Annotated in this window: 56 protein-coding genes and 1 riboswitch (2 of these 57 running past the window's edge); of the genes, 27 read left to right on the top strand and 29 right to left on the bottom strand. The window is 60.4% G+C overall.

Features of this window, described 5'->3' with window-relative positions; all coding sequences use genetic code 11:
- Nucleotides 1–565: the 3' portion of an SDR family oxidoreductase gene (locus WNY37_RS07825; protein WP_342972906.1), read on the top strand. Its footprint begins 245 nt before the window's first position; the window shows 565 of its 810 coding nt (coding positions 246–810); its start codon lies beyond the left edge, outside the window; its stop codon occupies nt 563–565.
- A gap of 13 nt (nt 566–578) precedes the next feature.
- On the opposite strand, the gene WNY37_RS07820 is transcribed toward WNY37_RS07825, so the two are convergent.
- From WNY37_RS07820 to WNY37_RS07785, 8 genes are all read right to left on the bottom strand, one after another.
- The gene (locus tag WNY37_RS07820; RefSeq protein WP_342972905.1) at nt 579–1,238 is read right to left on the bottom strand and encodes an O-methyltransferase; all 660 of its coding nucleotides are present in this window, start codon (nt 1,236–1,238) and stop codon (nt 579–581) included.
- Between the two features lie 12 nt (nt 1,239–1,250).
- Complete coding sequence (locus WNY37_RS07815; protein WP_342972904.1) at nt 1,251–2,246, bottom strand: cell wall hydrolase; 996 nt, start codon at nt 2,244–2,246, stop codon at nt 1,251–1,253.
- A gap of 365 nt (nt 2,247–2,611) precedes the next feature.
- The gene (ppdK, locus tag WNY37_RS07810) at nt 2,612–5,305 is read right to left on the bottom strand and encodes a pyruvate, phosphate dikinase (RefSeq protein WP_342972903.1); all 2,694 of its coding nucleotides are present in this window, start codon (nt 5,303–5,305) and stop codon (nt 2,612–2,614) included.
- Nucleotides 5,298–5,705: a hypothetical protein gene (locus WNY37_RS07805; protein ID WP_342972902.1), complete on the bottom strand. Its 408-nt coding sequence runs from the start codon at nt 5,703–5,705 to the stop codon at nt 5,298–5,300. The genes ppdK and WNY37_RS07805 overlap by 8 nt, the downstream gene beginning before the upstream one ends.
- Nucleotides 5,706–5,723: 18 nt before the next feature.
- Nucleotides 5,724–8,057: a glycine--tRNA ligase subunit beta gene (gene glyS, locus WNY37_RS07800; RefSeq protein WP_342972901.1), complete on the bottom strand. Its 2,334-nt coding sequence runs from the start codon at nt 8,055–8,057 to the stop codon at nt 5,724–5,726.
- Between the two features lie 48 nt (nt 8,058–8,105).
- Nucleotides 8,106–8,639, bottom strand: coding sequence for a hypothetical protein (locus WNY37_RS07795; RefSeq protein WP_342972900.1), 534 nt, complete (start codon nt 8,637–8,639; stop codon nt 8,106–8,108).
- Complete coding sequence (locus WNY37_RS07790) at nt 8,632–9,108, bottom strand: hypothetical protein (protein ID WP_342972899.1); 477 nt, start codon at nt 9,106–9,108, stop codon at nt 8,632–8,634. The genes WNY37_RS07795 and WNY37_RS07790 overlap by 8 nt, the downstream gene beginning before the upstream one ends.
- Nucleotides 9,108–10,007 (bottom strand): glycine--tRNA ligase subunit alpha, encoded by a 900-nt coding sequence (locus tag WNY37_RS07785; protein WP_342972898.1) that lies wholly within the window; start codon nt 10,005–10,007, stop codon nt 9,108–9,110. The genes WNY37_RS07790 and WNY37_RS07785 overlap by 1 nt, the downstream gene beginning before the upstream one ends.
- A 129-nt stretch (nt 10,008–10,136) precedes the next feature.
- On the opposite strand from WNY37_RS07785, the gene WNY37_RS07780 reads away from it, so the two are divergent.
- A complete protein-coding gene (locus tag WNY37_RS07780) occupies nt 10,137–11,447 on the top strand; it encodes a hypothetical protein (RefSeq protein ID WP_342972897.1) in 1,311 nt (436 codons plus the stop codon).
- A 12-nt stretch (nt 11,448–11,459) separates the two neighbouring features.
- On the opposite strand, the gene WNY37_RS07775 is transcribed toward WNY37_RS07780, so the two are convergent.
- From WNY37_RS07775 to WNY37_RS07765, 3 genes are all read right to left on the bottom strand, one after another.
- Nucleotides 11,460–11,603 (bottom strand): hypothetical protein, encoded by a 144-nt coding sequence (locus tag WNY37_RS07775; RefSeq protein WP_342972896.1) that lies wholly within the window; start codon nt 11,601–11,603, stop codon nt 11,460–11,462.
- A gap of 185 nt (nt 11,604–11,788) precedes the next feature.
- On the bottom strand, nt 11,789–12,532 hold the full coding sequence (locus tag WNY37_RS07770; RefSeq protein WP_342972895.1) for a methyltransferase domain-containing protein: 744 nt from the start codon (nt 12,530–12,532) through the stop codon (nt 11,789–11,791).
- Nucleotides 12,525–12,734, bottom strand: coding sequence for a DUF2007 domain-containing protein (locus tag WNY37_RS07765; protein WP_342972894.1), 210 nt, complete (start codon nt 12,732–12,734; stop codon nt 12,525–12,527). Before WNY37_RS07765 ends, WNY37_RS07770 begins: the two co-directional genes overlap by 8 nt.
- Before the next feature lie 102 nt (nt 12,735–12,836).
- Between WNY37_RS07765 and WNY37_RS07760 the strand changes: the two genes are divergently transcribed.
- The 5 genes from WNY37_RS07760 to WNY37_RS07740 all read left to right on the top strand — a co-directional run bounded on the left by WNY37_RS07760 (nt 12,837) and on the right by WNY37_RS07740 (nt 19,674).
- Nucleotides 12,837–13,850 (top strand): polyprenyl synthetase family protein, encoded by a 1,014-nt coding sequence (locus WNY37_RS07760; RefSeq protein WP_342972893.1) that lies wholly within the window; start codon nt 12,837–12,839, stop codon nt 13,848–13,850.
- A gap of 130 nt (nt 13,851–13,980) precedes the next feature.
- Nucleotides 13,981–15,930 (top strand): tetratricopeptide repeat protein, encoded by a 1,950-nt coding sequence (locus WNY37_RS07755; protein WP_342972892.1) that lies wholly within the window; start codon nt 13,981–13,983, stop codon nt 15,928–15,930.
- 140 nt (nt 15,931–16,070) lie between these two features.
- Complete coding sequence (locus WNY37_RS07750) at nt 16,071–17,753, top strand: tetratricopeptide repeat protein (protein ID WP_342972891.1); 1,683 nt, start codon at nt 16,071–16,073, stop codon at nt 17,751–17,753.
- Nucleotides 17,753–18,616 carry a 4-(cytidine 5'-diphospho)-2-C-methyl-D-erythritol kinase gene (locus WNY37_RS07745; RefSeq protein WP_342972890.1) on the top strand — a complete coding sequence of 288 codons (864 nt, stop codon included), beginning with the start codon at nt 17,753–17,755 and terminating at the stop codon, nt 18,614–18,616. Before WNY37_RS07750 ends, WNY37_RS07745 begins: the two co-directional genes overlap by 1 nt.
- A gap of 2 nt (nt 18,617–18,618) precedes the next feature.
- Nucleotides 18,619–19,674, top strand: coding sequence for a hypothetical protein (locus tag WNY37_RS07740; protein WP_342972889.1), 1,056 nt, complete (start codon nt 18,619–18,621; stop codon nt 19,672–19,674).
- On the opposite strand, the gene WNY37_RS07735 is transcribed toward WNY37_RS07740, so the two are convergent.
- Nucleotides 19,570–20,181 (bottom strand): hypothetical protein, encoded by a 612-nt coding sequence (locus WNY37_RS07735; RefSeq protein ID WP_342972888.1) that lies wholly within the window; start codon nt 20,179–20,181, stop codon nt 19,570–19,572. The two genes, WNY37_RS07740 and WNY37_RS07735, sit on opposite strands and share 105 nt — an antisense overlap.
- A gap of 38 nt (nt 20,182–20,219) precedes the next feature.
- Nucleotides 20,220–21,902, bottom strand: a complete 1,683-nt coding sequence (locus tag WNY37_RS07730) for an electron transfer flavoprotein-ubiquinone oxidoreductase (RefSeq protein ID WP_342972887.1) — start codon at nt 21,900–21,902, stop codon at nt 20,220–20,222.
- A gap of 96 nt (nt 21,903–21,998) precedes the next feature.
- On the opposite strand from WNY37_RS07730, the gene WNY37_RS07725 reads away from it, so the two are divergent.
- A complete protein-coding gene (locus WNY37_RS07725; protein WP_342972886.1) occupies nt 21,999–22,790 on the top strand; it encodes a uracil-DNA glycosylase in 792 nt (263 codons plus the stop codon).
- Nucleotides 22,791–23,021: 231 nt separating this feature from the next.
- Here WNY37_RS07725 and WNY37_RS07720 read toward each other — a convergent pair whose 3' ends face one another.
- Entirely contained in the window at nt 23,022–23,498 is a 477-nt protein-coding gene (locus WNY37_RS07720; RefSeq protein WP_342972885.1) for a hemerythrin domain-containing protein, read from the bottom strand.
- A 115-nt stretch (nt 23,499–23,613) separates the two neighbouring features.
- On the opposite strand from WNY37_RS07720, the gene WNY37_RS07715 reads away from it, so the two are divergent.
- Nucleotides 23,614–24,297 carry a TIGR04283 family arsenosugar biosynthesis glycosyltransferase gene (locus WNY37_RS07715; protein ID WP_342972884.1) on the top strand — a complete coding sequence of 228 codons (684 nt, stop codon included), beginning with the start codon at nt 23,614–23,616 and terminating at the stop codon, nt 24,295–24,297.
- On the opposite strand, the gene WNY37_RS07710 is transcribed toward WNY37_RS07715, so the two are convergent.
- Nucleotides 24,294–24,857 carry a hypothetical protein gene (locus WNY37_RS07710; RefSeq protein ID WP_342972883.1) on the bottom strand — a complete coding sequence of 188 codons (564 nt, stop codon included), beginning with the start codon at nt 24,855–24,857 and terminating at the stop codon, nt 24,294–24,296. The genes WNY37_RS07715 and WNY37_RS07710 overlap by 4 nt on opposite strands.
- Nucleotides 24,858–24,919: 62 nt before the next feature.
- Between WNY37_RS07710 and WNY37_RS07705 the strand changes: the two genes are divergently transcribed.
- The 5 genes from WNY37_RS07705 to WNY37_RS07685 all read left to right on the top strand — a co-directional run bounded on the left by WNY37_RS07705 (nt 24,920) and on the right by WNY37_RS07685 (nt 30,411).
- Nucleotides 24,920–25,528 carry a TIGR04282 family arsenosugar biosynthesis glycosyltransferase gene (locus WNY37_RS07705; RefSeq protein WP_342972882.1) on the top strand — a complete coding sequence of 203 codons (609 nt, stop codon included), beginning with the start codon at nt 24,920–24,922 and terminating at the stop codon, nt 25,526–25,528.
- A gap of 78 nt (nt 25,529–25,606) precedes the next feature.
- Nucleotides 25,607–26,020, top strand: coding sequence for a BLUF domain-containing protein (locus tag WNY37_RS07700; protein ID WP_342972881.1), 414 nt, complete (start codon nt 25,607–25,609; stop codon nt 26,018–26,020).
- Between the two features lie 95 nt (nt 26,021–26,115).
- Entirely contained in the window at nt 26,116–27,249 is a 1,134-nt protein-coding gene (locus tag WNY37_RS07695) for a PA0069 family radical SAM protein (protein WP_342972880.1), read from the top strand.
- 203 nt (nt 27,250–27,452) lie between these two features.
- On the top strand, nt 27,453–28,538 hold the full coding sequence (locus tag WNY37_RS07690; protein WP_342972879.1) for a site-specific DNA-methyltransferase: 1,086 nt from the start codon (nt 27,453–27,455) through the stop codon (nt 28,536–28,538).
- A gap of 130 nt (nt 28,539–28,668) precedes the next feature.
- The gene (locus WNY37_RS07685) at nt 28,669–30,411 is read left to right on the top strand and encodes a cation:proton antiporter (protein WP_342972878.1); all 1,743 of its coding nucleotides are present in this window, start codon (nt 28,669–28,671) and stop codon (nt 30,409–30,411) included.
- On the opposite strand, the gene mutY is transcribed toward WNY37_RS07685, so the two are convergent.
- Complete coding sequence (gene mutY, locus WNY37_RS07680) at nt 30,408–31,469, bottom strand: A/G-specific adenine glycosylase (RefSeq protein ID WP_342972877.1); 1,062 nt, start codon at nt 31,467–31,469, stop codon at nt 30,408–30,410. The two genes, WNY37_RS07685 and mutY, sit on opposite strands and share 4 nt — an antisense overlap.
- A 19-nt stretch (nt 31,470–31,488) precedes the next feature.
- Between mutY and WNY37_RS07675 the strand changes: the two genes are divergently transcribed.
- The 8 genes from WNY37_RS07675 (at nt 31,489) to WNY37_RS07640 (ending at nt 39,250) form a co-directional block, all read left to right on the top strand.
- Nucleotides 31,489–32,034 (top strand): DciA family protein, encoded by a 546-nt coding sequence (locus WNY37_RS07675; protein WP_342972876.1) that lies wholly within the window; start codon nt 31,489–31,491, stop codon nt 32,032–32,034.
- Nucleotides 32,035–32,100: 66 nt separating this feature from the next.
- Nucleotides 32,101–32,889, top strand: a complete 789-nt coding sequence (locus WNY37_RS07670) for a DsbA family protein (protein ID WP_342972875.1) — start codon at nt 32,101–32,103, stop codon at nt 32,887–32,889.
- Between the two features lie 24 nt (nt 32,890–32,913).
- The gene (gene smc, locus WNY37_RS07665; RefSeq protein ID WP_342972874.1) at nt 32,914–36,375 is read left to right on the top strand and encodes a chromosome segregation protein SMC; all 3,462 of its coding nucleotides are present in this window, start codon (nt 32,914–32,916) and stop codon (nt 36,373–36,375) included.
- 157 nt (nt 36,376–36,532) lie between these two features.
- Nucleotides 36,533–36,892 (top strand): AtpZ/AtpI family protein, encoded by a 360-nt coding sequence (locus WNY37_RS07660; RefSeq protein ID WP_342972873.1) that lies wholly within the window; start codon nt 36,533–36,535, stop codon nt 36,890–36,892.
- A gap of 20 nt (nt 36,893–36,912) precedes the next feature.
- Nucleotides 36,913–37,671, top strand: a complete 759-nt coding sequence (locus WNY37_RS07655) for a F0F1 ATP synthase subunit A (RefSeq protein ID WP_342974881.1) — start codon at nt 36,913–36,915, stop codon at nt 37,669–37,671.
- Between the two features lie 108 nt (nt 37,672–37,779).
- On the top strand, nt 37,780–38,016 hold the full coding sequence (locus WNY37_RS07650) for a F0F1 ATP synthase subunit C (protein ID WP_034737903.1): 237 nt from the start codon (nt 37,780–37,782) through the stop codon (nt 38,014–38,016).
- 83 nt (nt 38,017–38,099) lie between these two features.
- Nucleotides 38,100–38,630, top strand: a complete 531-nt coding sequence (locus WNY37_RS07645) for a hypothetical protein (protein ID WP_342972872.1) — start codon at nt 38,100–38,102, stop codon at nt 38,628–38,630.
- A 14-nt stretch (nt 38,631–38,644) separates the two neighbouring features.
- Nucleotides 38,645–39,250, top strand: coding sequence for a hypothetical protein (locus tag WNY37_RS07640; RefSeq protein ID WP_342972871.1), 606 nt, complete (start codon nt 38,645–38,647; stop codon nt 39,248–39,250).
- A 92-nt stretch (nt 39,251–39,342) separates the two neighbouring features.
- Here WNY37_RS07640 and WNY37_RS07635 read toward each other — a convergent pair whose 3' ends face one another.
- The gene (locus tag WNY37_RS07635) at nt 39,343–39,627 is read right to left on the bottom strand and encodes a hypothetical protein (protein ID WP_342972870.1); all 285 of its coding nucleotides are present in this window, start codon (nt 39,625–39,627) and stop codon (nt 39,343–39,345) included.
- Nucleotides 39,628–39,906: 279 nt separating this feature from the next.
- Between WNY37_RS07635 and WNY37_RS07630 the strand changes: the two genes are divergently transcribed.
- Nucleotides 39,907–41,097, top strand: a complete 1,191-nt coding sequence (locus tag WNY37_RS07630) for an acyltransferase (RefSeq protein ID WP_342972869.1) — start codon at nt 39,907–39,909, stop codon at nt 41,095–41,097.
- A 6-nt stretch (nt 41,098–41,103) separates the two neighbouring features.
- On the opposite strand, the gene gcvPB is transcribed toward WNY37_RS07630, so the two are convergent.
- The 7 genes from gcvPB to WNY37_RS07595 all read right to left on the bottom strand — a co-directional run bounded on the left by gcvPB (nt 41,104) and on the right by WNY37_RS07595 (nt 49,016).
- Entirely contained in the window at nt 41,104–42,675 is a 1,572-nt protein-coding gene (gene gcvPB, locus WNY37_RS07625; protein WP_342972868.1) for an aminomethyl-transferring glycine dehydrogenase subunit GcvPB, read from the bottom strand.
- Nucleotides 42,672–42,983, bottom strand: a complete 312-nt coding sequence (locus tag WNY37_RS07620) for a hypothetical protein (protein WP_342972867.1) — start codon at nt 42,981–42,983, stop codon at nt 42,672–42,674. The genes gcvPB and WNY37_RS07620 overlap by 4 nt, the downstream gene beginning before the upstream one ends.
- Nucleotides 42,983–44,326, bottom strand: coding sequence for an aminomethyl-transferring glycine dehydrogenase subunit GcvPA (gene gcvPA, locus WNY37_RS07615; protein WP_342972866.1), 1,344 nt, complete (start codon nt 44,324–44,326; stop codon nt 42,983–42,985). Before gcvPA ends, WNY37_RS07620 begins: the two co-directional genes overlap by 1 nt.
- 169 nt (nt 44,327–44,495) lie before the next feature.
- Nucleotides 44,496–44,891, bottom strand: coding sequence for a glycine cleavage system protein GcvH (gcvH, locus tag WNY37_RS07610; RefSeq protein ID WP_342972865.1), 396 nt, complete (start codon nt 44,889–44,891; stop codon nt 44,496–44,498).
- 10 nt (nt 44,892–44,901) lie between these two features.
- The gene (gcvT, locus tag WNY37_RS07605; protein ID WP_342972864.1) at nt 44,902–46,056 is read right to left on the bottom strand and encodes a glycine cleavage system aminomethyltransferase GcvT; all 1,155 of its coding nucleotides are present in this window, start codon (nt 46,054–46,056) and stop codon (nt 44,902–44,904) included.
- Nucleotides 46,057–46,214: 158 nt separating this feature from the next.
- Nucleotides 46,215–46,306: riboswitch (glycine riboswitch) on the bottom strand.
- Between the two features lie 86 nt (nt 46,307–46,392).
- Nucleotides 46,393–47,595: a VWA domain-containing protein gene (locus WNY37_RS07600; RefSeq protein ID WP_342972863.1), complete on the bottom strand. Its 1,203-nt coding sequence runs from the start codon at nt 47,593–47,595 to the stop codon at nt 46,393–46,395.
- A gap of 110 nt (nt 47,596–47,705) precedes the next feature.
- Nucleotides 47,706–49,016 (bottom strand): acyl-CoA dehydrogenase family protein, encoded by a 1,311-nt coding sequence (locus tag WNY37_RS07595; protein WP_342972862.1) that lies wholly within the window; start codon nt 49,014–49,016, stop codon nt 47,706–47,708.
- A 245-nt stretch (nt 49,017–49,261) separates the two neighbouring features.
- On the opposite strand from WNY37_RS07595, the gene WNY37_RS07590 reads away from it, so the two are divergent.
- Complete coding sequence (locus tag WNY37_RS07590) at nt 49,262–49,564, top strand: hypothetical protein (protein ID WP_342972861.1); 303 nt, start codon at nt 49,262–49,264, stop codon at nt 49,562–49,564.
- 252 nt (nt 49,565–49,816) lie between these two features.
- A complete protein-coding gene (locus tag WNY37_RS07585; RefSeq protein WP_342972860.1) occupies nt 49,817–51,262 on the top strand; it encodes a carboxylesterase family protein in 1,446 nt (481 codons plus the stop codon).
- A gap of 8 nt (nt 51,263–51,270) precedes the next feature.
- Here the strand turns inward: WNY37_RS07585 and WNY37_RS07580 are convergent, their stop codons facing one another.
- From WNY37_RS07580 to WNY37_RS07565, 4 genes are all read right to left on the bottom strand, one after another.
- Nucleotides 51,271–51,645, bottom strand: coding sequence for a hypothetical protein (locus tag WNY37_RS07580; RefSeq protein WP_342972859.1), 375 nt, complete (start codon nt 51,643–51,645; stop codon nt 51,271–51,273).
- Between the two features lie 21 nt (nt 51,646–51,666).
- Entirely contained in the window at nt 51,667–52,059 is a 393-nt protein-coding gene (locus WNY37_RS07575; protein WP_342972858.1) for a VOC family protein, read from the bottom strand.
- Nucleotides 52,060–52,138: 79 nt separating this feature from the next.
- Complete coding sequence (gene lysM / locus WNY37_RS07570) at nt 52,139–52,564, bottom strand: peptidoglycan-binding protein LysM (RefSeq protein ID WP_342972857.1); 426 nt, start codon at nt 52,562–52,564, stop codon at nt 52,139–52,141.
- Between the two features lie 110 nt (nt 52,565–52,674).
- Entirely contained in the window at nt 52,675–53,034 is a 360-nt protein-coding gene (locus WNY37_RS07565) for a DUF4112 domain-containing protein (RefSeq protein WP_342972856.1), read from the bottom strand.
- A 158-nt stretch (nt 53,035–53,192) separates the two neighbouring features.
- On the opposite strand from WNY37_RS07565, the gene WNY37_RS07560 reads away from it, so the two are divergent.
- Together WNY37_RS07560 and WNY37_RS07555 are read left to right on the top strand one after the other, a co-directional pair.
- The gene (locus WNY37_RS07560) at nt 53,193–54,401 is read left to right on the top strand and encodes an acetyl-CoA C-acyltransferase (RefSeq protein WP_342972855.1); all 1,209 of its coding nucleotides are present in this window, start codon (nt 53,193–53,195) and stop codon (nt 54,399–54,401) included.
- 111 nt (nt 54,402–54,512) lie between these two features.
- Nucleotides 54,513–55,169, top strand: coding sequence for a TlpA disulfide reductase family protein (locus WNY37_RS07555; RefSeq protein ID WP_342972854.1), 657 nt, complete (start codon nt 54,513–54,515; stop codon nt 55,167–55,169).
- Here WNY37_RS07555 and WNY37_RS07550 read toward each other — a convergent pair.
- Nucleotides 55,154–55,909, bottom strand: the 3' portion of a protein-coding gene (locus WNY37_RS07550; protein WP_342972853.1) for a sterol desaturase family protein. It continues 48 nt past the right edge of the window; the window shows 756 of its 804 coding nt (coding positions 49–804); its start codon lies beyond the right edge, outside the window — the gene reads right to left on this strand; it ends in the stop codon at nt 55,154–55,156. The genes WNY37_RS07555 and WNY37_RS07550 overlap by 16 nt on opposite strands.

Here is a 55,909-nt window from a genome sequence, read left to right as displayed (position 1 = left end):
CCGCCTGAACGTGCTGTTCAACAATGCGGGGATCGGCCGGCATGGCTGGTTCGAGGATATTTCCGGCGACGACAATGACGCCATCATCGATATCAATGTGAAGGGCGTCATCAATGGCGTACAGGCCGGGCTGCCCCTGCTGCGCCAGACGCCGGGCGCGCGTATCGTGAATACCGCGTCGACAGCAGGTGTGTTCGGCGCGCCAAAACTCGCCGTCTATGTCGCTTCGAAATTTGCGGTACGCGGCCTGACAGAAGCCCTCGACATCGAGTTCTCCAATATCGGCATTCGCGTCACGACGCTGATGCCATGGTTCATCGACACGCCGATCCTCGACATGGGCACCAAGGAAGGCGCCAATGTAAAGATGAGCGACCAGCTGAGGGAGTCCGGCTCGGAGGTCTACCCGGTCGAGCTTGCCGCAGAGCGCGCCTGGGACGCCGCCCATGGCAAGGACGTCCACTACATGGCCGGCAAGATGGCCGAACGAACCCGCTTTGCAGCGCGCTTCATGCCCAAGCGCCTAAAGAAACAGCTGGAGAAGACGCTCGGCCCGCGAGAATAGCCAGACGGATCAGTCAGTCTTTCACGCGAGCAACGGCGAGCCCGTCATGCCCCTTGATGCCGACCTGCTGGAGCACGATCGCTTCCAATTCGGGATGACTAGCGAGCGCCTGGTTGAAGGCGGCTGCGCCAATCGCATTCGCATCGACGGAGGATGGCTTCAGCACCGCGCCCTCCCGCACGACATTGTCGGCCACGATCAGGCCGCCCGGTCGCGTCAGGCGAACCGCCTGTTTGAGATAGGCCGGATAGCCGTCCTTGTTGGCGTCGAGAAAGACCATGTCGAAACTCGGCTCGAGGCCGCTCATCACATCAAGCGCCTTGCCTTCAACCACTTCACAGCGGGCCGAAAGGCCGGCATCTTCCAGGGTCTCGCGCGCAACTTTCACATGCGCAGGCTCTAGCTCAACAGTGGTGATCCTGCCGTCTTCGGGGAGCGCCCGCCCGAGCCAGACGGTCGAGTAGCCGCCCAGCGTGCCAATTTCGAGAACACGTTTGGCGCCAATCATCTTGGCCAGCAGGTAGATGAGTTTGCCTTGTCCGGGCGACACCTGGATTTCAGGAAGACCGGCTGCGGTCGAACGCTCAATGGCGCGCTCCAGCACCGGATCATCTTCCACAAACAGGCTGTTGATATAAGTGTCGACCGCCTCAAACAGACTTTCTTCACTCATAAATTATTGACCTTACGGCGCTGGGCTGAGAACGCTGAGCGACTTGGCATTCAGGTCTGCGGTGTCGTCCTCATTCGTGATGGTCACGAGTGTCGAGCTTGCACCGGCATCGCCTGAAGCTTCGCGGTCAAAGCGGGCCTGTTGGGCGGCGCGGGCACTTGCCCACTCGGCCCCGCGCGGGAACCGGTAGAAGATGTGCGTGCCGATCTTCGACGTCTTGATGAGGCCGGAATTCCAGACAGGGTTCACATAGGTCGCGTGATAGTGCGTCGCCCCATGGGTGCGTTGCTCATCCAGTCCGAGATAGATGTGCGCAGCGATCGCTTTCGCCGCCTCCCACTTCGAACCGCGCGGTTTGCGGGCCAGTGCACCGTCGCAGGTGAAGGTGAACTGACAACCCGTGGTGCGGGTTGCGCCCTGGTAGACAACATCGCAAGCCGTGTTCGGATAGCGATGATCCTGGACGCGGTTCATGATCACTTCGGCAACCGCCAGCTGACCGGATGTGGTTTCGCTGCGAGCCTCATAATATACCGCTTCGGCCAGACATTTCATCTGGCGGCTCATATCTTCCGCCTTGTCGAGGTGAATGGGATCAAAGCTCTTCATGCCGGCCAGAACCGCAGAGTCACGCTCAAGACCACCATAGCGGCTGAGCGCCTCGTCCGGATTGCGCTCGAGCGAGAACTCGACATTGCGCAGCCATTCGTGGCGCATGAGTTCCGGCGCTTCTGGATCGGACCGAACGGCCTCACCGGCATCCTGCGCGGCAGCGAAGCGTTCAGTCTGAGCACGGTACTCAGCTTCTGCCTGCTTTTGCGTGTTGATCGAGGCAATCATTGGAAGCGCGACAATCAGGCCTGCAGCCAGCGTCGAGACCAGAGCCGAGCGCATGACATAGGTGCGCTGTTCGGCGTTGGTCTTGTCCATCCACCAACGGCTGACTTTGCCGCGGAGTGACGTGTCCGCGAAAATACGCGGGCTTTGTTTTGCCGTTCTGAGTGACATCACCTGTCCCCTCTAGTTACCGGTTTGAGCCATCCAAGCAGTTATCAGGCCAAACTGGCCCCCCCGCTAATTCCCTGATGTCTCCGGCTTCTCGTTTGGACTAAATATTAAACTCGAGCGGCACATAGCAATCAAATCGCCGATTTGCAGACTTACATTTCTGTAGGCTTTGGAACCCATTATGGGACACGGCCGTTTAGGCCGAGCTACGGAAATGCAAAAAATTGTAACGATTCAACTGCTCAAAGGGGCAGATGAACAGCCATTCAATTTCGCCACCGAAACAGAGTGTTGCTGAAATACAACGGTTTTACGGGGTCTGAATCACGCTCCAGCCCCGCTAAATCACCGAAATTGACCCCTCATCAGTCCTCGTTTTGCTGCAATGCAGCATGTGCGGCCGCGAGTCGGGCAATGGGCACACGGTACGGCGAACACGAGACATAATCGAGTCCCAGATGGTGACAGAAGATGACAGATGCCGGGTCACCACCATGCTCGCCGCAGATACCAAGCTTGATATCCGGACGGGTTTTGCGGCCCCGTTCAGCAGCAATTTTGACGAGTTCGCCAACGCCATCCTGATCCAGCGTCACGAACGGGTCTTTCTCGTAGATGCCCTGCTCTTCATAGGCCTTGAGGAAGCGCGCCGCGTCATCACGGGAGATGCCGAGCGTCGTTTGTGTCAGATCATTCGTCCCGAAAGAGAAGAAGGCTGCAGACTCAGCGATAAAGCCAGCCTGTAGCGCGGCACGCGGTAGCTCGATCATGGTGCCGACAAGATATTCCAGCGTCGTGCCCGTCTCTTCGAACACCGCTTTTGCCGTCGCGTCGATGCGCGCCTTCAGGATATCGATTTCCTTCTTGGTCGCGGCCAGCGGGATCATCACTTCCGGTACCGGGCTGTAGCCGGTTTCCTTGGCAATCTGCACAGCCGCCTCAAAGATGGCGCGCGCCTGCATCTCGTAGATTTCCGGATAGGTGATACCAAGGCGGCAGCCCCGGTGACCCAGCATCGGATTGCTCTCGTGCAGATCATCAGCCTGACGTTTCAGAACCGCCACATCTACGCCCGCTGAAGCGGCAACTTCGGCCATCTCGTCTTCCGAGTGAGGCAGGAATTCGTGAAGCGGCGGGTCAAGCAGGCGGATCGTGCAAGGACGATCTTCCATGATGCGGAAAATCTCCGCGAAGTCTTCGCGCTGCATCGGCAGCAGCTTGGACAGCGCGGCCTCGCGGCCCTTCTTGTCGCCAGCCAGGATCATGGAGCGAACCACAGGGATCCGCTCGGCGTCGAAGAACATATGCTCTGTGCGGCAAAGGCCAATGCCTTCCGCGCCGAACTGCTTAGCGGTTTCGACGTCGTGCGGGGTTTCGGCGTTGGTGCGCACTTTCAGTTTACGCGCGCGGTCAGCCCACTCCATGAGCTTGCCGAAATCACCGGACAGATCCGGCTTCACCATCTCGATGGCGCCGAGGAGAACCTCGCCTTCTGCGCCGTCAATCGTGACGACGTCGCCTTTCTTGAACTCGCGGCCGCCGGAGCGGAAAGTGCCATTGGCCGGGTCGATCTGGAGACCACCAGCGCCGCAGACACAGGGACGACCCATGCCGCGCGCGACAACAGCGGCGTGAGAGGTCATACCCCCGCGAGACGTCACGATGGCACGGGCGGCATGCATGCCGTGAATATCTTCCGGGCTCGTCTCGACGCGCATGAGAATGACGTCTTCGCCCTTCTCGGCGAGCGCCGCAGCCTCATCGGAATCGAACACCACCTTGCCGACAGCGGCGCCCGGGCTGGCCGGCAGGCCTTTGACGATGACGTCGCGTTTTGCGTCCGGTGCAATGGTTGGATGGAGCAGCTGGTCGAGCTGGTTCGGCATCAGGCGGAGGACAGCCTCCTCCTCATTGATGAGCCCTTCCTGCGCCATGTCGACGGCAATCTTCAGAGCTGCAGCGGCGGTGCGCTTACCGTTCCGCGTCTGCAGCATGTAGAGCTTGTTGTCTTCGACCGTGAACTCGATGTCCTGCATGTCGCGATAGTGGCTTTCGAGCTTTTCAGCGACCGCCACCAGTTCTTCGTAAACCGCAGGCATCGCGTCTTCGAGCGGCAGCTCTTCCGACGACAGCGCCTCAGCGCGAGAGCGGGAAATCGGGGCCGGCGTGCGGATACCGGCCACAACGTCTTCGCCCTGCGCATTCACGAGGAATTCGCCATAGAAGACTTTCTCACCGGTCGACGGGTCACGCGTGAAGGCAACGCCGGTCGCCGAGGTGTCGCCCATATTGCCGAACACCATGGACTGGACGTTGACCGCCGTGCCCCAGGCCGCAGGGATGTCATTCAGCTTGCGATAGAGGATGGCGCGGTCATTCATCCATGAGCCGAAAACGGCGCCGATCGCGCCCCAAAGCTGTTCGCGCGGATCATCCGGGAACGGCTTGCCGAGCTGTTTCTTCACGGCGGCCTTGTACTGGCTGATGATCTCTTTCCAGTCATCGGCCGTCATCTCGGTGTCGAGGCTATAGTCCTGACGCTCTTTATAGTCGTCGAGGATATGTTCGAACGTGTCATGCTTCAGGCCGAGCACGACATTGCAATACATCTGGATGAAGCGGCGATAGGAATCATAGGCAAAGCGCTCACCGGCTTTCTTGGCGAGCCCTTTCACCGTCACTTCCGACAGGCCGAGGTTCAGAACCGTATCCATCATGCCCGGCATCGAGGCGCGCGCGCCTGAGCGCACGGACACCAGAAGCGGATTGTCCGCATCGCCAAACACTTTGCCGGTCTCGGCTTCAACGGCCTTCAGCGCGGTATCGACCTGCGCTTCCAGACCGTCGGGATATTTTTCGCCAAGATCATAATAGGCGGTGCAGACTGCCGTTGTGAGCGTGAAGCCCGGAGGAACCGGAAGGCCGAGGCGCGCCATCTCTGCGAGGTTCGCGCCCTTGCCGCCAAGCAGGTTCTTCATCGTGGTGTCGCCATCAGCTGTGCCACCACCGAAGGAATACACCCATTGATCCTTGGTCATCGTGTCAGCACTGTCAGCCATGATTTGCATTCTCCAGACTTAATTCTTTGGTGGCGAGGCTTTGGGCCAATCGCGCAGCGTCGTGTGTAAGGCGATAGCGTCCGGGTTCAAAGGACACCAGAAGTTTCAGATGCGGCAAACGGACCCCCAACTCAGTTTGGTCGTCCAGGCTTGCAGGTTTCACGCCAAATTTTTCCGCGATTTCAGGATCAAGCTGGCGTCCCCGGACAGCCTTCAGTCTGAAGTCTGCTGCGCCAAAACGCCGGTGCAGGTCGAGCACGAAAGCGCGGTCGAGGTCTGACACCTCAGACGGCGTCGGCCCGTTCGCTTCAAAAATGTCCCGTGCCTGCTTGGAAGGCATTTTGACAAGGCTCCACATCCATAAGGCCAGAAGGCCGATCAGGAGCGGAAGAATCAACATGGATACGCCCCCGGAAGATTATGCCGCCAGTTTGGAAAAATCGGCGACGCGATGCAAAGCGTCACGAATGGAATTCAGAATCAAGAGGCGGTTTTGCCTCAATTCTGGTTTCTCGGCATTAACCTGGATCTCTTCGAAGAACGCATCGACGGGCGCGCGGAGTTTGGCCAGCGCCGCCATCGCCTTCTCGAAATCCTCGGCCTCCAGAGCATCATCCGCCTCTGCGGTGGAGGCATCGATGGCCGCGTAGAGCGCCTTCTCCTCATCCTGCTCAAACAGGGATTTGTCCGGCGCGCCGGAGAATTCCGTGCCGTCCTTCTTCTCCTCGGCCTTGAGGATGTTCACCGCGCGCTTGTAGCCCGCCTGAAGGTTCGCGCCATCTTCGGTCTCAAGGAAGGCACCGAGCGCCTCGACCCGCTTCACGATCAGCACGAGATCGTCCTCTCCGAGCTCGAAGACCGCGTCGATGAGATCGTAGCGCGCGCCCGCATCGCGGAGGTATTGTTTCAGGCGGTCGGCGAAGAAGGCGAGGAGGTCGTCAATCGCCTTCCAATAGGTAAAGTATCTCGCGTTTTTGGTGCGTTCTTTAATGTAACTAATAAGTGCGCCCGGATTGCGGGTAGGTTTTTTGAGCTCGGGTTCAGTTATTACATCGGAAGCGGCAAAAAGTGCCATGTCGGGCGTAACAAACTTCGAAAATCGATCCTGTACCAAATAGCCGACGTTCAGCAGACTTAGTCTGATATCATTCTCCAGAATGATCCTCACGGCACCCAGCGCGGCGCGGCGGAGCGCGAACGGGTCTTTCGAGCCAGTCGGTTTCTCGTCGATGGCCCAGAAGCCGACCAGCGTGTCGAGCTTGTCGGCGAGCGCCACGGCGATGCTGACGGGTTCGGTCGGCACCTCGTCTGATGGGCCTTGCGGCTTGTAATGCATGGCGATGGCATCGGCGATCTTGCGGACGTCAGCGTCTTCGAGGCCGCTAAGCAGCCCCCCTCCGCCTGCCGGCACCTCCCCCGCGGGCGGGGGAGGCGTGCTTGCGGCCTGGTCCTCTCTTCCCCCGCTGGCGGGGGAAGTGGCCGCGGAGCGGTCGAAGGGGGCAAGGCCCTGCTCCAGCGCATAGTAGCGGCCCATCACGCCCTGCAATTCGGGAAACTCAAAGACCATTTCGGACACAAGGTCCGCTTTCGCCAATCTGGCCGCCTTTTCTGCAAGGTCCGGGTCAGCGCCGACTTTCGGGGCGAGCTCACGGGCGAGCGCTGCCACGCGGTCGACTTTGTCGGCGATGGAGCCCAGCTCCTTCTTGAAGTCGATGGCCTTGAGCTTCTTCGCCATCTCCTCAAGCGGGGTTTTGCGGTCATTGTCCCAGAAGAAGCGCGCATCATCGAGGCGGGCCGAGAGCACTTTGCGATTGCCCGCCGCGATGGCCTTGCCGCCATCTTTCGCTTCAACGTTGGCGACCACGACGAAGTTCGGCGCGAGCTTGCCGGTCTTCGGGTCGCGCACGGCGAAATATTTCTGGTGGGTGCGCATGGAGAGCTGCACGACTTCGCCCGGCAGGTCGAGGAAGGCCGGGTCCATATCGCCGAGAATGACCACCGGCCACTCGGCGAGGCCGGTCACTTCTTCCAGCAGGCCCTTGTCCTCGACGAGTTCGAGACCCGCCTCGGCGCACACCTTGTGGGCCTGTTCTTCAATCAGCAGGCGGCGGTCTTCGCGTGACAGGACAACAGAGCCTTCCTGCTGCAGCTTGGTGCGGTATTCGTCCAGCGACGAGACAGTGAATGGCCCGCGCCCCTGGACGCGGTGTCCTTCTGTCTCGTTTCCGGACGTCAGACCGTCAATCTCAAACTCGACCGTCTTGCCGTTGAAAACGCAGACAATTCTCTGCAGAGGGCGCACCCAGCGAAGTTCGCCCCGGCCCCAGCGCATCGACTTTGGCCAGTGAAAGCCGCGCACAATTTCCGGCACGAGGTCTGCAATGATGTCTTCGAGCGGGCGGCCCGGGATTTCGCGCACGGCGACGTAAAAATCGCCCTTTTTCGGGTCGCTCCGCACCTCGGCTTCATCGACCGAAGAGAGCCCTGCCCCGCGCAGGAAGCCCTGGACGGCCTGGTCCGGCGCGCCGACTTTCGGGCCCTTCTTCTCTTCGCTGACATCGGCCGATTTTTCCGGCAGCCCGTCAATCGCTACGGCGAGCCGGCGCGGCCCGGACAGCGCCGTGACCTCGCCATACTCGACGCCGGCATCGGTCAGCCCCTTGGTCAGCGCATCGCGAAGATCGCGCTCGGCCTTGGCCTGCATGCGTGCCGGAATCTCTTCCGAAAAGAGTTCGAGGAGAAGTTCAGCCATGAAGTGGTGATGGTCCCGTGTTTCGTGTCAGCGTGATGCCGCAGGCGGTCAGACGCCGCAACTGCCTTTTACGCCCATTTTCTCAGTTTCGACCGGCTCGATGATGGCCATCGTGCCTTCGTAATCGGTGTGCTCGACCCCGCCATCGACGGGTTTCAGCTGCAATTCGACGAGGATGCCGCGCTCCTCAGAGCGGTAGCGCCAGGTCTCTATGCCGTCTGCGTCCTCGGTCCTCATCTCTTCGCTGAAGGTGAGCACCTCATCATTGATCTTGATCCGCGCCGGCGGTTCATCGCCCTCCGCTTCGCTGAGAAAGACAAAGCGCCAGGTCGCCGGGTCGTCATAGACGAATTCGTGAGCAGCCTGCATGAGCGTGCAATAGGCAAGCGTATCGGGCTCGTGGATGACGCCGATCCCGAGCGCCTGCGGGTCTGTTGCGGCGACATCTTCAGCCGGGGGAGTCGGGTCGTCCACGCTGGTATTGTATTGCGGCTCAGGCTCTGTCGGTGCGTCCGGCTCATTCGAGCAAGCCGCCGCAGGCCAGAGCACAGCGGCCAGAAAAGCGATGGTCGTTTTATTCATCTGCAGCTCCATCATAGGCGCACGCACCTTCAAACTTCACGGCATCGCCCTCGGCTGGAAAGATGGGTCGCACAGAGCCTGTATAAGATACGCCAGCATCCGTTTCGCCTGCCTCCAGCAGGATCACTTCGAGTTCGACGCTCTCATCATCGTTGACATAGCGGCGCGTCTCGATGCCTGCGCCGAAGCCGGCCTCGACTTCGGTGAGTTTCGTGACGTCGCCGTCGAGCTTGGCATAGCCGTGATAGACGCTATCGCCGAGACTGGTGACGAAGACGTAGTTTCCGTCCGGCGTGCTGCCTTCTGCCGAAAAGGCGCAGAATGGTTCGTCGACAGGCATGGCCATGTCGGCGGCGATGACAGGGGCCGGTTCGGCGGTCTCGCCTGCGCCAGTGGCGGTTTCATCACTGCCGCCACCGCTGCAGGATGCCGCTGCTAGCAACAACGCAAATGCCAGTGAGCGCATCATCAGGCCGCCCGCTCCTCTTCCTGCTTCGCCCAAAGCTCGGCGGCGCCGCGCGCGAGGTCGCGGACGCGGCCGATAAAGGCCTGACGCTCGGTCGGCGAAATCGCGCCGCGCGCATCGATCAGGTTGAAGACGTGGGACGCCTTCAGCGCATAGTCATAGGCCGGCAGCGGCTTGCCAGCCTCGCGCAGGGCCTTGGACTGTTTCTCGCAGCCGGTGAACCAGGTCTGCAGCATCTCCACATCGGCCAGCTCAAAATTGAAAGCCGATTGCTCGCGCTCATTCTGCAGGAAGACATCGCCATAGGAGAGCGGCACGGCGGAGGCCGGGTCGTTGAATGGCAGGTCATAGACATTGTCGACGCCGAAGACATACATGGCGAGGCGCTCAAGGCCGTAGGTCAGCTCGCCGGAAACCGGGAAGACGTCGAGCCCGCCAACCTGCTGGAAATAGGTATATTGGGACACTTCCATGCCGTCGCACCAGACTTCCCAGCCAAGCCCCCAGGCGCCAACGGTCGGGTTCTCCCAGTCATCCTCCACAAAGCGGATATCATGGACCATCGGGTCGATGCCGATCTCGTAGAGGGAATTGAGATAAAGATCCTGCAGGTTGGCCGGGTTCGGCTTCAGGATGACCTGATACTGATAATAATGGCCGAGCCGGTTGGGATTCTCGCCATAGCGGCCATCGGCCGGGCGGCGCGATGGCTGCACATAAGCGGCGCGCCAGTCCTTTGGCCCGAGCGCGCGCAGGACTGTGGCCGGATGCAGCGTGCCGGCGCCAACTTCCATGTCATAAGGCTGCAGGATCGCGCAGCCCTGCGCGGCCCAATAGGCCTGCAGGCGCAGGATCAGATCCTGAAAGGAAGCGGGTTTTTCACGGGCGGTCGGGGCTGACATGGCAAGCCTTGAATCGAGAGCTGAAGTCCAGCGCAACCGCCTACCGCCAGACGGGCCTTTTCGCAACTGTGGGGATGTGAGAGCGAATTTTCTGGCGAGCTTAGAGCGGCGTTAATCCAGAGTTGATTTATGGGCGGCAGCAATCCACAGCCGGGCTCCATAGTGCACGACTCCATCCTTCTATCAGCAGTCCTGGCCTGCAGCCTTGCTGCGTGTTCGCCGGCGAGCCCGTCAACTTCCGCCATGCAGGAGGAAGGAACGTTCAAGCGACCGCCCTCCTTCTTCTACCGCATGAAGGCCGACTTCATCCTCAAGAAAACAGGCGAACCGATCAGCTTTGATTATGTGGTGGGATGTGGCGGCGTTGTGTTCGGTAATGCAGGTACGACCGATACCGTGTTCTACGAACACCACCCCATGACCATGTTCAAGCCGGTGGGCGACGGCCATGTCATCGGCCTCGTGACAATCGATATGTGCGAAGATTGGAAGTGGCAGCCGATCAAGTTTGGCGAGCGGAAGGGCGAAAGCCGCATTCCCGACAATCTAAGACCCCTCGCCATCTGGTTTGAGGATATCAATGATCTGAGCTTTGGCTGGGGATACAAGACCGATGACGCTTATGAGAGTCCGCTTGCCAAGATCGAGTTCGTAAAGGCGAGCGTGACGAAGACTGATGAAGCAGCTTGGCGCGAATGGCGGGATTCGGCCGCTAAGACCTTTGAGCAGATTGGAGCGCTCCCAGGTCCGTGGGGATATAGCTACTCTCATGAGGCGCCTGAAATTCAGCGACGAGTTGCAAGCCGTGGCGAAGGCTTTGGCATCGCATCCGGTGATTGTCTTGCTGAAAGCCGCATTGCCGTGCCTGACGATGTTATCAATAGTGCTCTAGACGAAGTTGGCGCGCCATCCGATCGCTATTATGTATCTCTTGAAAATCAAGGGGACCTTGTTCGAGATATTTCTCAACAGTTAGAGCAGGTCTACGGTCAGAAGCCCTTATCAGCATATCTTAATTCGGACTTCTGGTTCTATGGAACTCTTAGACGCGCTGGTGGAGGGCATATATCTCCATATGACCCATCGGTACGGTCTAATGGGCTAGCCTATCGCGATATCTTCCCTTTGCTCGTGCGTTCGAAGGAAATGAACGCCGATGCGATCCCCGCTGATACTTATCGCCGGAGAATTGATACATCTGAGGGACGCAAGGGCTTCAGTGCGTGCATTTCCGCACTGCACCCTATGGACACGCTGCACTCAATCCATCCCGTTCTTGACGCAGCGCAAATAGACATTCCAATCGACGTGTCGGCGAAATCGAAAAGCCATGTTTTTTTCGTGGGAGATGACCTCATTGGAAGCGATCCAAGATGGGCTGGTCAGAGTCCGCTAATCATATTTGACCGCGAAGGTAACCTGTATTTGCCCGAGCGCTGAACCCCGTAGCGCTTAATCTATCGAATGCTCGTGGTCCGCGCTATCAACCCGTTTCTTGCGGAAGACGGCGGCGTAGAATTTTGGGTGTGAGAGCGCGCCCATGGCGAGGCCAAGGACGGCGCCGGTGATCATCAGCATGGTGAAAAAGTCCTGCATGGAGCTACCCTACACTCTTTCTCCCACCTTTGTCGCGATAGATGAGGGCTAAAGTCAGGTTTGCGAGTAGCCTTCACGCTGCGCCACGGCCTTATGGTTCGACGTCGCTCACCATGGCGGCCTCATGAGGCGTCTGAATTCGTCGACATGGTGAGCGACGTCGAGCCATGCGAGCGAAGACAACCTCAACCCCAGTCCAGCCCTGCATCGGAGCGCGCAATCTGCTCCATCAGCGCCGTGCGCTCACCGCCTTTTGAGGTGTAGATATCGATGCCGTTCAGCAGGCGCATCTCGCCAGAGCGAAGGCCCTTCCGCGCCCGCACGATCACGCGCTTGGCGTCTGCGCCGGGATGAGAGCGCACGGGCATCACCTCGATCTGTCCGGTCCGCCGCTCAATCAGGGCAAGGATGCGGGCAAGCTCGGACGCCCGGTGGATCATCACGAAGCGTCCGCGCGGCTTGAGGCTGTGCAGCATGCCCCAGATCCAGTCTTTCAGGGAAACGCTTTCCAGATAGGCTTCGTGCTTGCGCTCACCGGGCTGAACGATTGAGCCGGAGCGGAAGAAAGGCGGGTTGGAGAAGACGAGGTCGAAGCGGTTTTCCCAGTCATGCGGGATATCGCCGACATTCTGGCGCTGAACCTCGACGCGGGCACCAAGATCATTCTCTTCAATGCTTCGCCGGGCAAGGTCCAGCATGAGAGGATCATGCTCCAGCCCTGTAAAACTTACGTTTTTAAGCCGCCAGGCCGCCGGAAAGAGCGCGCCACCAGCGCCGCAGCCGAACTCTGCCGCTTCGCCTGTCATGGATGGATCGAGCGCAGCAGACAGCAGCACGCTGTCCGTGCCAGCGCGAAAGCCCTTTTTCGGCTGCAGGACGGTGACCAGCCCCCCCAGAAAAGCATCGCGTGTGAACGCGTCGTCAGCCATCCTGATCGAGATCTTTCAGCTCACGCCGGGCGCGGTCTGCATCATTTTCGTGCACGACGACACGGATCGGCACCATCGGGCCGCGACCGTCAATATAAGCGGTATGCTCATCCAGGACGTAGACTTCGATTCCCGCCTCCGCCATCAGATGACGAATATAGCTTAACTTGACGGGATCATTGGTGCGAAACACTTCTTCCATAGACGACCTTGTTTTATATGCGGCTCTGTACCGCAGAGGTGGACCTTCGCCCGACTGTTATCCATATGGAATTGTCAGAATGACAGGAATAGGAAATCCCTCGTGAGCATATCGGCAACAGCACGTGACCTTGGAAAGAACGCGACCGTCGTCGATCGGCTCCAATCCCTGCTCGCTGACGATCTCGACGCCGTCGAAAAATTGCTGAAGGCCCGCGCGGCCAGCCCGGTCGATATCATCCCTGACCTGTCAGACTATATCGTATCAGCCGGCGGCAAGCGTTTGCGTCCGATCATCACGCTGGCGGCGGCCGAGGCGGTCGGCAAGGCGAAACACTCCACGCATGCGCTCGCCGCGGCGGTCGAGTTCATTCATACGGCGACACTGCTTCACGATGATGTTGTCGATGAGAGCGATCTGCGGCGTGGCAAACCGGCGGCAAAATCGGTCTGGGGCAATTCCGCGTCGATCCTGGTCGGCGACTTCCTGTTCGCGCGCGCCTTCACGCTGATGGTGGAAACCGGGTCGCTGGACATTCTCGGCATATTGTCGAACGCGTCCTCCGTGATTGCGGAAGGCGAGGTTCGCCAGCTCGCGGCTCAGGGCAAGCTTGACCTGCCGACCGAAGACTATCTCGCCATCATCGAAGCCAAGACGGCCGCCCTGTTTGAAGCGGCAAGCCGGGCCGGCGCCCTGTCAGGCGGCAGCGAAGAGCATTCCGCCGCCCTCGCCTCCTATGGCAAGAATCTCGGGCTGGTCTTCCAGATCGTTGATGACGTGCTTGATTATGGCGGCACGACCTCTGTCATCGGCAAGGTCGTCGGCGACGATTTCCGCGAAGGCAAAGTCACCCTGCCCGTGATCATCGCACGTCGGCGTGGGAAAACTGAAGACCACGCCTTCTGGGCGCGCGCCCTCAATATCGAGACGCAGGAAGAGGGCGATCTGGCCCGTGCCATCCATCTCATCCGCACCACTGGCGCGGCGGAAGCGACGATTGCTGAAGCTGAAGCCTATGCCGCGCTCGCCAAGTCTGCGCTGTCAGATCTGCCGGATACGCAGTGGAAAACCCTGCTTTGCGACCTAGCTGACTTTTGTGTGAAGCGCGCTTACTGAGCCGTGCATATTTGCGCCAAGTTGATCCATTATTCGTCAGACTGATGCCACACTTGTCGCAGTAGATAGAGTAAGCTGGACACTGCGTCCCCGCGTCGGCACACTCAAAGGCGATCTAGAAGGGCCTCTCATGAAGACGACCGTATCCTCTGCTATCCTTATTGCTGCGCTTCTGGCCACCGGTTGCGCCAACCAGTCGGCCCGCTCGAATTTCACCGAAGCCGAGCAAGCAGAATTCGATGCGCGAAAACAGGAAGTGCTCGGCGCGCTCTCGGCCTATAGCGGCGATTATGACGTTTCCGAAGCCGCGATGGCGACGGCTGTGCTCGGCGAGAACGGAAAGCCGGTCGGCCTGCTCGCCTACGAGTCGCCAGTCGACGCCGTCAAAGCCGGTGATATCGCAGCTTTCATCGCTTCGATGCAGACCGATGCCGCGCGAGACGGTGGACCCAGCCCATTTGCTGCGGTCGTTCTGTCGATCGATGCTGCTGCCGCAGGCGATTATGACCGCGCTCTGGACACGGTGAACACGGCGCTGGAAAGCGACGACATGACAATCATGGGCGGCTTTCTGCAGGCCTGGTATCTTGCGCTGGATGGTCAGGGAGATGCAGCGGTGGACGCGCATCGCTCGGTTGGCTCAGCCTTGCCGGGGCTCACAGGAGACCTGTCGCTGGCGGCCATGCTGGAAGTTGTTGGCCGCGAACAGGAAGCGCTCGCCGTCTATTCGTCGATCACGCCGACGGAAATCCGCGCGCCCGAACACGAATTCGACCCTCAGAACCTGTTGTACGGGCATGTGAAGCTGGTGATTGCGCGTCAGGCGATCCTGTTGCGCAAACTTGGCAGGATTGACGAGGCGAAAGACCTCTATGCGCGCCTGGCCGAAGCCGAGCCCGAAGAAGCGGCATCCTTCGCCGCCGCCCTGGAGCAGATCGAAACGGGCCGCGGGATTGACGACGAGTCGCTCACACCAACCGCCGCATTTGCCCGCTCCCTCAGCGACTATTCGCTCGCCCTTTCCTATCAGCGGCTGATCCGCTCGGCCTTCATGGGCGAACGCGTGCGGGGTTTTGATGACACCAAGTCTGCCTTCGACCAGCTTGCCCTGATCAATGATCCGACGAATGAAGACCTTCGCTTGGCCATTGTCGGCGATCTCTATGACGAGACGCTGTTCGCGGCGGCGATCCACCTCGCGCAGGCCGCGCCCGAGCAGACGGCCGGACTGAAGCTAGCACAGGCGCAATCCTATTTGAGGCTCGAACAGCCGGGCAAATCGGAAGACGCGCTGGATGACGCGATCAGGCTGGCTGAAGCCGATGAAGAACTCGGCACGTATTCCAGCGCGATGTTGATCTATGCCCTGCTCGACGACAAGAAAAAGGCCACCGATCTTGCCGAAAAGACGCCGGATCTCGCCCTGACAGATGCCGAGCGGGCCAGCGCTCATGGCACAAGTTCAGCGATTTACGCGCAATTCGGCGAGTTCGATCAGGCCCTCTTCCACGCGAAGGCCGCTCGCAATCTCGACGACACACACGACCGGCGCATGGCGCTTGCCAATGCGCTCGCCGAAGCCGACGAGATCGATGAAGCGCTTCGCCTCATCCGGACCGAGTCGCTGGCTCGGCCCAATGACCCTTATATGCTGAACACGCTCGGCTATTTCCTGGTCGAGCATACAGACCGGTATGCAGAAGCGTTCCGGGTGCTGGCCCGTGCCAATGCACTGGCGCCAGCCGATCCGTATATCAGCGACAGCTTCGGCTGGGTTCGATACAAGCTCGGCGATCTTGAAGGGGCGAAACGCTACATCGAGCAGAGCCGCGAAGAGATCGCGCCGAATTTGCATTGGGAAATCGAGGACCACCTCGGTGACATCTACTGGCACCTTGGCGACAAGGATGCGGCGCGCGCAGCCTGGCAAAACGCTTTGAACGATTATCCGTCAGATACAAAACGCGCGGCGATCCAGGACAAGCTCGATAATGGCCTTGCCGGCCCGCCGCCCGAGAAGCAGCCTCTGCCGAAAGTCTCTCTTGGAGATGAAGGTGAGATCGGCCGCCAGGACATCTAATCTCGGCGTTGCTGTCTGAAAATTAAGAAATGTGCTGGAAGAAATTGCGTTCTGCGTCAGTTTCGCCCATCAACAAGACAGTTATGTATCGGGTCAGTTTCTTAATTTTAGCGTGTGCCAGCCTGGCATCGTGCTCCAGCGTGGACACCTCACGCGCGTCGCTCAACCAGCGGCTGGCGCTCGCGCGTGCCGACGCTGAAACAAATGCCATTGCGGACGATTACAGCCAGTTCCTCGTCGCGCGCTATGCGTCCCTGATCAACGATCCGGACCAGGCCGCTGAGAAGTACGCCCTTGTCGCTCGCTCCAGCCCGAATGACCAGTCGATCATGGAGCGCGCGGTCTTCTCTGCGCTGCTCGCCAACAACTTCCCGCTCGCCGCGTCCATCTCGAGCAAGACCGGCGCCGAAATTCTGCCGGAGACAACCCTGCCGCGCCTGACACTGGCTGCTCAGGCGCTGATCAATGGCCAGGCGGATCGCGTTGCCCCTTTTCTTGAGGGCAGCAATCCGGGCATGTTCAACAGCCTGATCATGACATCGCTTGAAGCGTGGGCGCTGATTGAGCTTGGCCAGCCCGGCGATGCGCAGCTCAAACTGCTGTCGGCATCGCAAGGCGACCCTTATCTCGACACCATCGTGCTGAACCTGCTCGGCCTCATGGAAACGGCCGTGGGAAATGACGACGACGCCGTGAAGACGTTTGCCCGAATTGACGCGAACGGCACGCTCGTCGCCACCGCCGCAGACAGCTATGCCCGATTGCTCGCAAATCGCGGCGAAATGGCCAAAGCCATCGACGTCCTGGACCGGTTCCGCGCGTCGGCGGGGCACAATCCTGCCATCACGCAGCTGATTGAAACGCTGCAATCCGGCAAAACGCCTGATATCCAGCGCTTGAGTGTTCGTCAGGGGGCGGCGCTCTCAATCTATGTGCCGGCAGCCGCACTCGCAGCGCAGTCCCAGAACGACCTGCCCGGCGTCTACTATTCGATTGCATTGCGCCTCGACCCAGACCTTCACGCCGCGCGCGCCCTCTGGGCTGACGCGCTGGACCATGCCGGACGCAGAGACGAATCCATCGACATGCTGGAAACCATTCCGGCAAGCTCGCCCTATTACACATCGGCGCGCGGACAACTGGCCTGGGCACTGCGCCGCGACGAGCAGAACGCCAAGGCCTATGAGCTTGTCACAAAAACGCTCCAGACCAATCCGGGCCGTGACCTCAAGATCCAGATGGCTGACCTGCTTCGCGCGCTCGACCGCTACGGCGAAGCGCTGCAGGTATTCGACGAACTGATCGCGGCCGACAAGCAGGCGAAGAGACCCGACTGGCGTCTCTACTTTGCGCGCGGCGCTATCCATGAAGAAATGGGCTCCTGGCCGCTCGCTGAATCCGACCTCAAGACCGCCAAGGCGCTGAACGGCACCTCCCCGGACGTGCTCAATTATCTCGGCTATAGCTGGGTGGATCGAGGCATCAATCTGGATGAGGGCCTGGAGCTGATCCGTATGGCGCTCGCGCTTCGCCCCGGCAGCGGCGCGATCACAGACAGTCTCGGTTGGGCCTACTACAAGACCGGGCGGTATGAGGAGGCCATCTCCTATCTTGAGCGCGCGGTGGAACTTCAGCCAGGCCTGGCCGAAATCAACGACCATCTGGGCGATGCCTACTGGATGGCTGGCCGCAAACTGGAAGCGCGCTATCAGTGGCAGCGGGCGATCTCTCTGCTCGAAGAGCAAGATCAGATCGACACGCTGCAACGGAAGATACTGACCGGCCCTGCCGAGGACACGCATGAGCAGGCGCAACTTCCCTGATGCTGGCACCTGCGAAGGTCAATCTGTTCCTGCATGTCGACCAGGCGAAAGCAAATGGCCGCCACGATCTTGATTCATTAGTTGTTTTCTCCGGCCCCGAAGCGGCTGACCGGATCGAGGCGCGACGGGCGACCGAGCTTAGTCTCAGCCTGAAAGGTCCGTTTGCCAGCCTTGAGCTGTCATCGCCCGAGAACCTGGTCCTGCGCGCTATTTCCGCCTGCGAGGCCAAAGGCCTGACCGTACCGCCGCAATCGATCACCCTGCACAAGGCGATACCTGTCGCGGCGGGGCTCGGCGGCGGCTCTGCGGATGCCGGTGCAATGCTGAGATTGCTCAAACAGCTCGGGACGCTGACGGATGCGGTCGCCCTCAAGATCGCGCAGGGCCTCGGCGGGGATGTTCCGGCCAGCTTCCGCTCCGAAGCCTGCCTAATGCGCGGGGAAGGCGAACGCCTGGAGATGGTGGCAGACCTGCCGCCCCTTCCCGCACTCCTGGTCAATCCGGGCACACCCTGCCCGACCGGCTCGGTTTTCAACGCCTATGACAAGGCTGGCGGCGGGGATGGTTTCCAGCTGGCAGAGCTGCCGCCTTTCGAGACCGCCGAAGAGGTCGCGCAGTGGTTGGCGCTGCACACACGAAATGATCTTGAATCGCCAGCCATTGATCTGGTGCCGGTGATTGGTGAGGTGCTGGACGAATTGCGCGCCTTGCGGGGATGCCTGCTCGCCCGGATGTCCGGGTCTGGCGCGTCGTGTTTTGTGCTGTTTTCGAGCCCAGCTGATGCAAAATCCGCCGAACGCTCGCTGCAAACACGCAAACCGGACTGGTGGATGAAGGCGACTCTGCTCAATGGCAGGGCGTAATCATGATCATCATCGTTGCCCTGGCCCTCTGCGCTATCAGTTTCACCGCGTCCTACCTGCTTTGCGAGGCGACGAAGCATACCGGCGTTGTTGACGCGCCCGATGGCCGCCGCAAGCTTCAGGATCGGCCCATTCCGAGGCTGGGCGGCCTTGGCGTGCTTTTGGCAATCGCGATTTCCGTTCTGGCAGCCGGGGTTCTTCATTCCTTTGCACCGCAATGGATCGGCAGCAGCTTCCTGCCCGGCGGCGTGCCGGAGGTTCTGTACGCCGTGGGCGTGTCCTTCCTATTCGGCCTCGTCGGGGCAGCCGATGACCTCATCGAGCTCAACCCTGTCACGAAGCTGGCGCTCCTCATCGTTTTGTGTGTCGCAGCGCCCATGGTCGGCGTCGCAGTGGGCGAGCTGGAATCGCCGTTCGGAAGCATTACGGCCCCCGCGATCCTGATTGCCGGATCCGCCGCGTGGCTTCTCGTTTTTGTAAACGCGGCGAATTTCATGGATGGCAGCAACGGGCTGTCGCTCGGCTGTCTGGCCATCATGCTGGCCGGCCTCGGTCTCAGCCTGATGCTGGCCGAGCGCGGCGGATTCCCGCTTGGCCTGGTCTGCATGATCGCGGCGATTGGCGCTTTTCTGATCCACAACCTTCGCGGCACGCTCTATGCCGGGGACGCAGGCGCCTTCGGGGTCGGCGCCATGTTCGCAACGCTCGCTTTGATCTCGGGCCTGTCGGTCTGGACGGTTGCGACCCTGGCCCTGCCCTTCCTGGTGGACGTGCTGCTGACACTTGTTTCACGGGCCCGGCACGGCCAGCCCCTGTTTGAGGCGCATCTTGATCACGCCTATCAGGGCCTGATCAAGCGGGGCTGGGCTCATGAGGAAGTTGCGGTGCTGTGGTGGTCGCTATCGGTGGTCTGCGGCGTGGCCGCTAGCATTGGCGCAGCGGGTGGCGGGGCCCTACCCTTTATCCTGTTCTGGACGTTCGCCCTGATCCTCAGCGCCGGATGGCTCTTCCTTCACGGCGAGGCGCGCAAAAATTTCGCTGGCCGCACTCACGGGTAGCGATGGCGGCGAGGCCCATGGCCTGGACGACCAGCCCGTCCAGGCGCCGAACAGCATAAAACCGCCGCCGCACAGCAGAGCGAGCATCGCCTTGCTGTCTCGAACGCCGCCCATCATCAGCGCGATCAGGACGAATGCACCGAACACGAACGCCAGCACGCCGATCGTGAACATCGCTGTGCGCTCCCCGCCGCCCGCGCCAAAGGCGACCGGCAAGTCAGGTTTACGCTCAGCAAGGTCAGCCAGAATCGCTGAGACCAGGCGCTTGAATTCCAGATTGTGTTCATCGCCATCTGGCAGGTTGCATGAGATCCGATAGCGCTTTTTGCCGTCGAACAAATCAAACCATGCCGAGTGATTGTAACGAACCGTCATTTCCGCAATCAGGGCACGATCGACCTGGCGAAGGTCGCAGAAGGGCTCACCCGCTTTCGTGATGAGCCCGCTATCGAGTGTCCACGGCTTGCGGCCCGCAAGGACCGCCGCCTTGAATTCGAAACTCTGCATATCCTTTCCCCCACCAGAAAAGACGAAAGACCGCTATCCTACATATTCGGATAGGCAGGTCCGCCGCCACCTTCCGGCGTGGTCCAGGTGATGTTCAGGTTGGGGTCCTTGATATCGCACGTCTTGCAGTGAATGCAGTTCTGCGAGTTGATCTGGAAGCGTGGCTCCTTGCCCTCTTCCTCTACCCACTCATAGACGCCTGCGGGGCAATAACGCGCCGATGGGCCTGCATAGACGTCATGCTCTGAGCGCTTCTGCAGCTCCATGTCCTTGACGATCAGGTGGACCGGCTGGTTCTCGGCATGGTTGGTGTTGGTGAAGGAGACGCTGGTCAGCTTGTCGAAGCTGATCTTGCCATCCGGCTTCGGATAATCGATCGGCTTGTGCTTGGACGCAGGCTGAAGCGCTGCAGCGTCCGTTTTGCCGTGGCCCATGGTGCCGAAGAAGGAGAAGCCGCCGAACAGTTTGGTGCACCACATCTCGACGCCGCCCATGAGCGTGCCAAGCGTTGTGCCCATCTTGGAGAGAAGCGGCTTCACATTGCGGACCGCAAACAGCTCCTTGCGAACCGACGAGTCTTCATAGGCCGTCTGATAGGTGGTGAGCTCATCGCCCTGACGGCCTTCCTTGATCGCCGCAACGGCGGCTTCCGCGCCCATCATGCCGGTGAGGATGGCGTTATGGCTGCCCTTGATGCGTGGCACGTTCACGAAACCGGCCGAACAACCGATCAGTGCGCCGCCCGGGAAGGTCAGTTTCGGAAGCGACTGGTAGCCGCCTTCGACAATCGCCCGCGCGCCATAACCGACGCGCTTGCCGCCTTCGATATATTTCAGGATGTCTGGATGGTGCTTCCAGCGCTGCAGTTCCTGATACGGCGACAGGTACGGATTCTTGTAGTTCAGGTGAACCACGAAGCCGAGCGAGACGAAAGGCTCACCGCCATCACGGAAGTGATAGAGGAAGCTGCCGCCGCCGGTCTTGTCGTCGAGCGGCCATCCAAGCGTGTGCTGGACATAACCTTCCTTGAAATTCTCTTCCGGCACAGACCAGAGCTCTTTCAGGCCGATGCCATACTTTTGCGGCTCCTTGCCTTCAGAGAGGTCGTAATGCGCGATCAGCTGTTTCGACAGCGATCCGCGCGCGCCTTCAGCGAAGAGCACATATTTGCCGAGCAGCTCCATGCCTGGCTCATAGTCTGGCTTGTGCGTTCCGTCGGCAGCAATGCCCATGACGCCAGCGACGACGCCTTTGACTTCGCCAGCGTCGCCGTAAACGATTTCCGAGGCAGCAAAGCCCGGGAAAACCTGCACACCGAGATTTTCAGCTTCCTGGCCGAGCCAGCGCGTCACATTGGCGAGCGAGCCGGTATAATTGCCGTGGTTCTTCATATAGCCCGGCATTGGCAGCCAGGAGATATCCATTGAGCCCTTAGGGCCGAGCCAGATGAACTTGTCGCCTGTGACTTCGGTTTTCAGCGGCGCATCATCGCGCTCACGCCAGCCGGGAACCAGCGAATCGAGACCGACCGGGTCAACCACGACGCCTGACAGGATGTGTGCGCCGATCTCGCCGCCTTTTTCCAGAACGACGACTTCCAGTTCGTCTCCGGCTTCATTGGCAAGTTGTTTGGCGCGAATGGCGGCGGCAAGACCGGCAGGTCCGCCCCCCACGATCACCAGATCGAACTCCATTGATTCGCGTTCTACGGCTTCACTCATCTAATAACTCCCAGCTGTGGCGGCGCGTGTCAGCCTGCCCTATACATGTTTCGCACCCGGTCTACATTTGATTTAGCCGAATTCCAAAGGGTCTCAATGCCCCAGCCTGATTCTTCTCTCGCGCTGAAAGCCCTCCAGGACTGGTGGGACGAGATGGGCGTGGAAACCGATGAGGTGGAAATGCGGGCGCTGAAGAAGGCGGCAGAGGCACGCGCCACAGCGCCTCCAGCCAGCGATGACGCGCCGAAACCGCGCCGCCTGAAACGCGCCAAGACGCATGAAGACTGGGTCAATGATGCGCGTAAACTGGCCAAAAAGGCCGACAGTCTGGATGCGCTGAAGGCGGCTATTGAAGGCTTCGACGGCTGCATCCTGAAAGAATCCGCCCGCAACACGGTCTGCTTTGACGGCGTGCAAGGCGCACCGGTCATGGTGATCGGCGAAGGCCCCGGCGCCGAAGAGGACGCCAAGGGCCTACCTTTCGTGGGCCGTGCCGGGCAATTGCTCGACAAGATGCTGGCGGCGATCAACCTGTCGCGCACCCAGAACACTTTCATTACGAACGTCAATTACTGGCGCCCGCCCGGAAACCGGAACCCGTCCGATGAGGAACTGGAGCTCTGCCGGCCCTTCGTTGACCGGATGGTGGAGCTTGGGGCACCGAAGCTGGTCATCGTCGCCGGGGGCGTCGCCGCAAAGTCGCTGCTGCAGACCCGCGACGGCATCATGAAATTGCGCGGCACCGAACAACGGCTGACAACACCGGGCGGCTTTGAGGCGCCCATGTTCCCGATGTTCCATCCCGCCTTCCTGCTGCGGCGGCCACCGGAAAAGAGCCGCGCCTGGCGCGACCTGTTGCAGATTCAGAAACGATTGAACGACCTCTAATTTCTCAGAACCATGCTGCCGTCTGGCAACGGCCCTGAAATAATGCAGCCAGTTTTAGGCGATAGGCTTAGTCTCAGCTTTCATTCGCGCACGAAAAAAGCCCGGCGCGTCGATGAGGGGGAGGGTGACGCACCGGGCTTTTAATGTGGGCGGCAAAGGAGGGGGACTTTGCTTGCCCTGGTCTAAGACGGTCTACAGGATGTTCGGTCCGGCTCCTCGTCCTAACTGGATTTATTCTTCTAACTTTTCCTCGGCCTTCTCTTCGACAAGGTCGAGTTCAGCGTCCTTACGAGTCTCAAACGCCGATCCAATCTTTTCGGTTCCATCGTCACCGATAGTTTTTTTCGCGACCGGGAAAATGTCCTGTTCTTCCTCGTCAATATGGTGCTCGTAGCGGTGCTTGAGGTCCTTGAATTTGGTGAGCCAGGCGGGGCTGGAGAACTCAATTTCATTCAGTTCTTCCATCAGGTCGTCGAGCTCCTTGTGCTCGGCAACGGAGTGGCGGCCTTCCGGCTGACCGTCTTCTTTCGAAATCAGTTTGGAATAGAACGTCTCTTCCTCAGCCGCCGCATGCGCGCTGACATCATTGTAAAACTTGTCCCATGCCTCACGGCGCTCTTCTGAATCACCGTGCGTGTCGGCAATCAGGGACAGCATTTTGCGGTGACGGTCGTGATCCTGTTTGAGGGTCTCATAGATCGTGCTCATGAGTTCGGGCTCCTGTTTGTTTGTTAATCAATCTAACAACGCCAGATGGAGCCGACTGTTCCGGCGACACGGCACCATCTCGACCCTTGAAAGAATTGCTGTATGAGCTAGCGCCATGGCCGCGCCGATTTCGATCATTATTCCAACGCTGAACGCCGCCGCAGACCTGCCGGCCTGCCTTGACGCGCTGATACCGGGGCTCAAGGCCGGGCTGGTGCGCGAGCTGATCGTGTCGGACGGCGGCTCGCAGGACCCGACACTCGCCATCGCCGAAGGCACGGGCGCTGAGATTGTCCAAAGCCAACCGGGTCGAGCGAAGCAGCTGATCGCGGGCGCGCAGAAGGCCCGTGGAGACTGGCTGCTCTTCCTGCACGCTGACACTGTCCTGTCGCGCGACTGGCCGGAACGCGTCGCCGATCACATGCGTGATCGCGCGGGCAAAGCAGCCGTCTTCACCCTCGCCTTTCGCTCAGACCATCCGATGGCGAAACATGTCTCGGCCCGCGCCAACCGCCGGGCCCGCTGGCTCGGCCTGCCCTATGGCGACCAGGGCCTGCTCCTGCCCCGCGCGCTTTATGATGAGGTGGGCGGCTACGAAGACCTGCCTCTGATGGAAGATGTCCGCATCATTCAGGCGATCGGAAAGCAGCGTTTTTCCATACTGTCCGCCGAAGCCAGGACATCCGCCGCCAAATATGAGCGCGACGGCTGGCGCAAGCGCAGCTGGCACAATGCCTCCCTGATCACGCGTTACCTTCTGGGCGTCAGCCCGGAGAAGCTTGCAGCGAAATACAATTAGAACTCGCGCGCCTGCGCAGCCCACCAGACATCATCTGCGAGATCCTCTTGGTGCATGAGGAGAACGGTGTCTTTCAACTGCGCGAGCGATTGGGGCGCGCAGGAGGTGATCTTGCCGGCCTCAACCGTCCCGCCATTCGCCCGGAACTTGGCCATCAATTTCTCACTCGCATCTTCACAATCGAGCGGCGCCACGTCCATGGTTGCCCCGCGCGCATTCGGCTCTGAAACGCGCCGGGCAAGACCGTAGGCATAACCGGTTTGCTCATCTTGGTTGAGTTCGGCTTCGGCGAGGAAAACCTGCTTGCCCGCCACCTGCGCGAGCGGCGCAAAGCGCAATTTGAAGGTATCGTCGGGGTCTTCTGGCGACTGTGCGAAATAGCCATCGTCCAGACGCACCAGATCAATGCACGGGTCCTCTTCGCTCAGGCAGACCACCATGTCACCATCCACCGGAAGGACAGCCTCCCCCTCATCGATGAGCGATGTCTCCGTCAGGAAACACGCCGATAGCGACACCATTGCCAGCGACAGAATGCAGAATTGTCTGACGAGTTTCATGCTTTAAGTCCCAACTTACTCACTGATTCCTTGTAACACTTGCCGGCCTTCATGTCCTGATTATGACCAGACCAACCCTGCTTATCTTCGCAAAGCCGCCCCGCATAGCCTTGTCGAAAACACGGCTTGCTGCCGGGCTGGGCGGTACCGAAGCGCGGCGCATCGCCCGTTTTACGCTCGCCAGGACGATGAGAGCGGCCCGCGATACCGCCTGGGAAACGCGCTTGTACGTCGAACCATACCGCGCCCTCGACGACACGCTTGGCGGGCTCTGGCCACCGCATATCTCCAGGTATCCGCAGGGAAAGGGCAATCTTGGTGACCGGTTGACCCGCGCCATGATGGAAGCGCCGCACGGTCCCATCATTTTTGTCGGCGCTGACGCGCCGGAAATGACCCATACCCACCTTCGTCAGGCAGCCACCTCACTGCGGCGCAATGGGCTCGTTTTCGGCCCGGCCGATGATGGCGGTTTCTGGCTGCTCGGCCTGAGCGAACGCCTCAAGAGCCCCGACGTCTTCAAAGACGTGCGCTGGTCGACACCGCACGCCATGGAGGATGTGTGGTCCAACCTGCCGGAACATGCGCGCGTGACACTTCTGCCGCAGCTGATTGATATCGACATCGCGGAAGACTGGAAAAGGTATAAAAAACAGCAACAAGGCTTCTGATGAACAGCTAGATTGATCTAAGTTATCGACGCTGACGACCAGATACCGCCAAGTCGGCTCAAATCTGTAAGGATGATAATGTACCGACTTGTTTACGTCAGCACCGCACGCGATGCTGTCTCGTCACAAAATCTTCAGGACATTCTCGAGTCGGCGATCCGCAACAATAGCGACGCCGAAGTGACGGGAACCCTGCTCTATAATGGTCCGAACTTTCTCCAGGTCCTGGAAGGCCCAGAGGCGGCCGTTCGTGAGATCTATGACCGTATCTGCAGCGATGCGCGTCATAGTCATGTCGTAACCGTGCTCGAAGAACGCCAGACGCGTCGGCATTTCGACGATACGCCGATGCAATTGCTCGCCGTCAAATCCGAAGCCGGACAATTGCCCAAGGGCCTCAGCATGTCCGATGAGCTCGACCTGTATCTGCCGACCGGCCTGCCGGCTCACCTGCGGCAGATCCTAAAATCCTTCAACACCCGCAAAACCTAGTCCCGCCAGCACGCTAGCGCCCCTCGCCCAGCCATCCACAGCTTTGGCAAATTTGTTCTTGTTTTGTTCTTTTTCCCGTGATTTCCTCCGGGACCATGAGGCAGACACAGAAACTATCCAGACGCGGACGGGTAAACCTGATCGACGTCGCAGGTGCGAGCGAACGGTTCGAGCATAGAGGCCGCGGCGCCATTTCTAATCAGACGGGACGGTTCGAACGTGAGACCCATGCCGCCTTTGACGATGGCTGGGGCACGATCGACGATGCCGCAGCCCGGCTTGAAACGACGCTGACGCGTGAGGTCGCAAAGACGATCATCACTTACAATCGCTCGCCCGACATTTCATTTGACCGGACGATCAATCCTTATCGCGGCTGCGAACACGGCTGCGTCTATTGCTTTGCGCGTCCGACCCACGCCTTTCATGGTCTGTCGGCCGGTCTCGATTTCGAGAGCAAGATCTTCTTCAAGCCTGGCGGGCCGGACTTGCTGCGGCGCGAACTTTCGCGTCCGTCCTATGTGCCAAAACCCATCGCTCTCGGCATGAACACCGACGCGTATCAGCCCGTCGAGCGTCAGCTGAAACTGACGAGAACCTTTCTCGAAATCCTGTCAGAGCATAATCACCCGGTCACCCTGCTGACCAAGTCCGCGCTCATCCAGCGCGATATCGACATCATTGCGCCCATGGCGGCCAAAGGCATTGCGCGGGTCGGGGTATCCATCACCACTCTCGATCCAAGACTTTCCCGCCAGATGGAGCCGCGGGCGGCGGCCCCCTATCGGCGTCTGCAAACGGTCCGGGCGCTGGCCGATGCAGGGATCGAAGTCATCGTGATGACAGCGCCAATCATTCCGTCGCTGAACGAACATGAAATCGAGCCGCTGCTGGAGGCCGCCGCCGATAATGGCGCAAAGAGCGCGGGCTACGTCATGCTGCGCCTGCCTTTCGAGCTGAAGGACATTTTCCACGAATGGCTGGCCCAGCATTATCCAGACCGGGCAGCCCGGATCATCAATCTGCTGCGCGCCATGCGCGGCGGTCAGGATTACGATTCCAACTGGTTCGAACGCGGACGCGGCCAGGGACCGCATGCCCGTCTCATTGCCCAGCGTTTCCAGAAAGCCGCGCGCAGGCTGCACCTCGACACACCTCGCTCGCGGCTCCGAACGGATCTTTTCTGTCCGCCCGAAGGCCCGAACGGGCAGTTGAAACTGGATGTCTGAGCAGCCTGTAAACAGGCCCTTCGCATAAAATTCACTGGCTTACCCACAAATCTATCCACAGGCGGCGATAAAGTTTGTTACGGTACCGAAATGAATAAATTTTCGGCTATCTGCAGACGACGCCGCAGAGAGTAACGAAGCAGAAACCAAATCGGGTCCGGATGGGCGTTCGAAGTTGATTTGAGTTGAGGGGCTGTAGAGTCATGGATCTGATCCGCAATACGATCATTGAAGGCGAATGCGTGGATGTACTGTCGCGCCTGCCGGACAAGTCTGTCGACCTGGTGTTCGCCGATCCGCCATATAATTTGCAACTGGGAGGCGGCCTGACCCGGCCTGACCAGTCGCATGTCGACGGCGTCGATGATGCGTGGGACCAGTTTGACAGCTTTGATGCCTATGACCTGTTCACCCATCAGTGGCTGACCGAATGCCGCCGCGTGCTCAAGGATGATGGCGCCATCTGGGTGATCGGCTCGTACCACAATATCTTCCGCGTCGGCGCGATCCTTCAGGATAGCGGCTTCTGGATCCAGAATGATGTGATCTGGCTGAAGTCCAACCCGATGCCGAACTTCAAGGGCACGCGCTTCCAGAATGCGCACGAAACGCTGATCTGGGCCGGCAAGACCGAGAAGTCCCGCGTCACCTTCAACTATGATGCGCTGAAGGCTTTCAACGAAGACAAGCAGATGCGGTCTGACTGGACGATCCCGCTCTGCACCGGCTCCGAACGCCTGAAAGACACGGTGACCGGCAAGAAAGCTCACCCGACGCAGAAGCCCGAAGCACTGCTGAAGCGCGTCCTGCTGGCAACCACCAATCCGGGTGACGTCGTCCTCGACCCGTTCTCGGGCACCGGCACCACCGCCGCAGCCGCCAAGATGCTCGGCCGGGACTTTGTCGGTATCGAGCAGGACCCGGCCTATATCCGCCTGTCGCGCGCGCGCCTCAAAGCCATCACGCCTTTGAACGGTGAAGCGCTGGAAACGCAGAAGAGTGCCCGCGCCCTGCCGCGCGTGCCGTTCGGCGCCCTGGTCGAGAATGGCTGGCTGAAGCCCGGTGACCGTCTCTGGTCTCCAAAAAAACGCCACCATGCCCGCATCCGCGTCGATGGCAGCCTGTCGACCGGCGACGCGTCCGGCTCAATCCACCGGCTTGGCGCGCATGTCATGAAAGCGCCGGCCTGTAATGGCTGGACCTTCTGGCACTTTGAATCGTCCAAGGGTGACCTCGCCCCGATCGATCTTCTGCGCCGCAGATACCGCCAGGAAAACGGCCTGAACTGATCGCTCGTCGAGCACGCCTGAAAATTCCCCGGATACGCGAATGCCGCAGCTGACGCTTGCGTGCATCTTGCCTATGCTGATCTGATGAGAAGCGGCTCGTCGGCGAGCTGTTTGCGGGGACAGTCAGGGCATGGGACACGAAGGCAGCGAAACGCAGGCGATCTTCCTGAAAGACATGTTGGTCTTTCTGTTCGCTGCTGGCGTGATTGTGCCGGCCTTCCGCGCGCTCAAGCTGCCCATCGTTGCTGGATTCCTCGTCGCAGGCATCGTGCTTGGCCCACATGGGCTTGGGACGTTTGAGCACCTTTGGGGCCCACTCCAGTTTATCACCGTTTCCGAGCCCGAAGCCGCGGCCCCCTTCGCCGAACTGGGCGTGCTGTTCCTCCTGTTCCTGCTCGGCATGGAGCTATCCTTCCGCAATCTCTGGCAGATGAAGCGCATTGTTTTCGGTGCCGGTGCGATGCAGGCCATTCTGAGCGCCGTCCTCATCGGTACCGCGCTCTGGTTCCTCGGCGTTCCAGCGCAGGCAGCCTCCGTCATCGGTCTCGCCCTTGCCCTGTCATCGACGGCAATCGTCATGCAAGTCCTGACCAGCGAACATCGCGCTGCCGGGCCAGCCGGCCGCACGGCGCTCGGCGTTCTCCTGTTTCAGGACATTCTCGTCGCTCCAATCCTGATCTTCGTCAGCTTCCTGTCGCCGGGGAATGACGTCGACATCGCCAGCAGTGTCCTGCGCGCCTTGTTCGAAGGGCTGATCGCCATCGTCGTGATCGTCGGACTGGGCCGGTTTGTCCTTCAATACGTCTTTCGCATGGCAGCGCGTGCGGGCGGACGCGACTTCCTGATGGCCCTGACACTCTTTGTCGTCATCGGTGCCGCCGTCATGACCGCCGTTGCAGGCCTGTCGGTCGCCCTTGGCGCGTTCCTCGCCGGCCTCGTGCTCGGCGAAACGGAATTTCGCCATCAGGCTGAAGTGGACCTCGACCCCTTCAAGGGCCTGCTTCTCGGCATCTTCTTCATGACCGTCGGCATGAGCATCGACCTGATGCAGGTGATCGACCTGGCGCCGATCGTGTTTGGCGGCCTGGCGGGACTGCTGATCCTGAAAGTCGTCGTGTCCTGGATTGCCTGCCGCTTTTTCGCGGGACCACCATCGCTGGCGACCGAAGCGTCATTCCTGCTCGCGCCGGCGGGCGAGTTCGCCTTCGTCGTTATGGCGGCGGCAACGGCAGCGGGCATTTTCGGATCGGACATCGCGACGCCGGTCACCGCGATCGCGGGCCTGTCCATGTTCCTCATTCCACTGTCATCGAGGCTCGGCCTGTATCTCTCAAACAAGATGAAACAGCCCGAGGCCGAAACCCTGCCTGTGACTGACTATTCGGACCATGAAGGCCACGTCATTATTGCCGGGTTCGGCCGTGTCGGGCACACGATCGCGCGCATCCTTGATGAAGAGCGCGCCGATATCGTTATCCTCGAGCGCAGTTTTCATTCTGTCCAGAAGGGCCGCAATGAGGGCTGGCAAGTGTCGCTGGGCGATGCGGCCCGCAAGGAAATACTCGATGCCGCCGGCGCCGAAACCGCGTCGCTCTTCGTCGTCACCGTGGATGACCCCGTCAGCGCCGAGCACATGGTAAGAGCCATTCGGGACATCCGCCCGAACGTACCGATCTATGCCCGCGCACGCGACGTCGAACATGGGCGAACATTGCGCCAGGCCGGCGCAACCTTCGTGATCCCCGACGCCATCGAGGCCGGCCTCCAGATTGCCGGGCGGGCCCTTGAGCAGTTTGGCTACCCCGTCGATGCCGTGCGCGACAAGATCGGAGCCGAGCGCGACGAAGAATATCGCAAGGCGTCTGAAGCCTAGAGCGCCAGTTTCAGCGCTTTCCGAAATACGCTCGGCAATGCGTCCGTCGCATGCTCCACCGACGTCCAGTCGCCAGCATTTTCCGGCACGCCGGCGATCATCCTGTAGACCGATAGCCTGAGCTCGAAATGCGTGAAGACGTGGCGCACATCGCCGATCAGCGTTTTGGTTTCGGGTAGCCAGTCGGGTGATAACGGCGCGCCATCTTCGAGCCATTCCGTTGTCGGCAGGCCAAGCATTCCGCCCAGCAGCCCCTTGTCGGGCCGCCGCTCAGTCAGCACCTGGTCGCCCTGAAAGACGACATAAACCTCGCCGTGGCGCACCGGTTTGGCTTTCTTCGCGGGCTTGACCGGATAGCGCTCCGGGTCCCCTTCCGCCTGGGCCGAGCACCAGTTGCGGACCGGGCAGATCAGGCAGTTCGGCCGCTTTGGCGTGCAGATGGTTGCACCAAGGTCCATGAGCGCTTCAGCAAACTCCGCAGGACGGTCCGCAGGCACGAGGGCGCGCACCAATGCAGCGATACGGGCTTTCTCGGCTTTCCAGTCGCCTTTGGCGGCGAGCAGCCGGGCGAAAACCCGGTCGACATTGCCATCTACCGCGGGTGCACGCTGATTGAAGGCAAGCGCCGCGACCGCCCCGGCGGTGTAAGCGCCGATGCCGGGGAGTTCTCGCAGCTCTGGTTCCGTTGTGGGCCAGCCGCCTCGCTCGACGACTTCGCGCGCACACTTCAACAGGTTGCGGGCGCGGGCATAGTAGCCAAGCCCAGCCCAGGCCGCCATCACGTCCGCATCAGCCGCATTGGCAAGGTCGCTGACGGTTGGCCAGCGGCGTGTAAAATCCTCGAAGTATCGCGCGGCGTGGGGCACGGTTGTCTGCTGCAACATGATCTCAGCCAGCCACACACGATAGGGATCAGCCGCGACACCGCTGGCGCGCTCGGCCGGCCCGATCCGCCAAGGCAATTGGCGGGCATGCGCGGTGTACCAGTCGAGCAGAGACTCGCTCAGGCCATCAAATCTTGTTGATTCCGCACTGGCGGGCTTTTCTCTTGTGGGCATGGCGTGCACAATCGCGAGCATGGTCAACAGGTCAAGCCTCGATCCCATCGAAGAAGCGCGCGCGCGCATTGCGCTGCGTTACCGGCGCGCACGTCCGATGGCAGCGGCGCCGAAGTCGGTCGGCTCTGCCATCATGAAGCTCGCCCGCAAGAAGCTGCCGGAAAAGGGCCCCGCCATCGGGCGCCTGAAAATCCAGTGGGCCGAGATTGTTGGCGCTTCGCTGGCCAAGGTGTGCGAGCCGGAAAAGATCGGTGCCAGCGGCAAGGGAAAAGGCCGCGTCCTGACCGTACGCTGCATTCCGGCCGCCTCGACAATGGTTCAGCACCAGAGCGAGCTGATCCGCCAGCGCGTATCGGTGTCGCTGGGCGGCGATGTCCGCGAAATCCGTATCAATCAGGGGCCGCTGAAACAGTCTCCACCCCCTGCCCCGACAAGAAAGCGCCGCCCACTCACCGCCTCTGAACGCGAAGACCTTCTCAATTCCGTCTCAAAAATTGAGGACGCTGGCCTGCGAAAGGCGGTTCTGGCGCTCGGTGAAGCTGTGCTAACCACCGATGAATCCTAGGCGTTCGGAGCGCCGTTAACTTATTGGCAACCACTCCGACTCAATTCTTAAGCAAAGGTTATGAACATGAAAGCCATCACCAGCCGCGCATCCCTGTTTGCCGTTTCCATGCTGGCCCTCGCCGCTTGCGGAGGCGCAGGCAGCACGGAGGGACAGCAGACCTCAGGCTCACCCGACACCGCCGCGCTGACAGAAATGTCCATGGGCGCAGACGATGCGCCGGTGACCGTGATTGAGTATGCATCATGGACCTGCCCGGCCTGCCTTCAATTCCAGAATGACGTCGTCGGCCAGTTCAAGGACGAATATGTCGAGACCGGCAAAGTGAAGTTCGTCTTCCGCGAATTCCCGACACCGCCTGCTCGTCTTTCCATTGCCGGCTTCGCTGTCGCCCGCTGTGCTGGCGAAGACAAATACTTCGATGTGCTCGACGAACTGTTCAGCCGCCAGACCGCCATCCTTACGCTTGCCCGTGAAGGGGGTCAGGTCACTGAAGCACTGCAACAGATCGCGGCCAATCACGGCATCACGGACAAGGCTGAATTCGATTCCTGCCTGAACGATGCCGATATTCGCAAGGCGATTGCCGCATCGGTTGCCGCTGGCGAAACCGATGGCGTGAATGCGACACCGACGGTGCTTCTGAATGGCGAACCCCTTCCGGGTTATGACTGGCGTCGCTGGGATGGCATGAAAGCCGTTCTGGACGAAGCGCTGGGCGAAGACGCGCCTGCGGCCGACACTGCAGCAACGCCTGCACCGACCGCCGAAGACATGCCAGCAGAGGACTCTGAGGGCGAATCTGACAATAGTGACGCGGTTGAAACCGATTCTGGCGAGACCACGCCGGAGTAATCACACGAGACTGGGGAGCCTGCTTTGCATCTGACAGAACTGCGAATTGCAGGCTTCAAATCCTTTGTCGACCCACAGGAAGTGCCGATCCTTCCCGGCCTGACAGGCATTGTCGGGCCGAATGGATGCGGCAAATCCAACCTTCTCGAAGCGCTTCGCTGGGCCATGGGCGCAAGCTCGGCCAAGGCGATGCGCGGCGGGGAGATGGATGACCTGATCTTCTCAGGCTCACAGGCGCGACCCGCGCGAGAGCTGGCGGAAGTCACACTTGTTCTCGACAATACAGCGCGCACAGCTCCGCCGGAGTTCAACGCGTCGGATACGTTGGAAATCATGCGCCGCCTCAAACGCGGGGCCGGCTCCACCTACAAGCTGAATGGGCGCACGGTTCGCGGCAAGGACATCCAGCTCATCTTCGCCGATGCGTCGACGGGCGCGAATTCACCGTCGCTCGTTCGTCAGGGCCAGATTTCCGAACTGATCGGCTCCAAGCCCCAGAACCGCCGCCGCATTCTTGAAGAAGCGGCTGGTATTTCCGGCCTCAATACGCGCCGCCACGAAGCCGAACTGAAGCTGCGCGCCGCAGAGACCAATCTCGAACGCCTGTCGGAAGTGTCCGCCGAAGTGGAACGCCAGCTTGAAAGCCTGAAACGCCAGGCCCGCAAGGCGCGCAAATATAAAGAGCTGTCCGAGAAGATTTCCGCGCTCGATGCCTTCCTCGCTCATTTGAAATGGCAGGCCGCCAAGCAAGCCAAAACGGAGGCCGATGAAGAGCTGGTTCGCTGCCGGGACGCCGTCGAGCAACACTCACGTGAAGCCGCCGTGGCTGAAACAAAACGCATCGAAGCCAGCGAGGGCCTGCAGCCGCTCAAGGAAGCAGAAGCGATTGCATCAGGCAAACTTGGTCAGGCGCGCATTGAGCTGGCTCGTCTCGAAACCGAACGCAAGAACGCCGCCGACCTTCTGGCTCGCCATGAAGGCGAAGCGCGCCGGCTGATGGAAGACATTGAGCGCGAGCAGTCCCAGAAGGAAGAGGCGGAGCACGCGCTAGCTGAAGCCAGGGACAATCTAGCCGCGTTACCAACCGAAGATCCAAAAGCGAACGAAGCGCTTGAGGCCAAGGCCAAGACCGATCTGGAAGCTGCGCGCACGCGCCTCAATGAGGCACAGGCAGCAGCAGATGACGTGTCGGCCAAGCTCGCCTCAATGAAGGCCGAACGCCAGGCCGCAGAGGCCAGCGCCGAAGCGCAGCGCCGCCGTAAATCGAGCCTCGAAGCCGAAGCGGCCCGCCTGAAGGCGCAAATTGCCGACATGCCAGACACAACGGCCCTTCAGGACCGCCTCACCCAAGCCCAGAGGACCGAGGAAGCCGCCGAGATCGCCGTGCATGATGCCGAGCGCGCGGTGGACGCCGCCGAGCAGGTCCTGAACGAAGCGCGCGAGGCCGAGACCGAAGCCCAGGCGCCAAAAGACGAAGCGGACCAGACTGTGCGCACGCTGGAATCGGAAATCGCCGGTCTTCAGCGTCTGCTGAAACAGGCCTCCGGACCGAAAGCGCCGCCCGTCATCGACCGCGTCCGCACGAAGGACGGCTATGAGAAAGCTGTCGCCGCCGCGCTCGGCGATGACCTTCAGGCTTCGACGGAAAAATCATCCTCGCTCTACTGGGGCGGCCGCGACATCAAGACGGACGCCCTGCCCGCAGGCGCTGAACCGCTTTCCAGCTTCGTCGAAGCGCCCGGCGAACTGGCTGCTCGCCTCTCGCAATGTGGCGTGGTTTCCGAAACCGATGGCGAACGCCTCGCGGCTGATCTGAAGCCGGGTCAGCGTCTCGTCTCGAAAGACGGTCATCTCTGGCGCTGGGACGGCTTTACCCGCACGCCGGATGCCCCGGTATCGGCCGCCGAACGCCTCGCCCAGCAGGCCCGGCTGGAAGCCGCACAATCTGAAATTGGTCCTTCGCGTGAAGCGCTTTCAGTCGCTGCCTCGAAACTGTCCAGCGCCAAGGCCGAACGCATCAATGCCGAAGACGATCTGAAAGAGGCCCGCCGGGCGGTGTCGCCGGCAGCCGGCGAACTCAATCGCGCCCGTTCAGCGACCGCTGAAGCCAAACAGGCTTTCGAGCGCGCCGACGTCAAACGCGAATCGGCTGGCGAAGCCCTGGCTCGCGTCGAGTCGGACCTTCGCGGCGTGGAAGAGACATTGTCGCTGGTATCCATCGGCGGCGATGAAGGCGAAATCGAGCGGCTGGAAACCATTGCCCAGGGGGCCCGCGAACAACTCACCGCCGCGCGCGAGCACGAAACCGAGTGTCGTGGGCGTCTCACAGACATTACCCGCAACCGCGAGCAGGCGATCGCTCGTCGTGAGGGATTCCAGCGGGATGTCGAGCGCTGGACAGGCCGGCTTGCGAACAGTGAAAGCCGCCTGGAAGGCCTGCTCGCCCGTCGGCGCGACGCCGCTGCTGAAGCAGAAAGCGCCCGTACCAAGCCAGAAGAGATGCAAGGCCAGCTCGACGCGTTGGCCCAGCGTGTTGCAACGCTCGAAACCGAGCGCCAGCGCACGGCTGATCAACTGGCAGAAAAGGAAGCTTCGATCCGCGAGATCGAGCAGCGCGCGCGGGAAACGTCCAGCGCCGCCATGGAAGCGCGCGAATCGCTGGCCGGCGCCAAAGTGCGAATCGAAAATGCCGAGTCGCGTCTCACCGAGACAATCGAGACCGCTCGCGCTCAGTTCCAGCGCCTGCCTGAAGGCCTGATGATGCTGGCCAAGGCTGGACTGGACGAGGAAGAGCTCGAGCAGCTTGAACCGAGCGAGGCCGAACGCCAGCTCGATTTCCTTCGCCGCGACCGCGACCAGCTGGGCGGCGTCAACATGGAAGCCGAGCAGGAAGCCGAAGATCTCGCCGAGCGTCTCGGCGCCCAGGCGACCGAGAAAGACGATCTGATCAAGGCGATCGCCCGTCTGCGCGAAGGCGTGACAGCGCTGAATGACGAAGGCCGGGCGCGCCTCCTGGAAGCCTTCGACCGCGTCAACGAACACTTCAAGGCGCTGTTCACCACCCTCTTCCGCGGCGGCGAAGCCGAACTTCGCCTGGTGGACAGTGATGACCCGCTCGACTCCGGCCTCGAAATCATGGCGCAGCCACCCGGCAAGCGCCTGGGGACGCTGTCGCTGATGTCTGGTGGTGAGCAGGCGCTGACAGCGACCGCTCTGATCTTCGCTGTCTTCCTGTCGCGTCCATCACCGATCTGTGTGCTGGACGAGGTGGACGCCCCGCTCGATGACGCAAACGTCGACCGCTATTGCCGCCTGCTCGACGAGATGCGCCGGCGTACGAATACGCGGTTCATCGTGATCACGCACAATCCGGTGACGATGAGCCGGATGGACCGCCTGTTCGGCGTGACAATGCGCGAAAAAGGCGTCTCGAAACTCGTTTCTGTGGACCTTGACGCCGCCGAAGAGCTGGTTGCCGCTGAATAACTGCCTGCGTCAAAAGCGCTACTGCGATATTTCTTATAATTTTCAAACGCTTACCGATATTTTTGTCGGCTTGACTTGGCAGCACCCCTCAAATAGCTTCCGGCGGAAATGACAGGGGTTCTCCCATGTCCGTTTTTTGCGATGACAGGCTTTATTCATGACCGGTCCTGACCGAAATGATCTGAGCGACAGAATCGCAAAAGCGAAAGCCGACCGCGCTTCGAAGGAAGCAAAGAAGGCGCATCGCGAGGCGGAGATGAGTGGATCTGTATCGGCCGGCGCCATGGCGCTTCGATACGGGGCCGAATTCGGGGCTTCGGTGTTTGTAGGGATATTGTTCGGTCTGCTGATCGACCACTTTTTCCACACCAAGCCATGGGGACTGCTGATCATGATGGGATTCGGCCTTGCAGCCGGGGTCCTCAATGTTATACGCGCCTATCGCCACATGACGGCTGAAGCGAATCTACAGGGAACGGACCAGAACTCAGGTCCGGAAGACGGGAAACAGGGCTGATGAACCTATCCTTCCACCAAATGGCTGACCCGATGCACCAGTTCGAGGTCAAGAAACTGTTCGACCTCCAGATTGGCGGGCTCGACCTCTCCTTCACGAACGCAGCCTTCTATATGCTGCTGGCTGTGGCGCTGATCATTATCTTCTTTGGTGTTGCCGCCAGCCGGGGCAAGCTCGTTCCGTCGCGCAGCCAGTCGATTGCAGAAGTCGGCTACGGTTTTGTCGCTGACATGGTCCGCGGCGCGGCCGGCGAGGAAGGCCTCAAATTCTTCCCGTTTGTGTTCACGCTGTTCTTCTTTGTGTTCTTCGCGAACATGATCGGCATGGTGCCTTACGCCTTTACCACGACGAGCCATCTCATCGTGACCGCAGCGCTCGCCCTGCTCGTGATTTCCATCGTGATTGTCTACGGCTTCTACAAGAACGGCTTCAAATTCCTGAAGCTCTTCGCGCCCGCCGGTGCGCCGTGGCCGATCTATATCCTGCTCATCCCGATCGAGATCATCTCTTTCTTCGCGCGCCCGGTGACACTGGCGCTGCGTCTGTTCGCCAATATGCTGGCCGGCCACATCATGCTGAAACTGTTTGCTGGCTTTGCTGTGCAGCTCTTCGGCGCCGCCTTTGCTGGCGCGATTGCGCTGAGCGCCGTCGGAATTCTCGCTTTCACCATGGGTGTTGCACTGAACGCACTGGAACTGCTGGTCGCTGGTCTTCAGGCCTACGTCTTCGCGATCCTGACCTGTGTTTATCTCAACGACGCGCTTCACCCAGCTCACTAATTCCGCCGGTGCGGCGTTTGAACGCCGTGCCTCAACCCTTGACGCGCCCGCACGAACAGGCTTCACGGGCACAAAATTAAATAACGGCTTTTCCAAAGGAGATCTGAAATGGAAGGCGATATCACCCTCGGCCTTAAATATGTTGGCGCAGGCCTCGCAACCCTCGGCATGATCGGTGCCGCTATCGGTGTGGGTAACATCTTCGGCTCGTTCCTCGACGCCGCGATGCGCAACCCATCGGCTGCTCCTCAGCAGACCGGTAACCTCTTCATCGGTATGGCCCTTTCCGAGGCGCTCGGCATTCTGTCGTTCCTCGTCGCCATCCTGATCCTCTTCGTCGTTTAACAGACGACTCTGCATTGCCGGCTGGCCCGAGTGTTTTCGGGCCAGCCCAATCTATTTGATCCTGCCCACCAAGGTTCCGGCTCATGATGTATTTGACAGTCGCTGCTGAAGCAGCCGGTGGAAGCGCAGCTTTCCCGCCATTCAATTCATGGCACTTCCCGTCCCAGCTTTTCTGGCTGACGGTCCTGTTCGGCGTGCTCTACATCGCACTTTCGCGTTTCATTTTGCCGAAACTCGGCGGCGTGATCGAGAAGCGTGGCGACACCATTGCCGACGCGCTGGACGAGGCGGCCCGGCTCGACGAAGAAGCCAAGGAAGCCAAGAAGGCGCAGGAACTTCACCTCGCTGAAGCGCGGGCCAAGGCTCGCGAAACGGCTGACAAGGCTCGCGCCAAGGTCGATGCCGAGATCGCCGCTGAAACCCAGAAGGTTGATGCTGAGCTGTCCGAGCGTCTCGCCGAGGCCGAGCAGCGCATTCAAAAGGTCCGCAGCGATGCGCTCTCAAATGTCGAAAGCATTGCCGCCGACACGACCCAGACCATTCTCGGCCGCTTCGGCGTCAGCGTAAGCCAGGCCGACGCCAAGGCTGCTGTCGCCCGGGCCGCAAAGAGCTGATGGAGACCAAGATCATGATGAAAGCGTCCATCACATCTGCCCTGTTCGCCGCGAGCGCGCCTTTCGCCTTCGCAGCGGAAACGGGCGAAGCGGGCCATGACGCGCATGAAGCGTCGGCGAGCTTCCTCAACCTGGTCGAGCCGTTTACGGACGCCACGACGCACGTCGCTTTCGCTGCGTTCGTTGTCTTCCTGGCGATTGCCGCTTTCATGGGGGCCTTCAAGGCGCTGACCAAAGCGCTGGACGGTCGTACTGAAGAAATCCAGAAGCAGCTCGATGAGTCCCGTGCGCTGCGCGAAGAAGCCGCTGCGATGCTTGCAGATGCTGAAAAGCGGCGCGCTGAAGCCGATGAAACCGCTGACGCGATGATCAAACAGGCAAAGGCAGATGCCAAGCTCATGGTTGAGCAGGCCCGCAAGGAGCTGGCTGACAAGGTCGCCCGCCGCGAAGCCCAGGCTGAGGCCCGCATTGCCCGCGCCGAGACTGAAGCAGCCGAAGACGTCCGCCGCGCCGCCGCCAACGCAGCAACGCAGGCCGCAAAGGACATCCTTTCCGGCTCTCCAAAACGCGGCGATCTCTTCGACGAAGCGCTGGGCGAGATCGACAAGGCGCTGAACTAGAAGACAGGTCGCCGACGGTCATTGATGAATAAGAAAAAGCCCTGACGATTTGGCGGGGCTTTTTTCTTGTCAGGGCAAATGACGAAACGCTGTTAGCGCGGGCGCTTATCGCGGCCGAAGACAGCGCGCATCAACCAGTTTGGCGCAAATCGCTCAACCCGCGGATTGCGTTCAAGCACGCCTTCCATCCAGCGCCGCCCCCAGATGGCGTTTCGTCCAAGCAGGACGACGCCGACAATGGCGATTGGCAGGCCGATGGGCAGGAAAGGCGTCACAAAAGCGATGGGAATAGCGATGACAATCAGGACCAGACCGAGCACAGCGAGAAACTGGCGCACCAGGGTCCGGAATCCGGTTCTTACGGTCTGTAACGGCACGCGCCGGGTCTCCCCTGTTTCGTTCTTTTGTTCTTCTGGATCCGGCTCAGCATTCTGCATTCAAGGCAATATGGGTATTTTGGATTGTCTGCCTAGATGACTTTTCAATTATGCTGAAATTCGGGCGGCATCCAACAGATTTCGAAGTCTTTTCAGACGTCCCGGCACGTGCCAAGACATCTGAGCGAGCCTTATATAGCGCATAGGACTTAAAGAAAGCTGAGCTGGCGATTTCGTGATGAAATTTGCCGCGCATGTGACCGCAGGGGACCAGCAGGTTTGAAACTGAATTCGATCCAGGCCCTGCGCGCCGTCGCCGCCATGCTCGTCATGATTTATCATGTTCGCGCAATCGAGATCGATGCCTTCCTGCGCCACGGCCTTGATGATCAGCCGCTGGTTTCCCTGCTGGTCGAAAACGGGTTTGCGGGCGTCGACTTGTTCTTCGTTATCTCCGGTTTCATCATGGTCTATGTGACCGGCCAGGTGAGAGCCTCACTGGCGACATCAGGGGCGTTTCTCTTTGCCCGCGCGGCGAGAATCTACCCGGTCTGGTGGCTGTTTGCGTTCATCATGACGGGATATTTTTTCCTCGCCTTTGGCGTGCCCTACGATGTCGAACGCACCATCGGTGGCAGCGCCTTGATGGCAGAGCAGCCATGGCTGCATCTGCTCTACTCTTATCTGCTTCTGCCACAGCACTCCGTCCCGGTTTTCGGGCTGGGCTGGACCCTCGTCCACGAGATGCACTTTTATGTCGTCTTTGCCGTTCTGATGCTGATGCCAAGGCGCTACCTGCCCTGGCTCCTGGGCGTGTGGGCTGCGGCTGTGACAGGCGGCTCGCTCGCTGGCTTCTCTGCGCCCTATGCCACGGACTATGCCCAGCTCTTCTTCCATCCGCTGTCGATTGAGTTCATCGCAGGCGCCTTTGTTGCCATGCTGGTGACAAGCGGACGCCGCTTCCGGCCGGGCGCAGTGCTCACTCTCGGCCTTGCTGCGATGTTCGCGAGTTTGCTTCTGCAGGGCGATGAGACCGGCTTTACGCTTGGCTGGGGACGCGTCCTCTGGTTCGGCATCCCGTGCGCGCTGATCGTCTATGGCTATAGCGCGCTCGAAGCCGAAGAGCGCGCTGGCGCGCCGAAATGGCTGGTTACTGTCGGCGACTGGTCCTACGCGCTCTATCTCAGTCACACATTCGTGCTGAGTTCGCTGCGTCGAGTTTTCGATGCACTTTCTGCTCGGCTCGACGGCTCTGCTTTTTCTGACTGGTTCAGGCTCGGTGCGCCCGGTGTGGCCGACAACATCCTGTTCTACCTGCTCGGCATAAGCCTCAGCATGGCGGCGGCCTGGCTGACCTTCCGCTTTTTCGAACGCCCGGCCATGAAGATTGCCGGGACGCTGCGCCGCTCGCTTTTCGCAGACACCAATGCGCAGCTGCGTCCCGGACCCATCCGAACCGCCGTCTGGTAGTTTAGCCTACTCCGCCGCGATCTGCTCAGGCGAAGGCGGCGTCCAGCGCAGCACCGGCTTGCGGGCGGCCTGTGTCTCGTCAAGCCGGCGCATGGGGGCGAGATAGGGCGCGCCCTTCATGCTTTCATCGCCCTCAGCCGCACGCCGGGCGACCGATTCCAGCGCATCGCAGAAGCGGTCGAGCTCTGCCTTGCTCTCGGTCTCAGTCGGCTCGATCAGCATCGCGCCATGCACGACCAGCGGGAAATACATGGTCATCGGGTGATAGCCCTCGTCGATCAGCGCCTTGGCGATATCGAGCGTCTCGATGCCCTCGGCGGTGAACGCGTCAGAGAACAGCGCCTCGTGCATGCAATAGCCGTCAAAGGCTGGCGTCATCGTGCCCTTCAAGCGTGCCTGGATGTAGTTGGCATTGAGAACGGCGTCTTCGGCGACCTGCTTCAGACCGTCAGCACCGTGGCTCAGCATATAGGTCAGGGCGCGGGTGAACATGCCCATTTGGCCATGGAAGGCGCAGAGGCGGCCGAACGCGTCCTCACCCTTCCCGTCAATCTCCTCGACAAGGCGGAAACCGTCCTCATCCTTCACGACGAAGGGAACCGGCGCATAGTCAGCCAGCGCGTCTGACAGCACCGTCGGGCCGGAGCCCGGGCCGCCGCCGCCATGCGGAGTGGAGAAGGTCTTGTGCAGATTGATGTGCATCGCATCGACGCCAAGATCACCGGGGCGTACGCGTCCGACAATGGCGTTGAAGTTCGCACCATCGCAATAGAAATAGCCGCCCGCCTCATGGATCAGGTCCGCGATCTCGCGGATGTCCGTTTCAAACAGGCCGCATGTATTCGGATTGGTCAGCATGATGCCGGCAATGTCCGAGCAGTCTTCCAGCTTCGCGCGCAGGTCGTCCATATCGACCCGGCCACGCTTATTGGCCTTGATCTCGTCGACCGTAAAACCGCACTGCACCGCCGTCGCCGGGTTGGTGCCATGCGCCGAGGCCGGAACCAGAACCCGCGTGCGCGTTTCGATCTCACCGCGCGCCATCAGGGCCCCGCGGATCGCCATCATGCCGCAGAACTCGCCATGAGCGCCGGCCTTGGGGCTCATCGCGACGGCAGGCATGCCGGTCAGCGTTTTCAGCCAGGTGGCGAGCTGGTCCATCATCTCCAGCGCGCCTTGCACCGTGGCCTGCGGCTGCAGCGGGTGAATGTCAGCAAAGCCCGGCATGCGCGCGACTTTCTCGTTCAGCCGTGGATTGTGCTTCATCGTGCATGAGCCGAGCGGGAAGAGACCAAGGTCGATCGCATAATTCTTCTGGCTGAGGCGCACATAATGGCGCACCGCTTCCGGCTCCGACAGGCCGGGCAGCTCGGTCGAGCGCTTGCGGGTCACGCCGCCAAGCCGGGACTTGGTGCCCTTGGGCGCGGGCAGATCGACGCCGGTGCGGCCGGCATCGCCGGTCTCGAAGATCAGGTCTTCGCGCTGCTGCAGCCCCCGAGAGCCGGAAACGGTGTGAATATCGGTCATGGTCGTGCCTTCAGAAGGTGTTGTCGGGCGGCCTTGGGTGTTCATGGTCATGTGCGTGGCTCCACGACGTGTGGGGAGTTGGGTCCGAATTCCTGGACGACGCGCTTGTTCATGGCGCCGAGGTGGATCTGGCCGAGGGCGATGATTTCCTTGCGCAAATCTTCATAGAGCTTCGTGAAGGACTCCGGGTCACGCCACAGCTCCGGATCGTCATAGATCTCGCGGAACTGTTCCTTGCGGCGCTTTGTCTTTGACGGGCTGCCGCCGATGCGCTCGAACACCTCTTCAAGGTATTCTTCATAGGCCCAGATGGCGCGCTTATGCTCCCAGGCGTCCTGATGTTCGGGGGCCGCGTTCATCACAGCACCTCCCGCAGCGCATCAGCGTACGCGGCGATGTCTTCCGGCGTGGTGCACTCGGTGGCCGCGCAGATGATGACGTCGCCCATGCCCTTGCCCGGCAACAGGCGAGACGCACGCACGCCGCCAATCACGCCGATCTCATCAAGCTCCGCAAGCAGGGCTTCGGCATCGACTGGCGTGCGGAACGCGAACTCATTGAAGAAACGCGGGGTGAGGATTTCGACGCCCGGTACTTCGGCCAGCGCATCGGCCAAATCACACGCCGCCTCGTGATTGAGGGTGGCCAGTTGCGTCAGCCCCTTGTCGCCGAGCAGGGTCATGTGCGCGCTGAAGGCCAGCGTGCAGAGGCCGGCATTGGTGCAGATGTTCGAGGTCGCCTTGTCGCGGCGGATATGCTGCTCGCGCGTCGAAAGGGTCAGCACGAAACCACGCTTGCCTTCGGCATCGACCGTCTCACCGCAGAGCCGGCCCGGCATCTGGCGCACCAGTTTCTGCGTGCAGGCGAACAGGCCGACATAAGGTCCGCCAAAATTCAGCGGATTACCGATGGATTGGCCTTCGCCGACGGCAATGTCAGCGCCCATTTCGCCGGGCGGCGTGACGAGGCCGAGCGAGACTGCTTCAGTGAAGACAGAAACGAGCAGCGCGCCGTCAGCATGGGCAGCTTCGGAGACCGGAGAAAGGTCCGTCACTGTGCCGAAAACGTTCGGGCTCTGGCCAATGACGCAGGCTGTTTCGCCTGTGACGGCATCTTTCAGCGCGAGTTCGTCGTCCACGGCCGGTGGCAGCTGGATGACTTTGATACCCTGCGCTTCGCAGACGGTGCGGGTCGCGGCGGCATAGTGTGGGTGAAGACCGCCCGACAGGACGACCTCTTTGCGACGTGTCACCCGGCAGGCCATCAGCGCCGCTTCAGCGCAGGCGGTCGAGCCGTCATACATGGAGGCGTTGGCGACATCCATGGCGGTGAGGGCCGCAACTTGGCTCTGGAATTCGAACAGGGTTTGCAGCGTGCCCTGCGCGATCTCGGGCTGGTAGGGCGTATAGGTCGTCAGGAATTCCGACCGCTGGATGATGTGGTCCACGCTGGCGGGCACATGGTGCTTGTAAGCGCCGCAGCCGACGAAAAAACGGCCTTCGGAGGCGGTGCGGTTCTTACCGGCCAGCGCCGCCATGTGGCGCTCGACTGCCAGCTCCCCCTGATGATCCGGCAGGCCTTCGACCTTGCCGCCAAGACGCGCGGCCTCCGGCACATCGGCATAGAAATCGTCAACCGATTTCGCCCCGATCGTCTGGAGCATGGCTTTGCGGTCTTCAGGGGTCAGCGGCAGGTATCTCATTGTGTCAGATCCGTTGAATTAGGCACTTTGCCTCCCCCGCTTGCGGGGGAGGTGGGCCGCGAAGCGGCTCGGAGGGGGGAGCGGCAAAGGTCAGCGCATGAGACTTCCCCCCTCCGCCCTTCGGGCACCTCCCCCGTGAACGGGGGAGGAAAGAGATCAAATGCGTCTCTCACGACTGCCCCTTGCAGAATTCGTAATAGGCGTCCTTGTCCATCAGGCCTTCGGTTTCAGCGCCGTTGGAAAATTTGATGACGCAGAACCAGCCTTCACTTTCGGCGTGCTCGTTCACGGTTTCGGGCGCATCGGCGAGCTTGCCATTCGCATCGATGATTTCGCCCGATAGCGGCGCATAGACATCGGAGGCCGCTTTCACGCTCTCGACGACGGCCATTTCGTCGCCCTTCTTGACGACTTTTCCGACTTCCGGGGTCTCGACAAAGACCACGTCGCCAAGCTGATCGGCCGCGTAACGTGTGATGCCGACCGTGGCGAGATCGCCGTGGACCGTCACCCACTCATGGTCTTCGGTGTAAAAAGTGATCTGCTGGGTAAAGCTCTGGGTCATGACGTATTCCTCAACGTTTGTAATTTGGTTTGACGAAGGGGAGCGCGGCGACTTCGCCAGCCCTCTCCTTGCCTCTGACTAACAACTGGACCGGGGTGCCGGGTTCCGTAAGATCGGCGCGGATGTAGCCCATCGCCACCGGCCCGTCGACGGACGGGCCGAAGCCGCCGGATGTGACCATGCCGACCTTTTCGCCGTTCAAGTGGATTTCGGTGCCCTCGCGAGCAGGCGCGCGCTCAAGCGGACGAATGCCGACGCGCTTTTCAGCCGGGCCATTGGCAATCTGGCCGAGGATTTTCTCAGCGCCGGGGAAATCTGCGCGCTCGCGCCGTGACTTCTGAATCAGCCATTTAAGGTCTGCTTCAATCGGCGTGCGGGTCGCATCCATGTCGTGGCCATAAAGGCAGAGCCCGGCTTCGAGACGAAGGCTGTCACGTGCGCCAAGTCCGATCGGTTTCACTCGCTCGTCGGCGAGCAGCGCGTCGACAATGCCAAGACCCGTCTCATTATCTGGCAGAAGCAGCTCAAACCCGTCTTCGCCCGTATATCCGCAGCGAGACACCATGTAGCGCTCGCCCTCCTTCTGTATGTACGCACAGCGCATGAAGGTGAGGTCCGCAGCTTCCGGGAAATGCGGCGTCAGAACCGCTTCAGCTTCCGGCCCCTGCAATGCGACGAGGATCCGGTCATCGGCGGTCTGAAGCTGGCAGGTATCGCCAAGCTTCTCGCGCATCAGCGCCCAGTCCTGCTGCTTCACCGCGCCATTCACGACGATGTAGAGCATGCCCTGCAAATTCTCGTCGGGCATACGGGTAATGATCAGATCGTCGAGAATGCCGCCGTCCTCATTGAGGAGAACAGTCAGACGGCCCTGGCCAGGCTTCAGCGTTGCGATGCTGCTTGGCACGAGCTTCTCGATTTCAGCCGAGATCTTCTCGTGGGCGCCCTCTTCGCCAAGTCCATCTTTCAGGAACAGAAAGCACGGCCCCATATGGGACACGTCGAACAGGCCGGCATGCGCCCGCGTCCACAGGTGCTCAGGCATCACGCCTTCGAACTGGACCGGCATTTCATAGCCCGCGAACGGCACCATCTTGCCGCCCAGCTTTTCATGCAGCGCATGAAGCGGTGTTGTCCTGAGATCGTCTGAGGTCTGGTCTGCCATGGCGCCCTTTGCAGTCAAACGGCCATGCGCCCTCGCCTTTCGAGGAAGATGGCCGCCCCCGCTGTCTCGGCGCCTGAGAGATTCCGCCCGCTTGCGGGCTTGCTCCTTCGGCGAGGCCGCCGGTGCGATCTGTTCGCACCCGCCTCTTTCCAGCGTGTGATCTCCCCCCGGTCCTTTTGCCTGAGCGTTTCCGGGGCGGTTGCGCCTTCGGCGGCGGACATGAAAGCCCGCTCTCTCCCGGGGAGGAGTGCTACTACGCTTTACCTATTTCGGATTCTGAGGCCCGGCAAGCCGGAGTCTTGCGCTTTGCTGCGAAGACCCGGCTGTGCCTGCGCTTTAGTCAGTCAGTGCGAGGTTGGCGAGCTGGCTTGCGATCGCGGCATACGCCTTCTTCAGCTCCTCGCCATCGCTCGCATCGAAGAAGCGCTCCGGGTCACCGGCACAATCCTGTAGCGTTTTCTTGGCTGAGAACGGCGCTTCGAAGGCGACGGCGTAGACGATGATATTCTCATCGCGCATCCGCTTGCAGAGCTTGCGAGCCTGCTGTGCGCTATTGCCCTGCCCCGCTTCGTAAGCGGTGTTGAACACCCCATCTGTCATAAGGATGACGGCCTTCTTGGAATTTTGCGCATCATAAGCGAGGGGCTTGGAGGCCGTCGGCCAGACCGTGTCCCATTCCGGAGAGATCAGATACCACGCCCATGCCACGCCGAGATGCCCGGCGGTGTTGCCGCTCGCTTTCAGCTTGTTGATTTCCGCCTTCAGCATGGCAGCGTTGGACGACAGGGGTTCCACCGAAGACTTCGGGCAGCTTTTCGCCTTGTTACCAAGCCACTTGTTCAATCCCGGGGCTTCGTCTTTCCACGCCCAGGCGCCTTTGCGCTCGGAGACGCAGTTTTTCTTTTTGGCGCCGGGCAGCGAAATATCGAGAACCTTGTCTGCATAGTCGCCTGCGTTCACCGACGTCGAATAGGTATTGAATGCGACGCGAACCCGGTCCCCGCTTGATGGCGTGATCAGCGTGTCGATTGCGTTATTAGTCGCCGTTTTGAGGTCAGCCAGCTTCGACCCATTCATGGAGCCGGATACATCCAGCATGAATGCGACATCCAGCTGGGTGATCGATGCGCGTGCTGTGGCGATGTCGGTCATGTCCATCTTGTCGATCTTCACGAGGTTCGCCATTGTCGTCGGCAAGCTGCAATCGGCGTCGACGGTTACGCGGCCTGACGTCCGGTTGATCGCCACATTCGGCGTCGAACAGGTCACATCCGTATGGCCAGCCGCAATGTTGGCCGCGAATGCCGCCCGCGCGGCTGTGATGATCTGAGCGTCTGTGGTCGATGCGTTCTCGAGCGCCTTTGCACCCGCCAGGGCGGCCGCATCAAGGGAAGACTGAAGACGCTTGTCTGCCGACATGCCGCGCTGAACGTCAATTGCAACGCCAACGACCATCAGAATGACGACACCCACAAGGGCGAACAGCATGGCGGCGACGCCGCGTTCATCCGACTTGAAGCCAGAAAGCCTGTTAAACATGTCACCCACCTCATTTCGAAAACGGCACACCCCGGCCGATTTCGCGAAAGACGAGCAACTATCGTGCCAATTTCCCCTCTCTGGGGAATAGGCACATCCTCATACGCGACCTACCGCACCGCAAAATCGAACGGCTCGTTGCGGTTCTTGCCCTTGTTGGGGCCCATGAAGCCGAACAGGTGGCCGGCGACCTTGCGCATCTGGATCTCCTCGGAGCCTTCGGTGATCCGGTAGCGGCGGTGGTGGCGGTAGATATGCTCGAACGGCTTGTGGCGCGAATAGCCCATGCCGCCATGCACCTGCATCGCCCGGTCGGCCGCGTCGCAACAGAGCCGGTTGGCATAATAGTTACACATCGAGACCTTGTCGGAGAGATAGATCGCGACGTCCGGCTTCGACATCTGGTCCATCTCCCAAGCCGTCTTGAAGATCAGCAGGCGCAGCATTTCGGCCTGCGTCGACAGCTCGACCAGCGGGAACTGGATCGCCTGATTATGGGACAGCGCCTTCCCGAAAGGCTTTCGCTCATTGGCATAGTTGATCGCCTCGGTAATGCAGTACATCGCAGCCCCGCAGGAGCTGGCCGCCTGGCGGATACGGTTCTCATGCACGAAGTGCTGGGCGAGTGCGAGGCCACCTTCGGGCGGGCCGAAGAGCGCGCTTTCGGGCACCCAGACATCATTGATAGTGAGGCGCGGATGGTCTGTGGGCATGTTGAATGTCCACATATATTCCTCGATCTTGATGCCTGGATCGTCGGCTGGGACGAGCAGGCAGGAGATGCCTTTCGCGTCGCCGTCCTCGCCGGAGGTCCGGCAGAAGCACATCATGTGGCTGGCATGATGCATGCCCGTGATCCACATCTTCTCGCCATTGATCAGCCAGCCATCCTCGCCATCGCGCTTCTGACGCACGGCGCGGGTCTCCATATGCGTCGCGTCGGACCCGTGATGCGGCTCGGTCAGGCCGAAGGTCGCGCGGAACGTTCCATCAAGTGCGTCCTGGATGAGGTGTTTCTGTTCGGGCCGGGCAAAGTCCCGCAGCATCAGGATTTGCGGCATGTTGCCGACAATCGAGTGCTCGTTCTGCAAATCATTGTGCAGGCCAAGCCCCTTTCGCGCGAAATGCTCGCGGATGATCGCCATGCCGAGATTGGTGCCATCCTGACCGCCAAACTCCTTCGGCAGAGCATAGCGAAGATGGCCAGCTTCATCGGCGAGCTTTTTCGCCTCGCGAAGCAGATCTTCCCATTCCTGGCGCGGCAGACCGCCATTCTCGAAATCGGTACGGGCCCATTCGCGCCGGTGGTCGAAGAACCGGATATTATCGTCCTTCTGCTCCAACGGCTTGATTGTCTCGTCGATAAAATTGTCGAGAACGACGAGATAGTCGGCGATGTCCTGAGGAATATTGAAATCCATAATGGGGCTCCCTGATCCGGCTTTGCGCCTTTTCAAGGGAGGATAACGACCCGCAGGGCCGCTTCAATCTGCGCCGTTGCGTCAATCAGGAAGAATACTGTACGCCGCGATGTGTGGTGGCTGCTTGGCTTCCCGCCTTATCTGAAATTTTCTTACGCCTGAACGATTGACAAATTATTCAGCGCTCATATCCTCTAATTGTGATCACACACGATAAATAAGATAACCAAAAAGGTTTCCTCCCAATGATCCGCACTGCATCCCTTGCCGCTGCTGTCGCAGCCTTTGCCCTGCCTGCCCTGGCCGGCACCAGCTTCACCGCAACCCTGACCCAGCCCGTCGAGAAAGCGGACCATGTCGTCGCCGCGAAAGCGGTTTGGGACTGCAACGATGACAAGTGCATTGCCGAACTCAATCGTCGCACGGTGACCGTGCGCACCTGTAAGAAGGTCGCCTCGGAAGTTGGCGAGCTTGCATCTTTCAGCAACGACAAGGAAAGCCTCTCCGAAGCCGACCTCGCCAAATGCAATGAAGCTGCAAAACGCTAAATAAGCTTCCGTCTCACTCTCTGAATACTTTAGCCGTCCTTCACTCGAAGGGCGGCTTTTTTCGATGGGTGAACAGCGATCGATCGACCGGTTCTGCTGAGAAGCCGCCTGTTCTGGTCAACGACATCCTGGCCCTTTCTTTCAGCAAATCTTCCGCGAACCAGCGAATTGACAAAAGCACCAATTAGGACCGAAGATAGTGAACTATCACAACAAGCGCCGAAGCCCAGAATTTCGGCCGGGAGGTCTTTCATGAAATTCACTACTCTTGCATCCTGCGCCGCGCTGATGGCGCTCGCCCTGCCTGCCATGGCCGCGCACCATGACGACAGCGACCACGATGCCGACACGCATACCCCGCAAGTCGGCTACACACCGGACAATCTCATCGACACAGCTGTGGTCGAGACGCCAAAGGGCCGTCTGATTGGCGAGGATATGGGCGATGTTCACGTCTTCCGCGGCGTGCCTTACGCCAAAGCCCCTGTGGGCGACCTGCGCTGGAAAGCCCCTCAGCCGGTCGACGCCTGGGATGGCGACCGCACGGTCATTGAAGTCCAGGCCCCTTGCGTTCAGCCAATGGTGGCCGACCCGAGCGAGCCGAATGGCGGCGGCGTTGTCGGCGTGAAGTCCGAAGATTGCCTCTATGCGCAAGTCACCGTGCCAGAAGGCGCAGAGAAAGCACCAGTCATGTTGTGGATGCATGGCGGCGCGGGCTTCCTCGGTGCCGGTCATCTCGGCTCCTATGATGGCACGGCGAACGCCAAGAATGGCGTGATCACGGTCTCTATCAATTACCGCCTCGGGCCGATGGGCTATTTCGCCCACCCTGCCCTGACCGCCGAAGGCGGACCGACTGGCAGCTTCGCCCTGATGGACGCCGTTGGCGCGCTGGAATGGATTCAGGAGAACATCGCCTCGTTTGGCGGCGATCCTGACAATGTCACCATTGCTGGTCAGTCTGCTGGTGGTGTCATGGTCATAAACCTTCTCTCGACCCCGTCGGCCGAAGGACTGTTTGACCGCGCCATCATCCAGTCTGGCGCTTTCGTCTCGCCGGGCCGTTCGCTCGAGGATGGCGAAGCCCTCGGCCAGAAAGGCGCGATGACGCTTGGCCTTCCCGCAGATGCGACGGCAGAGCAGCTCCGCAATATCACCGCACAAACCTATACCTACAATCCGTCGCTGCGCGCAGGCGTCTCCGGCGTAATCGACGGCCAGTTCCAGACGATCTCCGCCAAGGAAGCTTTCGAAGCTGGCGAGGAAATCGACGTGCCCGTCCTCATCGGCTCCAATGCTGGCGAGCGAGGGTTCTCCAGTGCCACGAAGGTCGCTGCGATGACAGGGGACGAAGGCGCCCCGGCATTCCTCTATAATTTCCAGATGATGCCAGACTTCCGGAAAGAGAAATGGGTCAACGGCCCCATCCATTCCGCCGAACTGATGTACACTTTCGACTCACTTGAAACCTCCAGCTGGGGCGCAGGCAAGACGGATGAAAGCGATGAGGCCTATGCCGATCTCGTCAATTCCTGTTGGACGGCCTTCATGAAGATGGATGTGTCATCAAAAACAATCAGCTGCGCAGACGGGTTTGAATGGCCGGCCTACAATGAGGCCGATCAGGCCGTTGCGGTGTTCGCAGACGAGATAACAGTCGGAGACGCGTCCGAAATTCCGGATGGCCCGTCCGGCTAGGGCGCGCTTCAACTCCAACGGAACCACACGACCCATACGCTCAGCAAGACCGCCCCCGCGCCCATGAGACGAACAAACCGCATGGCAAACGGGACGGCCCAGACAGCGTATAGCCGATGCAACCGGTAGGCGACGGCCATGATGATGGCACTGGCGAGCAGAAAACCGCCAACCCATACACTCATGGTCGGCGCCGCCGTGTCGGGCCCCGCTAAAATGAAAGCCAGACCGACAAGCGCCCGCAATCCGGCCTCAATGAAATTGAGCCTTGGTGATGATGCAAAATGTGAGAAGAACACTCGTGCCTTTTCAGGGCGCGCAAGTGCAGCAATGCCAAGCCCCAGAAGATAGAGCGCGAAGAGAGTGAGGATGGCTGTCCCCAAGCCGCTAGCCAGGCCAGACACCTAGCTTTTCGGCTCAATCGGCTGCCACAGCTCGACCTTGCGGCCATCCGGGTCCATGACCCAGGCGAACCTGCCATAGTCATGGTCTTCAGGCGGCTGGGTCATGTCCACGCCGGCCGCTTTGATGCGCGCGACAACGGCGTCCAGATCATCGACCATGAGATTGAACATCATCGATTGGTCAGATGGCTTGAAGTAATCGCTATCAGCCTTGAAAGGCGCGAATATGGTCATGGCCCCCTTGGGAAACTGGCGCCCGGATTTTTCGTGCGAGAATGCAAATCCGCCATACTCGCTTTCCTCCAGACCGAGCACATCCTTGTACCAGGCCTTGGTTGCGTCCGGGTCTTCGCAAAGGAAGAAGACCCCGCCAATTCCGATTATATTAGACATGCAATCTCCCCATCCCTGAGATCAAGCAGGCGTCAGTTCCCTGCCATTTGGTTCACCCAAACGCTGGCGCGGCAGGCGTCTAGGCCTTGGCGCTCGAGCCGGGTATGCGGAGCATCTGCCCCGGATAAATCAGGTCCGGATCCTTCAGCATGGGCTTGTTCGCCTCAAATATCTCCTGATAGCGATTGGCGTTTCCATAATGCGCCTTGGCGATTTTCGACAGCGTGTCGCCGGACTGGACCTCGTAGAACACCGTGCTTGCGACATCGATGTCTTCCTCGACTTCGCTTACGCCGACCACATTCCCGGAGGCCAGGATGATCTTTTCTTTCACTTCCTGGCTGGGCGCTGTTCCGGTGATCGTGACCTTCTCGCCATTGACCTTGATATCGACGTCATCCCCGAGGCCAAGATCCTTGACCTCTTTCTTGATAGCGACCGCCGGGTCTGATTTCTGGTCGAGCAGTTCCTTGCCCTTTTCGAGGGCGAATTTGAGCGCATTCATGTGGATTTCCTTCTTGAGCGAATTCCCTGGGGGTAGACCCTAACGCGCTCTGCGCGAAGACAAAGCGAAAAACGATCTGATCTGTTCAATTGGCTAGGGCGGCGTCGAAGTCAGCTCGCCTTTTTCTCGGCTTCGGCGTGCTTGTCGAGATGGCGCTGAAGGAGCCGCGCATTCTTCATGTTGGACCGGAAGGCGAAGTCGAAAATGTCGCCCAGTAAGGGGACCGAGCCCAGCACGGTATCGGTCAGCAGGTTCATGATCATCCTGGAGATCAGAAAATGCGATGCACCTTCCTGGCGGGCGCGGTAGATGATCCAGGCACCCATGCTGCCTGTGATGGCGTCACCGACGCCGGGCACAAGACCAATGATCGAGTCCAGTCCGTACTTGATGCCGGTCCCGGGAATGGTGAACCTGGCGTCCAGCAGCCGGGCCAGCCGGTCGATATCGCCCCTCTTTCCTGTTGGCATGTATGGTTACCCTTTTCTGATCAACCAACGGTGGACGGCGGCCCCCGGTTCCGACCCGTCATGGTTGCGCAAAACGCCGCACGAATAGGGCTGGTGTATTGAACTCTCGCCAGCTAGGTTGCGCCGCAACAAGACAAGCACACTCGGAGGAGAGAAACATGAAAGACGCTGTCATCCTGTCCACGGCCCGGACGGGTCTTGCAAAAGCAAATCGCGGCTCACTGAACGACACGCACGGCATCACCATGGCTGGCCATGTGATCAAGGGCGCTATCGAGCGCGCTGGCATCGAAGCCGGCGAAGTCGAAGATGTCTATCTCGGCGCGGCCCAACCTGAAGGCGCAACCGGTCACAACGTGGCCCGCAATGCGGCGCTTTGGGCTGGCTGCCCATCCTCGACCTCGGGCGCGACGATCAACCGTTTCTGCTCGTCGGGCCTGCAAGCCATCGCAAACGCTGCCTGGACCATCCAGAACGAAGGTGCACCGGTTGCTGTTGGCGGCGGTGTGGAGTCCCTGTCGCTCGTCTCGCGCTCCGGCCACATGAACACGTATCGCTACACCGAAGACCAGCTGATGAAGGAATGGCCGGCGATCTGGATGACCATGATCGAGACCGCCGAAATCGTCGCCGATCGTTACAATGTGTCCCGCGAAGCCCAGGACATGTATTCCGCCGAGAGCCAGAAGCGCACCGCCGCCTTCCAGGAATCCGGCAAGATGGCTGAAGAGATCGTCCCGCTGAAAACCCGTATGAAACTGGTCAACCGGGAAACCGGTGAAGAGACCTATCAGGACGTTGTCTGCGATCGTGACGAATGTAACCGCCCCGGCACCACCTTCGAGACGCTCCAGGGCCTGAAGCCGGTCTTCTCCGGTGGTCAGCAAGTCAAAGAAGGCAAGTACGTCACCGCCGGTAACGCTTCGCAACTGTCCGATGGCGCTGCCGCACTGGTTCTCATGGAAGGCAAGGAAGCCGAGAAGCGTGGCCTTGAGCCCCTCGGCCGTTTCGCTGGCTTCAACGTCGCCGGTTGCGACCCGGACGAGATGGGCATCGGCCCTGTCTTCGCCGTCCCTCGCCTGCTTGAGCGTCATGGCCTGACGGTTGACGACATCGACCTCTGGGAACTCAACGAAGCCTTCGCATCGCAGTGCCTCTACTCACGCGACCGCCTCGGCATCGACCCTGAAAAATACAACGTCAATGGCGGCTCGATCTCCATCGGCCACCCATTTGGCATGACCGGCGCGCGTTGCACCGGCTCCCTGCTGATGGAAGGCAAACGCCGCGGCGCGAAATGGGGCGTTGTCACCATGTGTATTGGCGGCGGCATGGGCGCAGCCGGTTTGTTCGAAATCTACAGCTAAGCGCTCAGCATTTAGCCAGATATCCAATCAAGCCCCGATCCTTGTGGTCGGGGCTTTTTTTATGGGTGAACCCCCTTAAGTCTGATGGCGCAAAAGAGAAAGTTATCTGCCATGCTTCGTACCCTGCTTGCCGCCTCCGCATTGTCACTGATTGCCGCGTGCGGAGATGGAGGCGGCGCCGACGACGCGACGGGCTTCATTCTTCCGGGCGCCGACGTCCCGGCCTCTGCAGAAACGAAAGCGGGCGACGTGCCCCGCGACGATTATGGCCGCCCTTTCACCTATGCCTATCTCGGCGAAGGACTTCCGGAGTTTTCCGGCGAAATGGTCTCAGGCGAGACCTTCACGTCAGACCAGCTTCAGGGCCAGTGGACGGTCATTGATGTTTGGGGCCTGTGGTGCGGCGACTGTATGGCAGACGCGCCCTATGTCGCGGCTCTGGCCAGCGCCATCGCGCAAGATCCCGATCTGCGCTTCATGTCGATCCACACACCGCCCAACGCCAATCGGATCGACGATGCCTATGGCAAGTATGACAGCGTTCAGGCCTATTTTGACGACAAGGGCTATTCCTACCCGACCCTGCTCGATGCTGACGCCTCGATCCGCGAAACGCTCGATATCGCCTGGACCCCCAGCTATCTCCTCGTTGCGCCGGACGGCTCGGTTCAGGGCTTCCGTTCAGAGCTGTCAGCGGTCGATGGCGAACCCGTCAAAGACTTCCTGCGCGATATTGCCGAAGTGAAGAAGGCCTACGCGTCGGAATGACCGGGCCTCTCAAGCGGCTGGCGGATCAGAGCGAGCGGTGACTGATCCGCTGCAGTGCGCCAGTCTTTCTGGCCGATGATCATGGCGTCATGGCCAGCGTCGGGCTGGGCTTTGTAGACGCCGAACATCCTGTCCCAGATCGACAGGCAAAAGCCGAAATTCGTATTGGCTTCGGCCCGCTCAACCGAATGGTGCACGCGGTGCATGTCCGGCGTGACGACCAGCTTTCGAAGGAGGGCATCCACCGGCTTCGGCAGCGCCCAGTTTGCGTGGTTGAACTGGGCAAAGGCATTGAGCGCGACCTCAAAGGTGAAAGCCGCCCATGCCGGAAGACCAAAAGCAACCACAATCGCGGCTTTCCAGGCCAGCGAGACCAATATTTCGGCCGGATGAAACCGCAGGGCCGTCATAACATCGATGTGAGGATCGGCATGGTGGACGCGGTGCATCCGCCACAGCACCGGCACATGATGCATCAGGACGTGCTGCGCCCACACGGCGAGATCGAGCAGAAGCAGGGATGCTAGCCCAACCAGCCAGATCGGCAGGTCAATCAGATTGAAGAGCCCGAACCCCTGGCTGGAGGCCCAGATGGCGAGGCCCGCCAGACCGACTGGAACGACGAGGCGCGCAGCAACAGCGCCGATGACGAACAGGCCAAAGGCGCCCGGCCAGCGCTCGGTCCGCGCAAGCGGCGAAGGGCGTTTCGGCATCGCTGCTTCAAGAAGCACCAGTGTCAC

This window comes from Henriciella sp. AS95, assembly GCF_038900055.1.
Taxonomy (GTDB): domain Bacteria; phylum Pseudomonadota; class Alphaproteobacteria; order Caulobacterales; family Hyphomonadaceae; genus Henriciella.
Note: the sequence above shows the minus strand (reverse complement) of the source record. Positions and strands in the feature narration are given on the sequence as shown.

Coding starts and splice junctions, on each gene's coding strand:
- WNY37_RS07820 (WP_342972905.1), bottom strand. CDS start 1,238: ATGAGTGAAGAAAGTCTGTTTGAGGCGGTCGACACTTATATCAACAGC.
- WNY37_RS07815 (WP_342972904.1), bottom strand. CDS start 2,246: ATGTCACTCAGAACGGCAAAACAAAGCCCGCGTATTTTCGCGGACACG.
- ppdK (WP_342972903.1), bottom strand. CDS start 5,305: ATGGCTGACAGTGCTGACACGATGACCAAGGATCAATGGGTGTATTCC.
- WNY37_RS07805 (WP_342972902.1), bottom strand. CDS start 5,705: ATGTTGATTCTTCCGCTCCTGATCGGCCTTCTGGCCTTATGGATGTGG.
- glyS (WP_342972901.1), bottom strand. CDS start 8,057: ATGGCTGAACTTCTCCTCGAACTCTTTTCGGAAGAGATTCCGGCACGC.
- WNY37_RS07795 (WP_342972900.1), bottom strand. CDS start 8,639: ATGAATAAAACGACCATCGCTTTTCTGGCCGCTGTGCTCTGGCCTGCG.
- WNY37_RS07790 (WP_342972899.1), bottom strand. CDS start 9,108: ATGATGCGCTCACTGGCATTTGCGTTGTTGCTAGCAGCGGCATCCTGC.
- WNY37_RS07785 (WP_342972898.1), bottom strand. CDS start 10,007: ATGTCAGCCCCGACCGCCCGTGAAAAACCCGCTTCCTTTCAGGATCTG.
- WNY37_RS07780 (WP_342972897.1), top strand. CDS start 10,137: ATGGGCGGCAGCAATCCACAGCCGGGCTCCATAGTGCACGACTCCATC.
- WNY37_RS07775 (WP_342972896.1), bottom strand. CDS start 11,603: ATGCAGGACTTTTTCACCATGCTGATGATCACCGGCGCCGTCCTTGGC.
- WNY37_RS07770 (WP_342972895.1), bottom strand. CDS start 12,532: ATGGCTGACGACGCGTTCACACGCGATGCTTTTCTGGGGGGGCTGGTC.
- WNY37_RS07765 (WP_342972894.1), bottom strand. CDS start 12,734: ATGGAAGAAGTGTTTCGCACCAATGATCCCGTCAAGTTAAGCTATATT.
- WNY37_RS07755 (WP_342972892.1), top strand. CDS start 13,981: ATGAAGACGACCGTATCCTCTGCTATCCTTATTGCTGCGCTTCTGGCC.
- WNY37_RS07745 (WP_342972890.1), top strand. CDS start 17,753: ATGCTGGCACCTGCGAAGGTCAATCTGTTCCTGCATGTCGACCAGGCG.
- WNY37_RS07740 (WP_342972889.1), top strand. CDS start 18,619: ATGATCATCATCGTTGCCCTGGCCCTCTGCGCTATCAGTTTCACCGCG.
- WNY37_RS07735 (WP_342972888.1), bottom strand. CDS start 20,181: ATGCAGAGTTTCGAATTCAAGGCGGCGGTCCTTGCGGGCCGCAAGCCG.
- WNY37_RS07730 (WP_342972887.1), bottom strand. CDS start 21,902: ATGAGTGAAGCCGTAGAACGCGAATCAATGGAGTTCGATCTGGTGATC.
- WNY37_RS07725 (WP_342972886.1), top strand. CDS start 21,999: ATGCCCCAGCCTGATTCTTCTCTCGCGCTGAAAGCCCTCCAGGACTGG.
- WNY37_RS07720 (WP_342972885.1), bottom strand. CDS start 23,498: ATGAGCACGATCTATGAGACCCTCAAACAGGATCACGACCGTCACCGC.
- WNY37_RS07715 (WP_342972884.1), top strand. CDS start 23,614: ATGGCCGCGCCGATTTCGATCATTATTCCAACGCTGAACGCCGCCGCA.
- WNY37_RS07710 (WP_342972883.1), bottom strand. CDS start 24,857: ATGAAACTCGTCAGACAATTCTGCATTCTGTCGCTGGCAATGGTGTCG.
- WNY37_RS07705 (WP_342972882.1), top strand. CDS start 24,920: ATGACCAGACCAACCCTGCTTATCTTCGCAAAGCCGCCCCGCATAGCC.
- WNY37_RS07700 (WP_342972881.1), top strand. CDS start 25,607: ATGTACCGACTTGTTTACGTCAGCACCGCACGCGATGCTGTCTCGTCA.
- WNY37_RS07695 (WP_342972880.1), top strand. CDS start 26,116: ATGAGGCAGACACAGAAACTATCCAGACGCGGACGGGTAAACCTGATC.
- WNY37_RS07690 (WP_342972879.1), top strand. CDS start 27,453: ATGGATCTGATCCGCAATACGATCATTGAAGGCGAATGCGTGGATGTA.
- WNY37_RS07685 (WP_342972878.1), top strand. CDS start 28,669: ATGGGACACGAAGGCAGCGAAACGCAGGCGATCTTCCTGAAAGACATG.
- mutY (WP_342972877.1), bottom strand. CDS start 31,469: ATGCCCACAAGAGAAAAGCCCGCCAGTGCGGAATCAACAAGATTTGAT.
- WNY37_RS07675 (WP_342972876.1), top strand. CDS start 31,489: ATGGTCAACAGGTCAAGCCTCGATCCCATCGAAGAAGCGCGCGCGCGC.
- WNY37_RS07670 (WP_342972875.1), top strand. CDS start 32,101: ATGAAAGCCATCACCAGCCGCGCATCCCTGTTTGCCGTTTCCATGCTG.
- WNY37_RS07660 (WP_342972873.1), top strand. CDS start 36,533: ATGACCGGTCCTGACCGAAATGATCTGAGCGACAGAATCGCAAAAGCG.
- WNY37_RS07655 (WP_342974881.1), top strand. CDS start 36,913: ATGGCTGACCCGATGCACCAGTTCGAGGTCAAGAAACTGTTCGACCTC.
- WNY37_RS07650 (WP_034737903.1), top strand. CDS start 37,780: ATGGAAGGCGATATCACCCTCGGCCTTAAATATGTTGGCGCAGGCCTC.
- WNY37_RS07645 (WP_342972872.1), top strand. CDS start 38,100: ATGATGTATTTGACAGTCGCTGCTGAAGCAGCCGGTGGAAGCGCAGCT.
- WNY37_RS07640 (WP_342972871.1), top strand. CDS start 38,645: ATGATGAAAGCGTCCATCACATCTGCCCTGTTCGCCGCGAGCGCGCCT.
- gcvPB (WP_342972868.1), bottom strand. CDS start 42,675: ATGACCATGAACACCCAAGGCCGCCCGACAACACCTTCTGAAGGCACG.
- WNY37_RS07620 (WP_342972867.1), bottom strand. CDS start 42,983: ATGAACGCGGCCCCCGAACATCAGGACGCCTGGGAGCATAAGCGCGCC.
- gcvPA (WP_342972866.1), bottom strand. CDS start 44,326: ATGAGATACCTGCCGCTGACCCCTGAAGACCGCAAAGCCATGCTCCAG.
- gcvH (WP_342972865.1), bottom strand. CDS start 44,891: ATGACCCAGAGCTTTACCCAGCAGATCACTTTTTACACCGAAGACCAT.
- gcvT (WP_342972864.1), bottom strand. CDS start 46,056: ATGGCAGACCAGACCTCAGACGATCTCAGGACAACACCGCTTCATGCG.
- WNY37_RS07600 (WP_342972863.1), bottom strand. CDS start 47,595: ATGTTTAACAGGCTTTCTGGCTTCAAGTCGGATGAACGCGGCGTCGCC.
- WNY37_RS07595 (WP_342972862.1), bottom strand. CDS start 49,016: ATGGATTTCAATATTCCTCAGGACATCGCCGACTATCTCGTCGTTCTC.
- WNY37_RS07590 (WP_342972861.1), top strand. CDS start 49,262: ATGATCCGCACTGCATCCCTTGCCGCTGCTGTCGCAGCCTTTGCCCTG.
- WNY37_RS07585 (WP_342972860.1), top strand. CDS start 49,817: ATGAAATTCACTACTCTTGCATCCTGCGCCGCGCTGATGGCGCTCGCC.
- WNY37_RS07575 (WP_342972858.1), bottom strand. CDS start 52,059: ATGTCTAATATAATCGGAATTGGCGGGGTCTTCTTCCTTTGCGAAGAC.
- lysM (WP_342972857.1), bottom strand. CDS start 52,564: ATGAATGCGCTCAAATTCGCCCTCGAAAAGGGCAAGGAACTGCTCGAC.
- WNY37_RS07565 (WP_342972856.1), bottom strand. CDS start 53,034: ATGCCAACAGGAAAGAGGGGCGATATCGACCGGCTGGCCCGGCTGCTG.
- WNY37_RS07560 (WP_342972855.1), top strand. CDS start 53,193: ATGAAAGACGCTGTCATCCTGTCCACGGCCCGGACGGGTCTTGCAAAA.
- WNY37_RS07555 (WP_342972854.1), top strand. CDS start 54,513: ATGCTTCGTACCCTGCTTGCCGCCTCCGCATTGTCACTGATTGCCGCG.